Source organism: Sphingomonas sp. GC_Shp_5 (assembly GCF_026540855.1).
Classification (GTDB): domain Bacteria; phylum Pseudomonadota; class Alphaproteobacteria; order Sphingomonadales; family Sphingomonadaceae; genus Sphingomonas.
Window position 1 is genome coordinate 340,578 of the sequence record NZ_JALNUP010000001.1, and the last position, 55,551, is coordinate 396,128.

Sequence of the window (55,551 nt, forward strand, 5' to 3'; positions counted from 1 at the left end):
ATCGAGAAAGGCGCCGACGGGCTGATCGCGGTGGCCGCGGGGGCCGGTGGCCATGCCGGGCGGCTGTCGCCGTTCGCGATCGTCCAGGAGATCCGGCAGTGGTTCGCCGGCCCGCTGGCGCTGTCGGGCGCGATCGCGACCGGCGATGCGGTGCTCGCGGCGCAGGCGATGGGCGCGGACTTCGCCTATATCGGCTCGCCGTTCATCGCCACCGCCGAGGCCAATGCCACCGCTGAGTACAAGGACGGGATCGTTGCCGGCAAGGCCGCCGACATCGTCTATTCGAACCTGTTCACCGGGGTGCACGGCAATTACCTGCGCGCCTCGATCGTCGCGGCGGGCCTCGACCCGGACGCGCTGCCCGAGGGCGATCTCAAGACGATGAACTTCGGCGCCGGCGGCAATGACGGCAGCAAGGCCAAGGCGTGGCGCGACATCTGGGGGTCGGGCCAGGGCATCGGCGCAGTCGACCGGGTCGAGAGCGTCGCCGAGCGGGTCGAGCGGCTGGCGGCGCAATATGCCGCGGCGAGGGCGCGGCTGGCCGTCTAACGCCGGCCTGGTGCGAGGCGATCAGACGCGTGGGCGATGCGATCGCGAAGCTGGTGGACCGGGCTTAGTGCCACGCCCGCAGGCATGCCCTGGGCCGCATCGAGCAGGCTGACGCGGCGGTGGAGATCGGCGCTGGAAGCGACCAGCAGCGCTGCGCGGGGCGGCAGGCCGCGGAGCAGCTCGCTGTCGACCAGCGGCGACACGCCGAGACGGCGCGAGGGATCGAGCGCGGCGCCCGCGGTGAGCTCGCCGGCATCGATCGCGCGCTGGGTGAGCAGCCAGGCGATGACGTGCATCAGCCGCGTCGTCACCTTGAGCGATTCGCAGGAGAAGCCGACGCGGATCAGCGGGTCGAGCGTCTCGCGCTCGGCACGGCCGGCCTCGTCGAAATAGCCGCGCGCTTCGTCGGCGAGCAGCATCGCCTCGGTATACAGGGAATCGATCAGGCGGCGGTGGAGCCGCGAATCGCTGCTGCCGGTCATGACCGCGACGGTGACACAGCCGGCTGCGGCTGCCCAGAGGGACCGCGGGGCCGCCGCACGGTCATGCGATGATGTCCGGGATCAACTGATCCTCAAGCGTGGCAATCTCGTCGCGCAGCCGCAGCTTGCGCTTCTTGAACCGCGCGAGCTGCAACTGATCGGGGCTGCCGGAGAGCGCGAGCGCGCCGATCGCCGAATCGAGATCGCGATGCTCCACCCTCAGCCGTTCGAGCGCCATCATGATCTGCGCTTCGTCCACCAGCATCCCCCGTCGGCCCCATCCGCTCCCCGCTCCTAGCCAGCTTCGCGGCCGTCACCAAGCGCTATGCCGATCATCGCAAAAACAGCTACGGTTGGTCGCGGTAAACCATCTTTGCTGACGACTTTTGCGCGCTTCGTTGGTTTACTCAGTCCCCCAACCGAATGCATCAGGAGGTACACCACCATGCAGACGACGCATCAGCAGGCCCTGGAAACCAAGCACGCGACGCTCGATCGCCGCATCGCCGACGAGGTCCACCGCCCGATGCCCGACGCGACCATCCTGACCGGTCTCAAGCGCCAGAAGCTCAAGCTCAAGGAAGAGCTGAGCGGCCTTTAAGCCCTGGCGGAGCCCCTCCCGATCGCGGAGGGGCTTTACCCTTTGCGCCGTGCTGGATGCCCAGCCGTCGCGCGCCGCTTCTTCAACACAGCTGCCGCGATCAGCTGACCACCGGCGACAGACCCTGACCCGCGTTCAGGATGACGGCGCATGGCACCGCCGAGCCGCCTTTGACCTAGCGGCCGATCGGTTTGGCATAGTCCGGCGTCGTGGTGCCGGCCCCCACCGGCTTGCGCGCCTTCTTGGGGTCGATCGGCGTATCGAGCGCGATGCCGATGCGGCCTTCGGTGCACCAGGCGATCTTGCCACTGACCTCGCCGATGCCTCGTACCTCGAGCATCACCGGCGTGCCGGCATCCGCCACCCGCGTGCATTCGGCCATCAGCCCGCCTTCCGACAGGTTGCGCACGCGCACGTCGCGTCCCTCCTGCTCGTCGGCGAAGCGCAGCCGCGCCATCAGGAACAGGCTGTCGCGCCCCCGCGATCGCTGGCTCGCGCCGCGCGTGCCGCCCTCGGCGGGTACGGGATCGCGGCTGAAGCTGTCCATGCGTCAATGTCTCGCGTTGCAAGCTGAAGGAGAGCGCTTCGCGTAACCGCAAAGCCTCGCCAAACCCTTAAACCAACCAAGCCCTTAACCCAAGCAGGGGCGTCCAGCCAAGCATCGCCGTGCGGCGCCGCTCAATCCTCGCGCGACACCTTCTCGTTGCGCTCGTGACGCTCCTGCGCCTCGACGGTCATGGTCGCGATCGGCCGGGCTTCGAGGCGACCGAGGCTGATCGGCTCGCCGGTCACCTCGCAATAGCCATATTCGCCCTCGTCGATGCGGCGGATCGCCGCATCGATCTTGGACACCAGCTTACGCTGACGATCGCGGGTGCGCAGCTCGATCGACCAATCGGTCTCGCTCGACGCGCGATCGGTGAGATCGGCCTCGCGCAGCGAATCGATCTGCAGCTGGCTGAGCGTGCCTGCTGCGTCGAGCAGGATCGCATCCTTCCAGCGCAGCAGCTTGGTGCGGAAATAGGCCTGCTGGCGAAGGCTCATGAACGGCTCCTCCGCGGAAGGCCGATAGCCCGTGGCGGCGTCATTGGCCGCAAAAGACGTGAACGTCGTGTCAGGTACGCGATTAATTACCGTTGCCATACCACTCTCCCTTCGGCCCCATAGTGCCTCGGGGCCGCCCCCAAAATGGTGTGAGCGCCTATAATCATGCTTATTCGAAACGACAAGCGATCAGACCTGTGCTTTTTTCGCGAACCGCGAACGTTTGTTGCGAGCTGTGGCTTTACGGCACGTGTGCGATCATTTGCGCCCTGCGTGGACCAAACGGTTAATAGCTCGGTCCACTTCTGTCCCATCATGACACGTTAACTGCGCGGTGACTGAAGGCATGGTGAGAAAAGCGGACGCTTCGGCCGGTATCACGGTTAATGGTCTTGCGCTTAATCGTTTGTTTTGCACTTGGTGGCATAGCAAGATCTCGCGTGGCTCCGGTCGAAACATCGACGGGGGGAGCGCCAGCAGCGAAAGAGAGACAGCATGTCTGTGAGGATGGCCCTGGCTAAATTGTGCGCCTGCGCGTGCGGCGGCGCCCTCATCGGTGGCGGTGCGGTGCATGTCGCCGAGCGACCCAGCCGCCCGATCATGACCAAGCAGATCAAGAAGCGGGTGGTCCAACGCAAGGTGGCGGCAGTCCATCGCGGCGGGGTGAAGCGGCGAGTCGTGACGACCACGACCACGACCTGCGCGCCCTCGGTGATCACCGTCGCCAGCCAGGCGGCACCCGTGCCCCTTCCCGCGGCAGAAGGCTTCGTCAGTGGCGGTGGCGGCGGCGTGCCGGTGGTGGTCGGCGGCAGCGGCGGCTTTGGTGGCGGGTTCGGCGGCGGCTTCGGCGGCGGATTCTTCGGCGGCGGCAGCTCGGGGTCTAGCGGCAGCATCGTTATCTCGTCGACCAGCAGCGGCGGCTCCACGTCGACCTCGAATGGTGGGTCGTCGACCTCCAACGGGGGATCGTCCACCTCGACGTCCAATGGCGGGTCTTCGACGTCGACCTCGAACGGCGGGTCTTCGACCTCGACGTCCAACGGCGGCTCGTCGACCTCGTCGAGCACCAGCGGCTCGACCTCAACATCGACGTCGACCAGCACCAGCGGATCGTCGTCCAACTCCTCGTCGACCAGTTCGTCGAGCTATGGTTCAAGCAGCAAGGGCTGGAGCACCAGCGGCGGCTGGTCGTCGAATGGCGGCTGGACCTCGAGCGGCCATCATGGTGGCCCGCCCCCCGGCCCGCCCGGTTCGCCGGAAGGCCCACCCGCACCAGTGCCGGCGCCGCCGATGGTGCTGCTGTTCGGTGCCGCTGCGGCCGCGCTGGTGGCACGCAAGCGGTTCGCGAAGCCGGCGGCGGCCTGACCGCCGCCGTTCCACGGTCCCGATCCCGTCGCCCCGGCCGCGTGCCGGGGTGACGGCGGTGATCAGGCGGCGGCAAGCGCCTTCTCGATCTCATCGACCGGATGGCCGGTGAGATCCTTGGCGAGCTCGCCGGCGAGTCGGTCGCTGACTTCCTTGTGATAATGCTTGCGCAGCTCGCCCAGCGTCTTGGGCGGGGCGACGATGATCAGCGTCTCGAACTCATGGGCGAGCGCGCGGCGCTTGAGCATCGCCGCGGTCTCGGCGGCGAAGCGATCCTCCTCCTGCTGGTGGAAGTCGGTCTCGCCGAGCGAGCCGCCGCCCGAGGCGAACTGGCCACCGCGGAGCGATGATGCCGAGCCGGCGGCGTCGGTCTTCTGATCGCGATCGGCGGCATCTGCCTGTTCCTCGGCGAGCTCGACCTTGAGATTAGGATAATCGGCATCGCCCTCGTTGCGGAAGAACAGCATCTTGCGGCCATCGGCCACCAGCACGAACGCATTGTGCGGTACCTGCATCGTCGGTCTCCTGATCGTTATCGGTCCAGGGGGTTAACGCGGGGTGCCGCTGCTGGTTGCCGGCTTGCGCCGGGTTGCCGGCGCCGCCATAGCCCGGCGATGCACGATATCCGCGCCCTCCGCGACGATCCCGCCGCCTTCGATGCCGCCCTCGCCCGGCGTGGCGCCGCCCCTCAGGCGGAGGCGCTGCTCGCCATCGACGACCGTCGCCGCGCGACCATCCTCGCCGCACAGGAAGCACAGGCGCGGCGCAACGAGCTGTCGAAGAGCATCGGCCAGGCGAAGGCGGCGAAGGACGAGGCGCGCGCGCAGGCGCTGATGGCCGAGGTTGCGGCGCTCAAAGAGGCGCTCCCGGGGCTCGAAACCGAGGAAAAGAACGCGGGCGAGGCGCTCGATGCGGCGCTGGCGGCGCTGCCCAACCGCCCCGCTGCGAACGTGCCCGAGGGCGCCGACGAGCATGACAATGTGCTGGTGGGCGAGCACGGCACCCCGACCGCGCTCGGCTTTGCGGCACGCGAGCACGATCTGATCGGCCCGGCGCTGGGGCTCGATTTCGAGACCGGCGCGGCGATCGCCGGCGCCCGCTTCACGCTGGTGCGCGGCCCCGCGGCGCGGCTCCAGCGCGCACTCGGCCAGTTCATGCTCGATTCGCTGACCCGCGAGCATGGCTATGAGGAGGTCGCGCCGCCGCTGATGGTGCGCGACGAGGCAATGTTCGGCACCGGGCAGTTGCCCAAGTTCGCCGAGGATCTGTTCCGCACCACCGACGGCCGCTGGCTGATCCCGACCGCCGAGGTGTCGCTGACCAACATCGTCCGTGAGAAGATCCTCAAGGAAGGCGAGCTGCCGCTGCGCTTCGCCGCGCTCACCCCCTGCTTCCGCTCCGAGGCAGGCGCTGCCGGGCGCGATACCCGCGGCTACATCCGCCAGCACCAGTTCGACAAGGTCGAGATGGTGTCGATCGTCACCCCCGAGGCCTCGGACGCCGAGCATGAGCGGATGACGCGCTGCGCGGAAGGGCTGCTCGAGGCGCTCGAGCTGCCCTATCGGCGGATGCTGCTGTGCGCGGGCGACATGGGCTTCGCCGCGGCGCGGACCTATGATCTCGAGGTGTGGCTGCCGGGCCAGGCGCGCTATCGCGAGATCTCGAGCTGCTCCACCTGCACCGACTTCCAGGCGCGGCGGATGAACACCCGCTATCGGCCCGAGGGCGAGAAGGCGACGCGCTTCGTCCATACGCTTAACGGCTCGGGACTGGCGGTGGGCCGCACGCTGGTGGCGGTGCTGGAGAATTACCAGCAGGAGGACGGATCGGTGGCGGTGCCCCGCGCGCTGCAGCCCTATCTCGGCGGGCTCGCCCGGCTCGATCCCAGCCGGTAAGACGGCGGCGATGCGGCGGCTGGCGGCAACCACAGGGCTGATGGCGGCGACGCTGGCCGGGTGTATCCCGAGCGTCGATGCGCCCGGCACCGCGACGCCGCCGCCGCCGTCCTATGAGGCGCGTCCCGACCAGCCGCCGCGGGCGTCCCCGCCACCGCGCTGGCGCCGGCCGCTCGACGAGCAGCGGCCCCCGCCGCGCGAGCAGGGCCGCCCGCGTGCCGATGCCGACGTGTCGATGCCCGCCACCGCGAGGCCAGCATGGGAAGCGCGCCCGGTGGCGCCGGATGCGCGGGCGGTTTCGGCCGGAAGCTATGTCGTCCAGCCAGGCGATTCGCTGGGGCGGATTGCGGACCGGACCGGCGCGGCGGCGGAGGCGATCGCGCGCGCCAACGGGTTGCCGGCGCCGTACACGGTCAAGCTCGGCCAGCGGCTGACGATCCCCGCCGGCCGCTATCATCTCGTCCGCCAGGGCGAGAGCGGCATCGCCATCGCCCGCGCCTATGGCGTCGAATGGTCGCGGATCGTCGCCGCCAACCAGCTCGCTGAACCCTATGTGCTGCGGGCCGGGCAGCGCGTGCTGATCCCCGGCGACAACGCCGCCGCGCCGAGCCGTGCCGAGCGCGCCGCCGCCTTCACGCTCGACATCGACGACATCATCACCGGCGGCGAACCGGCGCCGGCACCACGCCAGGCCCCCGCCAGGCGGGTGACGACGCCGCGCCGGGTGCTGCCCCCGACCGCGGTGGTCGCGGCTCCGGCGCGGCTGCCCGGCGGCGCCTTCCTGTGGCCGGTCGACGGCGAGGTGGTGCGGCGGTTCGGCCCCGGGCGCAGCGGCGAGCGCAACGACGGGATCAAGATCGCCATTGCAGCTGGCTCCCCGATCCACGCCACCCAGGATGGCGTGGTCGCCTATGCCGGTACGGGGATCGCGGCGCTTGGCGGGCTGATCATCATCAAGCATGGCGGCGGCTGGACCAGCGTCTACGGCCATGCCTCGAAACTGCTGGTCCAGCGCGGGCAGAGCGTGAAGCGTGGCCAGACGATCGGCCTGTCGGGCGACACCGGATCGGCGGACCGGCCCGAGGTGCATTTCGAATTGCGCCGCGGGCGCACGCCGGTGGACCCGCAGACGGTGCTGGCGCGGCGATAGGCGGTCCTACCCGGAGCACGTCCGGGGTGACGGTCTCCATGCGGCGGTGTAAGGCGCGGCCATCATGACCGATTACCAGTCCGACCTGCTCCGCACCCTCGCCACGCGCGGCTATATCCACCAGGTGACCGATGCCGCGGCGCTCGATGCGCTCGCCGCGCGCCAGGTGGTGCCGGGCTATATCGGCTTCGATCCGACCGCGCCGTCGCTCCACGTCGGCAGCCTCGTCCAGATCATGCTGCTGCGCCGGCTCCAGCAGGCCGGCCACAAGCCGATCGTGCTGATGGGCGGCGGCACCGGCAAGATCGGCGACCCCTCGTTCAAGGACGAGGCGCGCAAGCTGCTCGGCGAGGACGGGATCAAGGCCAATGTCGCCTCGATCAAGCGCATCTTCGAGCGCTTCCTCACCTTCGCGCCTGAGGGCGAGATGGGCGGCCCCACCGACGCGGTGATGCTCGACAATGCCGAATGGCTCGACGCGCTCGAATATATCCCGTTCCTGCGCGACGTCGGCCAGCATTTCTCGGTCAACCGCATGCTGAGCTTCGATTCGGTCAAGCTCAGGCTCGATCGCGAGCAGTCGCTCTCCTTCCTCGAATTCAACTACATGATCCTCCAGGCCTATGACTTCCTGGAGCTGTCGCGCCGCGCCGGCTGCCGCCTGCAGATGGGCGGATCGGACCAATGGGGCAATATCGTCAACGGCATCGAGCTTGCCCGGCGGATGGACCAGACCGAGGTCTATGGCGTCACCACGCCGCTGATCACCACCGCCGACGGCGCCAAGATGGGCAAGACCATGGCCGGCGCGGTGTGGCTGCACGAAGACCAGCTGCCGCACTTCGATTACTGGCAGTTCTGGCGCAACACCGACGATCGCGACGTCGGTCGCTTCCTGCGCCTGTTCACCGACCTGCCGCTCGGCGAGATCGCACGGCTGGAGGCGCTGGAGGGCGCCGGGATCAACGAGGCCAAGAAGATCCTCGCCAATGAGGCAACGGCGATGTGCCGCGGCCGCGATGCGGCAAGCCAGGCAGCGGAGACGGCGCGGCGGACCTTCGAGGAAGGCAGCGCCGGTGATTCGCTGCCGAGCTTTGCGGTTGCCGGCGGCACCATCGGCATCGTCGAGGCGCTGATCGGGCTGGGCTTCTGCGCGTCGCGCGGCGAGGCGCGACGGCTGATCGCGGGCGGCGGCGCACGGGTGGACGGCGAGAAGGTCAGCGACGAGGCAGCGACGATCGCGGTGGCGGCGAGCCCTGTGCGGATATCCGCCGGCAAGAAGCATCACGGCTTGCTCGTCGGAGCGTAAGCCTCTGTAAACCAGATGGATGTACCAGCAGACTCGACGGCCTTCCGACGACGGGCCGAAGGAGTGCAGCGTGTCCAGTGGCGTGTTGAACGAGTTCAGCGAAGTCCGCGCAGAGCCGCGCGATGAAGTTCATTACCGCACCCGAGCCCTCCGCGCCGATCGGCGATCGCTGCCGGTGACGGTGGTCAACCTGTCCGCCAACGGGCTGATGATCCGCAGCGACACGGACATCGCGGTCGGCGAGACGATCAAGGTGCAGTTGCCGGTCGCCGGCCAGATGGACGCCGTGGTGCGCTGGGCACTCGGCGGGCGGGCGGGCTGCCAGCTTTCGCGCGCGATCCCGCCTGCCTTGTACCATAGCGTGTTGGCGCTGATGCGCGGCTAGCCCGTCCCTCACCGGCTCGACCATCAGCCAGAGCGCAGCAGCGCCACCCCGGCGTCGCGCTCGAACAGATAGAGCGCGGTGCGGGCCGCCTGGCCCCTTGGCCCTTCGAGCCCGCCATCGCGATCGATCAGCAGCCGGGCATCGTCCTGCGCGCATTGCAGCAGATCGGCGAGCATCTCGGGCGTCGCCAGCCGGAAGGCGAGATCGCCCGACTGGCGGGTGCCGAGCATGTCGCCAGCGCCGCGCAGCCTGAGATCCTCCTCGGCAATGCGGAAGCCGTCGTTGCTCTCGCGCATCAGGGCGAGGCGCGCGCGCGAGGTTTCGCTGAGCGCGTTGCCGCGCAGCAGCAGGCAGCGCGACAGCCCCCCGCCGCGGCCGACCCGGCCGCGCAGCTGGTGAAGCTGGGCGAGGCCGAACCGGTCGGCATGCTCGATCACGATCAGCGTCGCATTGGGGACGTCGACCCCGACCTCGATCACCGTGGTGGCGACTAGCACGCTCAGCCGGTTGCCCGCGAACGCCTCCATCACCGCGTCCTTCTCGGCGGGCTTCATCCGGCCATGGACGACGCCGATGCGGTCACCAAACCGCTGCTGGAGCATCTCGGCACGCATTTCGGCGGCGGCCAGGTCGCTCTTCTCGCTCTCCTCGACCAAGGGGCACACCCAATAGGCCTGGCCGCCATCGGCCATGTGGCGGCCGATCGCGTTGATCACCTCGTCGAGCCGCTCCTCGGAGACGACGCGGGTCTCGATCGGCTCGCGACCGGGGGGCATCTCGTCAAGCCGGCTGACGTCCATCTCGCCATATTGAGCCAGCGTCAGCGTGCGCGGGATCGGCGTCGCCGTCATCGCCAGCAGGTGCGGCGGGGTCTTGCCCTTGGCCTGCAGCTCCATCCGCTGGGCGACGCCGAAGCGGTGCTGCTCGTCGACCACCACCAGGCCCAGGTCCTTGTAGCCGACCGCCTCCTGGAAGATCGCGTGGGTGCCGACGAGGATGTCGATCTCGCCCGCGGCCAGCCCCATCAGCGTCGCCTCGCGCACCCGGCCCTTGTCGCGCCCGGTGAGCACGCCGATCGTGATCGGCAGACCGGCGAGCTGCTTGCGCAGCGTCTCGTAATGCTGGCGGGCGAGGATCTCGGTGGGGGCGAGCATCGCCGCCTGGGCGCCGGCCTCGACTGCGATCAGCATCGCCATCGCCGCGACCAGCGTCTTGCCCGAGCCGACGTCACCCTGGAGCAAGCGGAGCATCGGCGCGGTCTGGGCCAGGTCGCCCTCGATCTCGCGCACCGTGCGGGCCTGAGCGCCGGTGAGCTGGTACGGCAGGCGGAGCAGGTCGCGCAGCCGCCCGTCGCCGGCGAGCGCCCTGCCCCGTCGCTTTCGGGTGTCGGCGCGAACCAGGGTCATCGCCAGCTGGTTGGCGAACACCTCGTCATAGGCGAGCCGCTCATGCGCGAGCTTGTCGGCGGGATCGGCGTGGAAACGGGCGAGCGCGTCGCGCCAGTCCGGCCAGCCGCGCTGGCTCTTGAGGCTTGGTTCGATCCATTCGCCCAGCACGGGCGCGCGATCGACCGATTGCGTCGCCAGCGCCCCGAGCCGGCGCGAGGTGAGCCCTTCCGACAGCGGATAGATCGGCTCGCGCTCGCGAAACTCCTCGCCCGGGTCGCCGAGATCCGGATGGATGATCTGCAACGTCTCGCCATATTGCTCGAGCTTGCCCGAGACGCGGCGCGGCTCGCCGACCGGCAGCAGCTTCTTCACCCAGCCCGACGACCCGCCGAAATAGACCAGGCTGACGGTGTTGCCCTTGGCATCGCTAGCGGTGACCCGGGTCGGGCCGCGGCCGCTGCTGACGCGGTAATCGGTGGGCGTCAGGGTGATGGCGATGATCCGTCCGACGTCGCTTGCGTCGAGTTCCTCGCGCGGCCACCGATCGACCCAGCCGGTCGGCAGATGGAAGGCGACGTCGACCACGCGTTTCAGTCCCAGCCGGTCGAGCGGCTTGGCGAGCGCGGGCCCGACCCCCTTGAGGGCGGTAACTTCGGCGAACAGCGGATTGAGGATGTCGGGGCGCATGACTACATGACGCGACTACCCAGCCCTCACCGGTCATGCCAGCGAAAGCTCGCGTCTCGGCTCAAGACGGATTGTTGATGGACCACGCTACCCGCCTCAAGCGCCTCAAGTTCCGGGCCTGGCACCGCGGCACCAAGGAGGCCGATCTGATGATCGGCGGCTTCTTCGACATGCATGGCACCCGGTGGACGCCGGCGGAGCTCGACTGGTTCGAGGCGCTGCTCGAGGAGCAGGACGTCGACATCATGGGCTGGGCGATCGGCTCGATGCCCACCCCGCCGGCCTGGGAAGGGCCGATGATGACCAGCATGCGATCGATCAGCTACGTGCCCGTCGCCGAATAGACCCTGCCCTTACCTCGCCGCGCAGGCGGGACCCGCGGCGGCTGCCGGTGCCGCCCATCACCCTGAGCTCCTGCCGATGCGGGAGCACGACGCCGAAAGCCCGCTTTGCCTGACCTGAAGACGATCCTCACCGCCAAGGCTCCGCTGACCCTGTCGGGTGTGCCGACGGGATTCCAGCCGTCGCTGCTCGCCGATCTCGCGCGGGCCGCCGCCCACTCGGGAAAGGGCGGCCGGGCCGTGTTCATCGTGCCCGACGATGCGGCGATGCGCGCGGTGGCGGCGACCGCAGCGTTCTTCGCGCCTGAGATCGAGGTGATCAGCTTCCCGGCGTGGGATTGCCTGCCGTATGACCGCGCCTCGCCGACGCTGCGGATCATGGCCGAGCGGATCGCGGCGCTCTACCAGTTCCAGAAGAAGGCCAAGGCGCCGCAGCTGGTCCTGACCACCGCCAATGCCGCCACCCAGCGGGTGCTGACGCCGTTCCGGATCCGCCAGCTGGTGGCGACGCTGGAGCCCGGCGCAAGGATCGATCGCGACGATCTCGCCCGGCTGCTCCAGGCCAATGGCTATGTGCGCACCGAGACGGTGCACGACCAGGGCGAATATGCGGTGCGCGGCGGCATCGTCGACCTGTTCCCGAGCGGCGAGGAACAGGCGCTGCGGCTCGATTTCTTCGGCGACGAGATCGAGACGGTGCGGACCTTCTCGCCCGAGGACCAGCGCACCACCGGGCGGGTCGACGGCTTCACCCTGCTGCCGGCGTCCGAGGCGTTGCTCGACGAGGAATCGATCAAGCGCTTTCGCACCCGCTATCGCGACAAGTTCGGCGCCACCGCGACCGGCGATCCGCTCTATCAGGCGATCAGCGACAGCCGACGGTTGGCGGGGATGGAGCATTGGCTGCCGCTGTTCGAGGACAAATTGTCGACGCTGTTCGACCATCTCGGGGCCGACGACGTGGTGGTGCGCGAATTCGGCGTCACCGGCGCGGTCGAGGGCCGCCTCGAGTCGATCGCGGATTATTATGAGAACCGCCAGCGAGCCGAGGCGGCGCAGCCCGGGAGCTATCGGCCGCTCGCGGCCAAATCCCTCTACCTCGACGACAAGGAATGGCAGGCGGCGATGGTCGCCGCGACCGCGCATCTGACCACGCCGTTCCACGAACCCGAAAGCGCGAGCGTGCTCGACTTCGGCGTCGATGGCGCACGCGATTTCGCGCCCGAGCGGGCAAGCGGGGTCAACATCTACGAGGCGGTGGTCGAGCATCTCGGCAAGCTGCGCAAGGGCGGCCGCAAGCCGATCCTGGCGAGCTATTCGGTCGGCGCGCGCGAGCGGCTCGGCAGTCTGCTGAAGGACCATGGCCTCAACGGCGCCAAGGCCGCCGACAGCTGGCAGCAGGCGCTCGGCATCGCCGATACCGCCAAGACCGCTGGCGTCGCGCTGGTGGTGCTGCCGCTCGACCATGGCTTCACCGCCCCCGACATTGCGGTGCTGACCGAGCAGGACATGCTCGGCGACCGGCTGGTGCGCCGCGCCAAGCGCAAGAAATCCGCCGATGCCTTCCTTGCCGAACTGGCGACGCTGACCCCGGGCGATCTCGTCGTCCACAGCGATCATGGCATCGGCAAGTATCTCGGCCTGACCTCGATTCCGGTCGGCAAGAGCCCACACGATTGCGTCGCGGTGGAATATGCCGGCGGCGACAAATTGTTCGTGCCGGTCGAGAACCTCGAAGTGCTCTCGCGCTACGGCTCGAGCGAGGAAGGCGCGAGCCTCGATCGCCTCGGTGGCGAGGCCTGGCAGCGCCGCAAGTCGAAGATGAAGGAGCGGATCCGCGAGATCGCGGGCGAGCTGATCAAGACCGCGGCGGAACGCGCGCTCCACCAGGGCGACGTGCTCGAGCCCGACGCGAGCGGCTATCCGAGCTTCGTCGACCGTTTCCCTTATGCCGAGACCGACGACCAGGATCGCGCGATCGAGGACGTGCTCGGCGACCTCGCCGCGGGCAAGCCGATGGACCGGCTGATCGTCGGTGACGTCGGCTTCGGCAAGACCGAGATCGCACTGCGCGCCGCCTTCGTCGCGGCGATGGCGGGCAAGCAGGTCGCCGTGGTGTGCCCGACGACACTGCTCGCGCGCCAGCATTTCAACAATTTCGCCGCGCGCTTCGAGGGCTTCCCGATGAAGATCGGGCGATTGTCGCGGCTGGTGACGGCAAGCGAGGCCAAGGCGACGCGCGACGGGCTCGCCGCAGGAACGGTCGACGTCGTCATCGGCACCCATGCGCTGCTCGCCAAGAACATCGATTTCAAGCGATTGGGGCTCGTCATCGTCGACGAGGAACAGCGGTTCGGCGTCACCCACAAGGAGCGGCTGAAAGCGCTGCGCGCCGACGTCCACATGCTCACCCTCACCGCGACGCCGATCCCGCGCACGCTGCAGATGGCGATGAGCGGGATTCGCGAGCTCTCGGTGATCCAGACCCCGCCGGTCGATCGCCTTGCGGTGCGCACCTATGTGATGCCCTGGGACCCGGTGGTGCTGCGCGAGGCGCTGCTGCGCGAACACTATCGCGGCGGCCAGAGCTTCTTCGTCACCCCGCGGCTGTCCGATCTTCCCGATATCGAGGAGTATCTGCGCAACGAGGTGCCCGAGATCCGCTACGTCGTCGCGCACGGGCAGATGAGCCCGACCGAAGTGGAAGAGCGGATGAGCGCCTTCTACGATAAGAAGTTCGAGGTGCTGGTCTCCACCACGATCATCGAATCGGGCATCGACATCGCGTCCGCCAACACCATGATCGTCAACCGCGCCGACCGCTTCGGCCTCGCCCAGCTTTACCAGCTGCGCGGGCGGGTCGGTCGCTCCAAGACGCGCGCCTATGCCTATCTGGTGACGCCGCCGGAGCGGATGATGACCGATACCGCCGAGAAGCGACTGAAGGTGCTCTCCGATCTCGACAGCCTCGGCGCCGGTTTCCAGCTCGCCAGCCACGATCTCGACATCCGCGGCGCGGGCAATCTGCTCGGCGACGAACAGTCCGGGCACATCAAGGAGGTGGGCTACGAGCTCTACCAGTCGATGCTCGAAGAGGCGATCATGGACGTCAAGGCGGGCGGGCTCGCCAGCGATCGCCCGCGCGACTTCAGCCCGCAGATCACCGTCGACGCACCGATCCTCATTCCCGAGGAATATGTCCCCGACCTCGACCTCCGGATGGGGCTGTACCGCCGCCTCAACGAGCTGGAGGAAAGCCGCGATATCGAATCGTTCGCCGCCGAGATGATCGATCGCTTCGGGCCACTGCCCGAGCCGACCGAGAATCTGATCCGGGTGATCGAGATCAAGCTCAACGCGCGGCGGGCCTGCATCGCCAAGATGGACGTCGGCCCGCGCGGCGTGCTGGTCGCGTTCCACGACGACACCCCGCCCAACGTGCCGGGGCTGCTCGCCTATGTCGACCGGCTCAACGGCGTCGCCAAGCTCAGGCCCGACAGCAAGCTGGTGCTCCAGCGCGCCTGGCCCGACGCCAAGTCGCGCCTGCACGGCGCGCTGCAATTGTCGAAGGGGCTGGCCAAGGCAGCGGGGTGAGGCGATGCCCCGTCGCGGCGGCGGTCAGCTGCTGTGGTCGGAGATGATCTTCCAGCCGGTCTGGCCGCGCTCGAAGACGAGCGTCGTCATGCCGGCGGCCGACTTCTTGCCGGCAGGATAGGTCAGCTGCCAGCGCGCGAACAGGATCTGGTGGCGCGGGTCGACCGGGCGGAAGCCGAGGATGCGGAACGACAGCGCGCCGCGCGCCGCGGGATCGGCGCCATAGCCCTTGGCGTAGCGGGCGGCGATCGCGGCCTTGCCGCGGATCAGGCCGTCGCGGGTGACGAAGATTGCGTCGTCGGCATAGACCGCCATGAAGCGGCGGATGTCGCCGCGGCTCCACCCGGCGGCGCTATCGGCCATCGCGGCGCGGATCGCGGCCTGCGGGTCGTCGGCGCAAGCTAGCGCCGGGGTAGACAGCAGAAGCGAGGCGGCCAGCAACGTGCGGATCATGATTGCTCCATCAAGGCGGTGAGCGCGGCCTCGTCGATCGGCTCAGCGAGGAGGAAACCCTGGTAGAAGGCGCAGCCCTCGGCGGCGAGCAGCTGCCGCTGCGCCTCGGTTTCGATCCCCTCGGCGACCACGGCGAGATCGAGCGAGCGGGCGAGCGCGGCCACGGCGCGGATCACGCACCTCTCGCGGTCCGAGCCCTCGATGCCACGCGCCAGCGCCTTGTCGATCTTGAGGTAATCGAGCGGCAGCGCGGTGAGATAGGCGAGGCTCGAATAGCCGGTGCCGAAATCGTCGAGCGCCACCCGGCAGCCGGCGGCGCGCAGCGTCTCGAGCAGCACCGCGGCGACGCCGAGATCGCGGATCGCGCCCGATTCGGTCACTTCCACCGTCAGGCGTTCGAGTGGAAAGCCGCTCGCGGCGACGCGGTCGAGGAACAGTTGCGCAAAGCCGGGGCGGCCGAGATCGCCGGCGGTAAGGTTGAGCGCGACGCGCAGGCGATCGAGCGGCGGCGGCCAGGCGGCTACCCGCGCCAGCACCAGCCGCTGGATGTGATCGGACAGCGCGATGCCGAGATCGGCGCGGTCGGCGGCGGCGAACAGCGCATCGGCGCCGAGCGGGCCGAGCGCGGGATGGTGCCAGCGCGCCAGTGCCTCCACCCCACCGATCCGGCGGCCGTCGATCGGCGCCTGCGGCTGGAACAGGATCTCGATCTCGCCGCGCTCGATGGCGTGGTGGAGATCGATCGCGAGTGAATCGAGCGGTGCCGCCCCCTCCGGTCCGGCGATGCGGATCACCGCGCCATCGCTCGCCTTGGCCGCGATCAGCGCCTCGCCGACGCGGCGCAGCAGACTGTCGGCATCGTCGCCGGCGCCGGCGAGCGCCATGCCCCAGCGGCTGCCCAGCACCGCCAGTTGCTCGCCCGCGCGCAACGGCTGGGCGAGCGCCGCGCCGAGCCGTGCCGCCAGGCCATCGAGGCCGGTGGCGTCCGCCTCGACGGCGACGACGATATCGCCCGCACCGGGGTGGGCGACCTGCGCTGCGCCGCCGGGTACCGCCGCGGCGATCGCCTCGACGGTGCGGCGTGCTTCGCCAATCAGTGCGTCGCCTGCGGCACGACCGCGCGCGGCGTTGAGGATGTCGAGCCGCGACAGCGAGATACGCAGCACGCCGACGCTGCGGCCTGCCGCGATGCGGTCGGCCAGCCACAGGCGCAGCACCGCCATCGCGGTGTCGTCGCCGCGATGGGGCCAGCGCCGCTCACCCTCCGCCGACCAGCGATCGGAGCCGCGCTGGGCATGGCGGGCGGCGTAGCGGATCGCCTGGGTCAGCTCCGTCACGCTGGCCGGCATCGCAAGGAAATGGGTGGCGCCGGCGGTGAACGCCTCGTCGATCGCCTCGTCATCGACCCCGTCGAGCAGCACCAGCAGCGCCGCGCCGGTCGCGCCGACCAGCCCGCCCAGCCGCCGCAGATCGGGCAATGATCCGACGATGCCGCCGCGCGCATCGACCACCGCCACCGCGGCGCCGCTCGCCATGCAGCGCGCGGCAACGCCGCCGCCACCGGCATCGATGATCGGGTGCCAGCCGTCCGCCTCGGCGATCTCCGCCAGCGCCGGGCCGGGCGTGGCCGCGCCGCCCGGGGAGACGATAAACAATGCTGCGCAACCGGCGTCTGTCCCCATCCGCACTGACCTAGCCGTGTGGGCTGGCGCCGCCAACCGCCCTGGCGTCGCCCCGCTTCCCGTCCGGGGACGCCCGGGCCGTCGATGACCCGTCTCGTGCAGCCCCGCCCTTGCCCCGGGGCCGTCGAGACCCTAGCTCCTGCCGATGGCCATTGATGTTCTCTCGACCGACCGCCAGCTGGTCGACGCCCACGGCCGTGTCATCCGTTATCTGCGCATCTCGGTGACGGATCGCTGCGATCTGCGCTGCCGCTATTGCATGGCCGAGCAGATGACCTTCCTGCCGCGTGCCAAGCTGCTCAGCCTCGAGGAGATCGCGATCATCGCCGAGCGCTTCATGGCGCGCGGGGTGACCAAGATCCGCCTGTCGGGCGGCGAGCCGCTGGTGCGGCGCGACGTTGGCGAGCTGATGGACCGGCTCGGCCGCCATGTCGGCCACGGCCTCGACGAGCTGACCATGACCACCAACGGCACCCGCCTCGCCGAACATGCCGAGCGCATGGTCGCGGCCGGGATCCGCCGGATCAACGTCAGCCTCGACAGCCTCGATGCCGATACCTTCCGCTTCATCACCCGCCACGGCGACCTTGCCCAGGTGCTCGGCGGCATCGCCGCGGCCAAGGCGGCCGGGCTCGCGGTCAAGATCAACATGGTCGCGCTTGCCGGGATCAACGAGGCCGAGATCGGCACGATGCTCGCCTGGTGCGCCGCCGAAGGCCATGACCTGTCGCTGATCGAGACGATGCCGCTCGGTGCGATCGATGAGGACCGGGTCGACCGGTTCGTGCCGCTGACCCGCGTGTTCGAGACGCTCTCCAGCCGCTTCCCGCTGGTCCGCGACACGCACCGCACCGGGGGCCCGGCGCGCTACTGGCGGGTGGAGGGCACCGCGACGCGGCTCGGCCTGATCTCGCCGCTCACCGCCAATTTCTGCGACGGTTGCAACCGGGTGCGGCTGACGACCGAGGGCAAGCTCTACATGTGCCTCGGCCATGACGATCAGGTCGATCTCAAGGCGATCCTGCGCGAGCAAGGCGTCGACGCGCTCGACGATGCGATCGACGGCGCGCTGCTGCTCAAGCCCAAGCGGCACGATTTCCGCATCGAGGCGGGCTCGGCGCCGGCAGTGGCGCGGCACATGAGCGTCACCGGCGGATGACCGGCTACACGCGGCGGGCGCTGGTCGCCTCGCCCACCGCCCAGGCGCAGGCCGCCGCGGCCGAACTCGCCGACGCCCAGGATTGGGTGGAGCCCGCCGACGCCGATGTGATCATCGCGCTCGGTGGCGACGGCTTTATGCTGCAGACGCTGCACGCGATCCTCGATCGCCGCCGCCCCGGCGTGCCGGTGTTCGGGATGAACCTCGGCACGGTCGGCTTCTTGATGAACGAGTGGCGCCGCCACGGCCTCGACGAACGACTGATGCGCGCGCGCCCCTTCCAGGTGACGCCGCTGCTGGTGACCGTCACCGACCAGGAGGGTCGGATCTTTCAGGTACCGGCGATCAACGAGGTATCGCTGCTGCGCGAGACGCGCCAGACTGCCAAGCTGTGCGTCACCGTCAACGATCGGGTGGTGATGCCGGAGCTGGCGTGCGACGGCATCCTCGCCGCCACCCCTGCCGGTTCGACCGCCTATAATCTCTCGGCGCAGGGCCCCATCCTGCCGCTGGGATCGAACCTGCTCGCGCTGACCCCGATCAGCCCGTTCCGCCCGCGACGCTGGCGCGGCGCGATCCTGCCGGACAAGGCGCGGATCTCGCTCACGGTGCTCAACCCGGCCAAGCGGCCGGTGTCGGCGGTTGCCGATCAGCGCGAGTTCCGCAACATCGCCGCGGTCGATATCGCGATGGATCGCGCGCGCGAACTGACCCTGCTGTTCGATCCCGAGCATGCGCTCGACGACCGCATCACCATGGAGCAGTTCCTCGGCTGAGCGGCGAACCGGTTCTGCGACAAAACGGGGTTGCATCGCCGATTTTGCCGTTTATAGACGCGCTTCCGCAGCGCGTTCCCTGATAGCTCAGCGGTAGAGCTCTCGACTGTTAATCGAGCGGCCGTAGGTTCGAATCCTACTCAGGGAGCCAGCTGCGGAGATCTACCGCATTGAAATGATGCGAGAAGTTGGGGGGCTGCGGTGATCGCTCCCTCCCCTGCTCCCACACTCTGAAGCGATAGGCGGCGAACAACCGCGAACAGTCGCACTGATGATAGCAGGATGTTTACCCATCCGCGGCACACCGCCGGCAGTTTTCGCTGCGTGGGGCACTCGTTGAGCTACTTCAATCCGATCGCGCCGCGGAAAGCGGCTGAACTCGTCGACTTGGCGGATCTGGGTCATGCCCCCTCCGTGCTGGCCGACTTCGCTGTCGCAGGGCTGGTGAAGGCATATGCCCGCATCATCGAGACGGATGAGGCTGATGGTCGCCGCACCGAGGTTCGCGACAGCCGCATCTCTCGCGACCTGTGGCGTCGGATCTGTGCCGAGGGCAAGGTCGACGACATTTGGGCCACCGGCACCGTCCGCCTTCCTGGCTCGGATCTGCGAGGCGGTGCACCAGCTGTGAGCCTGATCGGCATCCGGTTCGACGACAAGTCTCTGCAGAACGTCATCGCCCAGCACAGCGGCCATGTGGGGACGGCCGTTCCTCCGAAGCAGCCCGAGCTGCCGGCAGTGCATTCGGCGTCTTTGTCTCCACCGCTGACCGTTGGGGAGCCCAAGATCGAGCCGGTCAAAACGACAGCCGCGCCCATGCGCGTCGGCATCCCCGAAGGCGCGATCACCGTAACCGTGAAGGAGGTGATGGCTGCCACGGGGCTTGGGCGGACCACTATCGATAAACTTATGGGCAATGGTACGCTGGAGCGCATCAAGGTTGGTGGGCGCGCGTTGATTACCGTGGAGAGCATCAAATCTGTGGTCAGCCAGCAGCGATGATGCCGAACTAGCTCGCAGTCGGCGCGTCCTGCTCGCCGCGACCCGTGCAGTTCCACACCGACGTCTTCCGCAACATGGACGTCCAGCTGCGCACCGCCGGCGATCGCCTGGCGCGTAGCGTGGATGAGTTCGGCAAGGTGGCAGCGACCGCGGCACGCCAGATCGCGTTCATGAGCGGCCGGCGATGGGGCAAGAGCCACTATGCTCTCCTGACTGCTCGCCGGGCCGAGGCGTTCCGCGGCCGCGAGGCCACGCTGGTGGCAGTGGATGAGTTCGAAGTCTAACCGAACTCCAGATCGGGCTGGCCGAAGGCCACATTGGCGAAGCCGAAACTCGCGTAAACCGCTTCAAATCCCCATATAGCGGCCTCAAACGTGAACCTGCTGGTAATACCCGCGTTGCATAGGTGTCGTTCGAACGGTATATAGAACGAACATCGAAGCTCGAACGAAGGAGGACGAAATGGCTACGACATTCCCGCTCCCCAACGCTCAGACGCGTCGCCGCATCAAGAAGGTGGCACGGCCGAACGATATGCAGTTCGACGCTGCCGCGGTAGTGAACCGCCTTTATGCGCAGTTCCCGATCGATATGGAGCGCCTCGCTGAATGACCACGCCCAGGTGGGTGGAGGTCGAAGAAGCGATTGATCTCAACAAGCAGATAGTCGCCGTCAAGCCAGAGCCGTTCGGCATTACCCTGCCGGGCGCGCTTGAGGCGGCGATCAATCGCCCCAAGCAGCACTATTTCTATGCCGACAACGTCGAGGATCGTGACGACCTTCTGCTTCTGAGCGCGAAGCTGTGCGTCGGCATCTCGGAGGCTCAAGCGTTCCAGCAGGGCAACAAGCGCACCGGCGTTGCCTGCATGGAGAGCTTCCTCAACTTCAACGGCTACGCAATCGACTCCAGCGCCCACGGCCACCTGGCCGACCTGGTCCTCGCCACCGCGCATCCCGACAAGAGCCAGCGGATGGATGAGGAGGAGTTCGCGGACAATCTCGACCTGTTCGTGCGGCCGTTCCATGAGGCAATCGCCAACGGCTATACCGGCAGCTACCTCTCCGCGATCACCGCGCCCGACAGCATTCTCGCCCGCTCTGGCATCGAGTTCATCGGCCCGAACCTCGCGCCCGGCACGCTGATCATCCCATTCGGCGCCTACACCTTCCCCAACTCGAAGGGCTTCTTCGATCCCCGGGATCTCCGCCGCCCCGATACCGACGACGACGTCGCCCCCAACGACGACTGACGCCAACGCCGCGCGGGGACACAGGCCCCAAGCACGGGGTAGGTGGCTTTTTGCCCTAGCCACGCAGCCGGCGCACCAGGCGCTTCCAATCCTCGGGCGTTTGCGGTCCCCAGCGCGGGAAGGAGAGAGGTGCGGTGGGGGAAGGCGACCAAGCGGCTAGGAAAACACATTGGCCTAGCGGCGCTTGCCGTCTAGCGTGTTAAGCGGCCCTCCTGTCATCCCAATAGCGGCGTTCTTCAACGTCATCCCGGAAGTCGAAAAGCATCGGGATTGGCTCGCGCCCTTCCTTCATTTCGTTATATGCCTCGACGTCGGTGGCGAGCTGGACGCAATCGCCGACTATCTGTTCACGGCGCTGGATAAATGCCTTCTGCATGTGCTCGCGTGGTGCATCCGCCATTATCGCCCAAAAGGTATATTGAACTCCCCCACGGTTGACGCGCACTGCATGGTTGACGCGATACCGCCGTCCTTGTCGATCAGTTGCATATTCTTCACGGAGCGCCCTGGACATGTCCTCGGCGAGCTTTGCAAGCGGGTCGACCGGCTGAGTTTCGATCATGCGGCGTTCTACGCCCCACTGCACCGCGTCACGTGCCGTGGCCGGCACTTGCCCATGTTCCTGCTCGTAGGCGTGCCAAACTTTTTGAAGCTGCTCGTTATAAGTCACGGTTTGACACCCTTCACAACGATACAGGGGCGATGTCACCCCACCCATCAACAACACTGGAACCCAGCAGGTACTGCCTGATCTTAACCTTGTGACGCGTCAGCCAGTCGTAGCGCTTCATCCGCCGCTGAAGTTGGCCAACCACGATCCCAGGATGGCGTCCCACGCGACCGGCAAACCCCACAACATCCTTTTCGGCAATGTATGGGTACTTGCGCACATAGAAGGATTCGAGCTCTGCGGCCGGAACGCATGCATCCTGTGCCGCTGCATTGGCTTTCTTCTCGACCACTGGCAGGTCTTCGCGGCTTCCGGACGCCTCCAAGTCGACATCGACTTGGGCTCCATCAAGCTCGCCGCGGCCATCGCCATTAAGTACGTGCTCCAGCTCGTGCCTCAGGACAAACCAAAAATTATCGATGCGATCGTGGCGGATAGTCATTCCGACGACCGGCGACTTCGCGTCCAGCCAGAAGCAAGCGCCGTCAATATTTGCCTTGGGCAGCGTTTCTACCACCACAAACCGCACCCCGCATTCTGACAGCAAGCGCGGGATGTGACGTATCTCTTCCGCGTCTCTCATATAGCGAGGGAGTTCAGCCGCCAGTGCCCGCAACTTGCTCTGGGAATAAGCAACGGTTGGCATCTCCGCAGCGATCTGCCGAACACGAAAGAGCCAAGCGATCTGGACAGGAGATGTCTCGCTATAGTCGGCCTTCTTCGCCGCGTGAGCCAAATAGGGCACATCGGCCAAGTCGTTCTTATGAAAGAAGCGCATCATCTGGGCTTCTAGAAGGCCTATGTCCGTGTCTGCTAGCCATCCCCTCTTGATCATCTCTCGAACAGGGTACGCATTCTGTAGCCGGGCGCGGCGCTCTACTGCGGGATCGGGCGCTTTCGCCTTGGCCATTTCATAAGCCTGCTGCAGGTTGGCAAAATATGCCGCGGAGACGTCGAACGCTTTGCCCAGCGCCTTTGCCATTTCAGGGCTAATGCCGCGCTTACCCGACAAGATCAGGTTGATCGCCTGCTCCGGCACGCCGAGAATATAGGCCAGATCGCGCTGCGACCACTCGCGAGCCTCGATCTCTTCACGCACGAACTCGCCGGGATGGGGAACGTCATCAAGGCAAGCAGCGATGTTCATATGGTACCCTTCAATGTGTGTCGCCGATTGCGACGACTGTAATTACCGGTGGTCGCTGGCTCTGAGTGATCGTAAATTCGATCCGGTATTGGTCGTTGATCCTGATTGAATGCCGATCGCTGCGGTCGCCTTGCAGTTTCTTGAAATTGAGGCTCTTGAGGTTGCGCAGATCTCGCTCATCGGCAGCCGCTTCCAATTGCACCAGCCGGCGTCTGGCCGCTTTGATGACGGCGAAAGGAAGCCCCATCTTGTGCGCGTCGTCCGTGCATATGCGTCGTAGAGCGTCATCCGCGAACTCGATCCTCATGTGGAATCAGTCTAAGGCCAGTCACCCTAAGGGTCAATTGCCAACTGAACGCCATGCGTTCAGTCGTCCATTTAACTTACAAACATCGCCTCAACGATCGCCTGCATCAGCACGCCCCGCGGCACCGGGACGCTGACCGACGTGTACCCTTGTAGGCCCTCACCACCTTGTCGGGAACGGCGTGCGCCAATGCCGCCTCGGCCACCGCATCGGGTATCTGATGCATCTGCTCGGCAGCCCAGTCGCGGAACGAACTGCGGAACCCATGAGGGGTGTATGGCTGCTTGGCGTCCCGCATCACCTTCGACAGCGTCATGTCAGAGATCATCGTCCCCTTGGCTGACGGGAATACCAGGTCGCCGGGCTTCGGCTTGCGGGCAGCGACGATGCGCTCGAGCAACGCGACAGCTGCCGTGTTCAACGTCACGGTGTGGGGCTCGCGGCTCTTCATCAGCTCGGCCGGTCGGTTCCAGTCGCCTCGCTCCAGATCCATGTTTGCCCACCTCGCCGACCGTATCTCGCCGGTCCGCGCAGCCGTCAAAATCTGGAGCAGCAGCGCATCGCGACCAGTCGACGAGACTTTCTCCCGTAGATCGGCGACGAAGGCAGGGACGTCGGCCCAAGGCATCGAGGCGAAGTTGCCACCCTTCGCTTGCTTCGACAGCCCAACGGAAACCGATTTCCGCGGCGCCTCCGTCGGCCGCCACCCTTTGGAGTGAGCGAAATCCAGCACCGCATTGATCCGCACCTTCACCTTCCGGGCGGTTTCCGGCACCTTTGTCCAGATCGCCGCGAGTGTATCGCGGATGTTCGAGGCTTCAATCGAGTCGACTTTTAGATTGCCGATCGCGGGATAGACGTGCGTTTCGAGTGAGGTCAGGAACGCTGCGGCGTTCTTCGCCGACCAGCCGGGCTTTAGCGCCTCGTGGGCAGCCTTCGCGGCTTCCTTGAAAGTCGGAATTGGGCGGCGGTCCCGATCCCGTTCGGCAACGGGGTCACGACCGTTGAGCGCATGCTTCCGCAACTCGGGCGCCTTGCCTCTGGCTTCCGCCAAACTGAGCGATGCAAGCGACCCTAATCCGATGTCCCGGCGCTTGCCGTCTCGCTGAACCCGGAGCACCCAGGACTTCGCGCCAGCAGGGGAGACGAGCAGGTAGAGTCCAGCTCCGTCGCCGTGGCGACCAGCCTTGGCATTCTTCACCGCCAGAGCGCTTAGCTTCGCCATCTAACTCCCTCACCTGCTCCCACACATTCGCGCGGTTGAAAGCGAACGTCAACGAACAAAGGCGAAACGCCAAACGTGAATCAATCGGGAACGCCAAGAGCTGCGCGAAGAATGACGAACAACCACGAACAACCTGTTATGCTCCTACTCAGGGAGCCAGCTGCGGACCTCCGAAAACCAAGGTTTTCGTCGAGGGCCGCGCGATGTCGGGGCCACTATTATGACATCCGCGATCTATTGCTTGATTGTTGCTCCACCGGCCTATTGCCGCCTACGATAACCATCACGTGCCGGGCCGGGCGTGTGGAGGATTGTGTATGGCGATTGGTCTTGTCGCAGCCGCTCTGATCGCCAGCGGGCAGGCGGGCCCGCCGGCAGCGGTGCCCCCCGCGCCGCAAATATCAGGGCAACGCCTCCAGCGGTGGATCCCCGGTGACGTGCGATGCAGCGGCAGGACCTTCGCCGGCACGCAGCTTCGGCGGCCCCACACAACCTTGCTTTGGGGCGAGCAAACATCGGCGCCGCGAACCTACACGTTCCGGATCGATCCGCGCGGCCAAGCCATGTCGATCACCGGCGGCGGAGACTGGGACTATTCGACAACTGACATAGCGCCGTCGCTCGCAGCATCGCATTTCCCAGTGGCGGCGGCGCTGGACAATTGCACGGTGACCTACACCGCGGATCCCCTGTCGATCGCCGACGCTCCGCTCGGCGATCTCATCTCCTACAGCATCAATCCGCTCAACGGCGAGCTGCCGCCAGCGGCGTGGGCCCGGATCAAGCCCGAGGGGGCGGATTGCGACAAGGAGCCCAGGCCGCAGTGGCTGCGGGCCGTGTCGCCCGATTACCTGAAGCTGCCGGGTGCTCCGGGGGCACGGGACTGGAGCCTGGTGGCTTATGATCTAAACGCCAAAGGCCGCCCTATCCACCTCAGGCAGGCGGTCGGCACTGGCAACGTAGCGCTCGAACGGGCTGCACTGCGCGCGATGGGCCAGTCGCGGCTGACGCAAGGCCCGCGGCGTGGCTGCCTCAACCCGTTCACCAGAAACGCCACCCGTTTGCCGGCGCCGGCGGACATCGATCCACCGTCGCTGACCCCAGCCGGCAGTAATTGCGCCTATGACGAGAAATGGGAAACGATGCCGGCGCTCGTCTATCCGGACAATTGGCGCAAGCGGGCGATCGAGGGTTGGGCGATCCTGGCGTTCGACGTTGCGCCCTGGGGCGCCACCGGCCACGTCAGAGTCTTGGCGAGCCAGCCGTCGGATGAATTCGGCAAGGCGGCGCTGCCGATCGTGTTGGATGCCAAGAAGAAGGCGTCCAGCACAGGGCTGGTGGGCTGCGTCGAGCGAGTCCGGTTCCGAATGGGGCCCGGTACGCCCGAGCCGGCGGGAGGCGGCTGACCGCAAGGTCAGTTACCGCCCGCCCTTGAGGCGCGATCAGGCCGGCTTGGCGAGCATCTTCTCGGCACTGGTTTTGACGAAATCGCCGATCGGGCCGGCCATCATCGCCAGCATCATCGGGATGCGCACCGTGCCGGCGACATTCGCCTCGCCGATCACGAGATCAGCCGATACCTTCTGGCCCATTGCCTTGATCGCCAGCGACAGCGCATCCGCGCCAGTCCATTCGGCGTCCACCATCCCGCCACCGGGGATGTGCGCCGCGAGCTTGGGCAGGCCAGCTTCGATGCGGCGCCGCGCTTCGGCCCGGCCGAGCGCATGGGGGATGTCGAAGGCAAGGTCGGCCATGGTCACTCGTCGGTTGCTGGATCGGGTGCGTGGCCTAGGCTGCCGATGACGGCCATGACAAGGCTCGCCACGCACCCGCAACAGATCAGGGCCGCTCGGCAGCCAGCGTCAGCGCCGCCGCGGTGCCGCTTGCCGGGCGCAGGTGGAACCACTCGGGACGGTCGATCGCGGTGAGAAAGGCGAGGATGCAAAGCCCGAACGCCAGCAGCCCGACCTTGCCCCACACAGGGTGAAGTGGCTTGTCGTTGTTGGTGGCGGAATCGTCCATGAACGTCTCTCCTTGGGGGTTCGATGCCCGATCTAGGTGGCGGGTTTTGCCAGCGGACGTGCGCGGCGTGACGTTTTCTTGCTGCGATGCAGCAGATGTCGCGGGCGTAGCCGGCGGTGTTTCCATGCTATGACAGCCCGATGCAGCAGGCCACCACCATCATCGCCATCGACACCCGGCACCAGGGGCTGATCGATTTCACCCGCGACGTCGTCGACTGGGTTGATCGCCAGGGGCTGACCGAGGGGCTGCTCACCCTGTTCTGCCGCCACACCTCCGCCTCGCTGGTGATCCAGGAGAATGCAGCGCCGGCGGTGCGACGCGACATGGAGGCGTATTTCGCCGCGCTGACGCCCGAAAGCCGGCATTACGAACATGACGACGAGGGGCCGGACGACATGCCGGCGCACCTGCGCACTGCGCTCACCGGGGTGCAGCTGTCGATCCCGCTGATCGGCGGCCGGCTTGCCTTGGGGACGTGGCAGGGCATCTATCTGTTCGAGCACCGCCGGCATCCCCACCGGCGGACGATCGCGCTCCACCTGATCGGCGAAGCGCGCTAGCGGCTGCTCAGATGCCGGCCACGTAGAGGCCATGATGGGACAGGATGAACAGGCTGCGGCCTTCCGCGCCGCCGACGACCAGCTGGAGCGGGTGCTCGGGAACGTCGATCCGGCCGATCTCACGGCCATCGGCGGCATAGACGAATATCTGTCCATTGGCGACGAATACCCGTCCCCGACCATCGACCGCGACGCTCTCGCCGCCGCGGTTCGCGAAGGCCTTGAGCGCGCTGAGCTCGCCGCGCGGGCCGAGCAGGCCGCTATACGTCTTATTCTCCGAGCCGTTGGTGACGAACACGCGACTGCCCGGTCTGGCGGCGACAAAGCCGTAGCTGTCGAGCGCATCGGAGAAGCGCCAGCCCCTGAAATCCGCCGGACCCTGCTGGAAGGTGCGATAGGCCGGCAGCACCAGGCTGCCGTCGGGCGACACATAGGCGCGGGACTTGGGCAAGGCGGCGTCGCGCGCGAACATGTCGGCGAGCGTAGGGTAGCGCATCGTCGCGGGATCGAGCTGATCCTTGAACTCACCATTATTCCAATAGCTCGCCGGCAGCGCCACGGTGGCTCCCGGGTGGTCCGCCGCCGCGGTCGGCGCGATCACGGTCAGCGCCGTCTCGGGCCCTCCCGGCTTGAAGCTGTAGACGGTGCCCTCTCGCCCATCGGACGACAGCACCATCAGATTGCCCGAGCGATCCACCGCCAGGTTGACCGCATCGAGCGATGTATCCCGCACGATCGACAGGCCGCCCTTGGCCGACCAGCCGTAGATCCGCTGCGCTTTGCGATCGACGAAGTAGAGATTGCCCGCCGCATCCACCGCGCCGCCGCCGGCGGCATCGAAGCCGCCGGCTAGCTTGGTGACCTTGCCGGCGAACGCGGCGGCCTTGGCCGGCGGGGTGGCTGCGCCGACATCGAGGGTCGCAAACTCGTGCTCGCGCACTTCCAGACCACTGGTCATGTCCTGGACGGCATTTTCGTACGGATATTTGCTGGCGCGCAGATAGGTGGCGCAGCCATTCTCGTCGCAGGTGCCGAGTCCGCTTTCGGCGTTCACATGCACGTTGCGGAAGCGGATGCCGCGGGCATTGTAGAGCCGCACCGCGGCGGCGGCAGGCTTGAGCGAGCGGGTGACCCGATAGGCGTGATAGTTGGCGACGAGGATGTCGTGGCTGTCGCGGATCTCGAGCGACACCGCATCCTGGCTCTCACCCGCCTCCTCTTCGGTTTGCGGCGCGAGCAGCTCCCAATTGGCGACGCGGTTCAAGGCGATCTCGGTGCGGGCGTGATGCTCAACCGACATCTCATAGACGTGGCCGGGGGTGTCGGTGTCGGAGACGTAGAAGCCGGCCTGGGCGTAGGTGTTGGGACTCCAGATGTTGTTGAAGGTGCCGCCGCCGCCGCGGGTCACCCACAGGCTCGGATATTGCGCGTCCCAACGCTTGGCGGGATCGGCATCGCCGCTGTGGTTGGCGTTGTACGGAACGAAGCGGGTGCCGTCGGCAAGATCGGTGCCGTGGCCGCCCTGGAACTTGACGTCATCGACCAGCGAATTCGCGCCGGCGGTCCACAGCAAGGCGGTGGCGCGCGGGTTGATCCCGCCGGTGAACAGGCCGAGCCCGGAGACGATGGCCGCGCCGCCTTCGGCGGAGGCGATCAGCGGCTTGGACGCGCCGACGCCCTGAAACGCCGGGGTGCGATCGGGCAGGATGATCTGGGTGAGGTTGGGATGAAGTGCGACCAGCGCGGTGTCGGCGCGCAGCCGCAGCGTGTCGCTGACGATGTAGCGGCCCGCGGGGAAATAGACGGTGCGATGCGTGTCGATCGCGCGCTGGATCGCCTGGGTATCATCGGTCTTGTTGTCGCCGCGGGCGCCGGCCTCGCGGACATTGAACCAGTCGGTCGTGGCCGGCAGCGGCCGGATCGCAGGCGCGCCCGGCGCCGGCAGCGCGGGCAGTGCCGCCGCCTTGACGACGGTGGCATAATGGCCGGTCTGGCCAAGCCCGGGCACCGCCAGGCCGTAGTTGAAGGTAGCGACCCGATAGGCCGGGCCGGCGCCGTCGACCGTCTTGCCGCTGTCGCGAAAGCGCGCGAACACCGGGGTGTTCGACGCCAAGGCGTTCTCGAAGCCGATCTGGGTGTAGACGTTGTTCTCGTTGGAGATCACCACGCCCGCCTGGGCGATATTCTCGAAGCGGACGTCCCTGCCCCACAGCCAGTCGCCATAGCCCCGGTCGATGTCGATCCCGACCGGCGCGTTGCGCATCGTGACGTTGACGAGCGTGAGCCCCGCCTCATGCTCGCGGATCGCAGCGTCGCGCTGGCCGTCGAAGCTCGAATCGAGCAGGGTGAACTGCCAGGCAGGCGACGGCTTTTCGGTAAGGATGCCATAACGACCGCCGCGGAAGTGCAGGTCCTGACCGACGTTGGCGACCTGGTAGAGCCCGGCGAGGCCGGAGCCGAGATCGAAGTCCATGTGGCTGAGATAGGCGTGCTGCGCTGCATGGAAGCGGATCGCCGCGGCGGCCGGATTGCCCTGGCCGACCTCGACATCGATGTTGCTCATCGCCGAATAGAAGGTGCCGGGATTGGCGTCGGCGATCGTCGGATCGAACGGCACGCTGCCGGGTGGCGGGAACGGCACCCGCGGCACCTGGCCACGGTGGGCGCCGGCGAAGATCACCATGTTGGCGACGCCCTGCTGGAAGCCGGGGGTGGAGTCGCCGAGCACCAGCACTGGCCGGGTCCCGCCGACGCCGAACACCCGCACGCCGGGCCACACAAAGATGGTGCGCGTGACGCGATAGCGGCCCGACGGCACGAAGACGATACCGCCGCTGCCCTTGGCGGCCGCGGCGTCGATCGCGCGCTGGAGCGCGGCGGAGTCGTCGGCCCGGCCGTCGCGCTTGCCGGCGACGGTGACCGCGCGGGGATCGTCGGGCGCGGTCTGCAGCGACGACGTCGACGCCATCGCCGGGGCGGTGCTGGCCAGCAACAGGCCGATAAGCGCCGCCGCCCCTATTCCGTTGCGTCGCTGCATGGCCGATCTCCTGATAGACGAAAGTCCCGGCACATGGCCGGGACAGTTGGGGGAAGAAGTAGCGCCCCGGCGGTGGTCGACACCAGCCGCAGAAGCGCAGAAGGATCAGAAATTGTAGCGGACGCCGAGCCGGAACATCCGCCCGATCACGTCATAGAGCGCCGGGTTGACGTCCACCCCGGTGTTGGTCTGCGGCGAAGGTGCGGGATCGCGGTTGAAGAGATTGTCGACCTTGAAATAGGCGGTCAGCTTCTTGGCGATGTTGTAGGATCCGCCCACGTCGAAATAGAAGGCGCCGGGCATGAAATTGTAATCGACGGTGGGGCTGTTGACCGTTGATACCGGGCAATTGCCGGTGCCGCACACGACATATTGATTGCCGATCACGCCGTCGCTGAACCAGCGCTGCTGCAGGGTGAAGCTGAAGCGATCATTGTCATAGCCTTCGATCGCGAGCCACTTCCACTTGGGCGTGTTGCCCGAGTTGGCACCGGCGCTGTCGATCGGGATGGTGCCGGGCAGCCCGGTGTCGGTGATGAAGCTGCGGACGTTGGTGGCGAGCCCGCGCAGCGAGAAGTTGCCCTTGATCCCCAGCGGGTCGCGCCACTGGTAGCTTGCCTCGATGTCGATGCCGTCGGTGGAAATGGACGCGAGGTTGAACGGCTGGACGGTGACGAAGTTGTTGCCGCCAGGGTCGGAGAGGTTGAACGAGCCGCAGGTGGCGGTGACGCCCGAGAAGCAGAGATTGACCTGCTGCTGCGCGCTCAACGCCGAGATCACGCCGTCGAGCTTGATCTTGTAATAGTCCACCGAGACGCTGAACCCGGGGAGCCAGCTCGGCCGGGCGAGCACCAGCCCCACCTCGGTGTTGCGCGCCACCTCCGGACGGAGGTTAGGATTGCCCGTGGTGTTCTGGATGATGTTCACCGCGGTGTTGTTGAAGGGATTGGTAAAGTTGGGGACGGTGACCGAGATCGGTGCCGCGAACAGCTCAGACAGATTGGGCGCGCGGACGTCGCGCGAGGTGACCGCGCGGATCCGGAACCCGTCGAGCGGCGTGTCCCAGGTGCCGCCGATCTTCCACGTGTAGACGGTGCCCGAGGTGCTGTAGCGCGTCGCCCGGCCGGCGACGTTGAGGTTGGCCTTGCCCAACGTCGCCGAGCTCAGGAACGGCACGTTGAGCTCGAGGAAGCTTTCGAGCACGTTATAGCTGCCGCGGCCATTGTGGTAGTTGCCGGCGTACCAATTGTTGCCGATGGTGTTGAGCACCGGATCGGCCGGGTAGTTGGTATCGTACGGGCTCTCGTCCGACACGCCATTGCCGTAAGGGTCGCCGGTGACGTGGTAGAATTCGCGGCGATATTCGGCGCCGGTCGCGACCGACACCGGCCCGGCCCACAGCGAGAAGGGCTCGCCCGAAATGCTGGCGCTGGCGACATCCTGGGTCTGGCGGGTGTGCTGGCGCGGGCCGGCAGCGGGCTCGATATAGGCGAGCGCCGCCGCCGATGGCGGTGTGCCGCCGATGATGTTGATCGGGACGCACCCGTTGGCGCGCGCCACCGCGCTGGCGCAAACGATCTGGCCGTTGAGCGTGATCGCCTGGATCGCGGCATTGTAGCGCGGGGTGAGTGTGATGTTGTCGACGTTGATGTCGGTGATGTTCTCGCCATGCTCGTAATAGACGTCATAGCGCCATTGCGACCCGAGCACCGGCACCCGGCCGGTGGCGCCACCGACGAAGCGATATTGCTTGCGGGTGGGATAGACGGTGATGTTGGGCAGGATTGCGTTGCTGACGCCATATTGGAACTGGGTGATGCCGCTCGCCGCGCATGCCGCCTGGATCGAGGTGGGCACGAACGGGTTTGAGCATTGCAGCGTCAGGCCGGACTTGGCGGCGCCTGGGTTGGGCTGGTTGCTGGTATCGACCTGCGCAACGTTGACGGTGGCGTAGATCTCATTGTCGGCATCGATGTCGAAGCCGATCCGGCCATAGCCGTTGTAGCGATCGAGCCTCGACTGCAGCGTAGTGCCGATGCCGACATTGCCCGAGAGGTCGCCGCCGACGCAGAAGCCGATGTAGCAGCCGCTCACCGTACCCGCCGCATTCTTGGCCGGCACGCCGTTGGAGCCGTAGGCGAACTGGAATGGCTGGCCGGCGGCGTTGAACGCGGTGCCCTGCAGCGGGCCGGCGGAAATCAGCCCATATTTGGTGTACTGATAGGCTTGGACATGCTCGCGATACTGATATTGCGGCGAGCCGTCGTTGGTGATGCCGCGGTTGATCAGCGTCGCGGTGGTGTACCAGTCGCGGCTGTCGGGCGCGTCTTCGCCGAAGCCACCGGCCTCGATGCCATCCTCATGGGCATATTCGCCGCTGACGATGAGGTGCAGGCGATCGTTGAGGAACGCCTTGCCCGCCGCCGCCTGGACGAGGATCTGGCGATCGTCGCCATAGGTGGAGACGCCGCCAAGGACGTTGGCCTTGAAGCCCTCGAACCGCTTGTTGGTGATGAAGTTGACGACACCGCCGACCGCGTCCGACCCGTAGGATGCCGAGGCGCCGCCGGTGACGACGTCGACGCGCTGGACCAGCAGTTGCGGAAACAGGCTGATATCGGGGACGCCGGTGACGTTGGCGCCGACCACGCGCTGGCCATCGAGCAGCGTCAGCGTGCGGATGGTGCCGAGCCCGCGCAGCGAGAAGGAGCTGAGGCCCTGAGTGCCACTCGAAGTGCTATTGGTGCCGGTGGTGGTGCCGGTGGAGCCCTGGAGCGAGGGCAATTGGGCGATGGTGGTGAAGATGTTGGGCTGGGCGTTGCGCGCGATCTCGGCGGCGCCGATGACGGTGGTGGGCGTCGGCGCGCTGAAGCCGCTGGAGGTGATCCGCGAGCCGGTGACGATGATGTCGGGACCGCCGGCGGCCCGGGTGGTCTCGGCCGCCTGATCGGTCTGCAGCGTCGCGGGTGCGGTCATCTGATCGGGCGCGGCGGGGTCGGCGGTCTCGGTCGTGGTCGGCAGGCCGTTCGCGGCTACCGGTGGTGTCGTCTGTGCCGCAGCAGGGAGCGCCAGCACGGCGGCGATCAACGGCGCGAGGCTCGCACCGAGCAGAATATGGCGGCGGGGTCGTGTGATCTGGGCCATGGCAGTTCCTCACCTGTCTTGTTTATATTCTTGATTGTCGGTCACACCCTCACGGCGAACAGCGTGTGGTGGGTCAGGATGAACAGCGTGCGATGGTCCGCGCCGCCGAGCAGCAGCTGCAGCGGGCGCTCGGGCACGTCGATCCGCCCGATCTCGCGGCCGTCGGCGGCGTGGACGAAGACCTGGCCGTTGGCGATGAACACCCGGCCCTGCCCGTCCGTCGCGACGCTCTCGCCGCCGCGGGCCGCGAACGGCTTGAGATCGACCAGCGCGCCGCCCTTGCCGAGCCGGGCGCTGTAGGTGACGCCTTCGGAGCCGTTGCTGACGAACAATCGCTCGCCGGGCCTGGCTGCGACAAAGCCATAGGCCTGGAGCGTGTCGGACCAGCGCCAGCCGGCATGATCGGGCGGGCCCTGCTGGAGGACGCGGAACGCCGGCAGCACTAGGCTGCCGTCGGGTGAGACATAGTCGAGCGCCTTCGGCGTTCCGACGTCCCGCGCGAACATCTCGGCGAGCGTGGTGAAATGGTCGCTGGCCGGATTATATTGATCGCGGAATTCGCCATTGTTCCACCAATTGACCGGCACCAGCGTCCGCGCACCGGGATGATCGGCTGCCGCGGTCGGCGCGATGGCGGTGAGCGCGGCCTTTTCCCCGTCGGGAACGAGCGCATAGACGCTGCCTTCAGGGCCCAACGACGACAGCACGAGCAGCTTGCCCGATCCATCAACGGCAAGGTTGACAGGATCGAGCGCGGCATCGCGCACCACCTCAAGCCCTCTCGCCTCGGTCCAGCGATAGATACGCTGGAAGCGGTGCTCGATGAAGTAGAGCGCGCCATCGGCGCCGACCGCGCCGCCGGAGATCGACCAGAAATCGCCTGCCAGCTTCTTCACCGGCGTGCCGAGGGTCGCCGGCGTCACCGGCGGCGGCGCGGCGGGCACGTCAAGCGTCGCGAACTCGCGCTCGCGCACCTCAAGCGCGTGCGTCTTGTCCTGAATGGCGTTGTCGAACGCGAATTTGCTTGCGCGCAGATAGGTCGCGCAGCCGTTGGCGTCGCAGGTGGCAAAGCCGCTCTCGGCGTTTACGTGGACGTTGCGAAAGCGGATGTCGGCCGCGTTGAACAGCTTCACTGCGGTTGCGGCGGGGTGGAAGGTGCGGGTGACGCGATAGGCGTGATAGTTGGCAAACAGGACGTTGCGGGTGTTGCGCAGCTCGAGCGAGACGGCGTCCATCCCCTCGCCCACTTCCTGCTCGGTCTGCGGCGCCAGAAACTCCCAATTGGCGACACCATCGAGCACGATCTCGTTGCGGACGTGATGCTCTACCGACAGCTCGTAGACGTGCCCCGGCGTCTCGGTGTTGGAGACGTAGAAGCCGGCTTGGGCGAAGGTGTTGGGGCTCCAGATGTCGGCGAAGGTGCCGCCGCCACCATCGGTCACCCAGATGCTGGGATATTGCGCGTCCCAGCGATTGTCGGCGACGGGATCGCCGCTGTGCGCGTTGCGGGCGCCAAGCGGCTTGCCGTCCGCCGTGGGGGTACCGCCACCGCCCATGATCTTGACGTCCTCGAGCAGGCTGCCAGCGCCCGAACGCCACAGCAGCGCGCTTGCCCGCGGGTTGACCCGGCCGGTGAACAGCCCGAGCCCGGCGACGATGTTGTCGCCCCCTTTCGGCGTCTCCAGGATCGGCATTACAGCGCCGACACCGGCGTGGCCGGGATCGTCGTCGGGGATGACCAGCTGGGTGATCGCGGGATGGAGGCCGAGCAACACCGTGTCAGGACGGAGGCGCAGCGTCGCGCGGACCATGTAAAAGCCGGTGGGAAAATAGAGCACGCGGTGGGTGTCAATCGCACGCTGGATCGCGTCGCTGTCGTCGGTGCGGCCATCGCCCTTGACGCCGAGGCTGCGGACGTTGGTCCAGGCCGCGACCTCCGGATAGGCGCGGATTGCTGGGGCGCGGGGTGACGGCATCGCCGGCAGCGGCGCGATATCCGCCTTGGTCGCGATCTTGCCGACCCGGCCGAGCCCCGGCACCGCGAGCCCATGGCTGAAACTGGCGACGCGATAGGCGCCGGGCTTGCCGGAAATGGTACGGCCGCTGTCGCGGAAGCGGGCGAATACCGGCGTATCGACCGCCAAGGCGTTGTCGAAGCCGATCTGGGTGAAGGTGCTCGCCTCGTTGGAGATGATCACCCCGGCGCGCGCGATGTGCTCGAAGCGGACGTCCTTGCCCCACAGCGAGTCGCTGTAACCCCGATCGATCTCGATCCCGACCGGCGCGTTGCGGAAGGCAACGTTGACCAGCGTCAGATCGGCCTCATGCTCGCGGATTGCCGCGTTGCGCTGGCCGTCGAAGCTCGAATCGATCAGCGTGAACTGCCACGCCGGCGAGGTCTTCTCGCTGACGATGCCGTAGCGACCACCCTCGAAGTGGACGTCCTCCATGACGCTGCCGGCCTGATAGACACCGGCGAAGGCCGAGCCGAGGCGGAAGCGCATGTGGCTGAGGAAGCCATGCTGGGCGACGCGGAAGCGCACCGCGGCGGCGGCGGGGTTGCCGGCGCCGATCTCGACGTCGACGTTGCTCATCGACGAATAGAAGGTCGCCGAGTTGGCGTCGCGCACCTTGTCGCTGCGCGGCACCACGGTAGGCACCGGCACGGGCACCTTGCCGACGTCATATTGATCGCCGCCGGTGAACACAATCAGCGTGCTGACGCCCTGCTGGAACCCCGGCGTGTTGTCGCTGAGCACCAGCAGCGGCCGGGTGGGGCCGACGCCGAAGATGCGCACGCCCTGCGGCACCAGGATGCTGCGGGTGAGCCGGTAGCGGCCCGAGGGAAGGAAGACGATGCCATGGCCGGTCTCATCGCGCGCGGCGTCGATCGCGCGTTGCAATGCATCGCTGTCATCCGCGCGGCCGTCTCCCCTGGCCTTCACCGTCACCGCATGGGGATCGTCGGGACGCGCAAGCAGCGTCGAGCCGATCGTCGCCGCGGTCGCAGGAAGCGCTGCAATGAGGCCGGTCGCCGCCAACAAAAGAGCCTTCAAGCCGATCACGCATCCACCCCAGCAAGCAAGGACGCATCGCGGCGCCTCGTCGGAATCGTGGTTACGCCGGCACGGCGTGGCTGGCATCCGCGACGATGGTCGTAGTTCCCGGCAACCCGCCGCCTCGCTAATGGGTTGGGCATCATGCCGGCCGGCTCGTGGTTCGGCGCGACCAGCCAGCGAGGACAAGGCTTGCACCCGTCAACCACTCCTGCGGCGCTCGCCCCGATGGCAGTGATCATCATGGGCGTCAGCGGCAGCGGCAAATCGACGCTCGGCCGCACGCTCGCGCAGACGCTGGGCTGCCCGTTCCTCGAGGGCGACGACTTCCACGACGCTGCCGCGATCGCCAAGATGAGCCACGGCGATCCGCTCACCGACGACGATCGCTGGCCATGGCTCGACCGGCTCGGCGCCGCCATCGCGGGAGCCGTGGCGGATGGCGGCCTGGCGGTTGCCGCCTGCTCGGCCTTGCGGCGCAGCTACCGCGACCGGCTGATCACCGCGATCCCTGCCCCGACACGCTTTGTGCTGCTGGACAATGATCGCGACGAACTGCGCCGCCGCATTGCCAATCGCCCGCTCCACTACATGCCGCCGAGCCTGCTCGACAGCCAGCTGCAGACGCTAGAACGGCCTGCGGCGGGGGAACGGGCGATGGCGTTCGACGCGGGCGCGGCGCCGGCGGTGCTGTGCGGGCGGGTGCTCGCGTGGCTCCAACAATCAGGCGCCGATCGATGATTCGCGCGATGCTGACCATCGCTGCCGCGGCGGTGCTGGCGCCCGCTCGGGCGACGCCGCAGATCACGGTTCCGATCTGGCCGCAGGGAGCGCCCGGCTCGGCCGCCCACCGCGGCGAGGCCGAGATCGTCGAGAACAGCTATATCCGCAACGTCCATGCCCCCTCGGTCACGGTGTTCCCCGCCGATCCGGCACACGCCAACGGCGTCGGCGTGATCGTGATCCCCGGCGGCGGCCATCGCATGCTGGTGTGGGTGAACGAAGGCGTGATGCCGGCGCGGACGCTGAACCGGTTCGGAATCACGGTATTCGTGCTCAAATACCGCCTCGCGCGTGAGCCGGGATCATCGTACGGGATAGAAACCGATGCCGCCGCCGATGCTCGACGCGCGGTGCGGTGGGTGCGGGCGCATGCCGCCGACTATCACATCGATCCACATCGCCTCGGGCTGATGGGCTTCTCCGCGGGGGGCGAACTCGTGTCGCTGGTCGCCGACAACCCGGCGCCCGCAGGCACCGCACCGCTCGACGCGATCGACCGCGTCAGTGCCCGGCCCGATTTCCAGATCCTGGCCTATCCCGGCCCACTGGGGATCCCGGCCCGCGCCGTCACCGGAGCGCCACCGGCGTTCCTCGTCGCCGGGACGCAGGACGCGTGCTGCGCGCCGCCGACGCTCGCGCTGTACCAGCAGTTGCGCGCCGCCGGCGTTTCGGCCGAGCTCCACCTGTTTGCCGACACCGATCACGGCTTCAACGTGGCGATGCACACCGAGCGGGTGTCGCTCCAGCATTGGCCCGACCGGCTCGCCGACTGGCTGGCGGACGGCGGCTGGCTGGTCGCGCGGCACGACGGACGGGCCACGCCGAGCAGCTGGCCGACGCCCTAGGGCATCAACCGCTTGCGGCCTTCCGACAGATGCCAGCGCATCGCCAGCGCGGCGCCGTCGGCGTCCTGGGCGCGGATCGCGTCGACGATCGTCTCATGCTCGCGCATCATCGCGCCGATCACCTCGGGCGGGCGTGACCGCGAGATATCGACGCCGGCGCGCATGATCCGGTCGATCTCGCCGGACAGCGCCTCGAACGCCAGCAGGAACGCCGGATTGGCGGTCGCGAGCACGATCCGGCGATGCAATTCCATGTCCTCGTCATGCGCCGGGGCGCTCGACAGCAAGGCGGTGCGAAGCTCCGCCAGCGCCGCATCGATCGCGGCCATCTCGGCGGCCGAGCGGCGCGCGGCGGCGAGCCGCGATGCCTCCGCCTCGAGCACGAAGCGCACCTCATAGGTGCCGAGCGTCGCCGACAGTTCGGCGAGCGGCATGTAGGCGACCAGGCGATCCGACGGCCGGTTCTTGACGAACGAGCCGGCGCCGCGTCGCGCCTCGGTGATGCCATCCGACGCCAGCCGCACCAGCGCCTCGCGCACCATCGTCCGCGACATGCCGAACATCTCGGCGAGCCGCGACTCCGAAGGCAGGCGATCGCCGATGCCGAGACCATCGGCATCGATCAGCGCGACGATCCCCGTATAGGCCTGGTCAGCCAGGCGGATGTCGTTCATCGGCCGATCTCCCTGCCATCGTTCGCATTGGCAGCGGTCATGTCAGGCTGCTGCCGAGCAATACAAACACCAGTCCCACCACCGAGACAACCGTCTCCAGAACCGACCAGGTGCGGAACGTGCCCGGCGTATCGGTACCGAGGTAGCTCTTGACCAGCCAGAAGCCGGGATCGTTGACGTGGCTGAAGAACACCGAGCCGGCGCCGATCGCGAGCACCGTCCATTCCGGCGACACGCCGGAGGCGACGACCAGGCCCGGCATGATGCCCGCGGTGGTGATGGTCGCCACCGTCGCCGAGCCGGTGGCGAGCCGGATGCACACCGCGACGCCCCAGGCGAGCAGGATGGGTGACAGCGCGCCGCCAGCGGCAACGCGGACCAGCAGGTCGGACAGGCCGGCGCTGACCAGCACCTGCTTAAGCGCGCCGCCGGCGCCGATCGAGAGCAGGATGGCGCCGGCGGGCTTCATCGTTTCCGACCAGATCGCCTCCTGGGTGGCGCGCCGGCCGACGCCGCGGCCGAACAGCAGCGGCAGCGCAACCAGGCACGCGATCAGCAGCGCCAGCACCGGGTTGCTCGCCGCGCCAAGCCAGGTGAAGCGCGGTGCCACGCTGGCGGGCAGCAGCGATTCCACCTGGCCGGCGGCGATCAGCACCACCGGCATCAGCACCACCACCAGCGCCCGCCAGATCGCCGGCGGCTCGATCTCCACCGGGCGCGGGACGATCGCCGGGGTGGCGAGCACCACGCCGCGGGCGGTGAACCGCGCGAGCAGCGGCCCGGCGATGATCGCGGTCGGCAACGCGACGAGCAGGCCATAGCCGATCGTCAGGCCGAGGCTGGCACCGAGCGCGTCGACCGCGAGCAACGGCCCGGGGTGGGGCGGCACCAGCGCGTGGACCACCGACAGGCCGGCGAGCGCGGGCAGCATCAGCCGCAGCTTGGCGTCGTCGCCGCGGCCGCCATCGGGCAGCGCCGCTGCCGCCGTGGCGACGATCGGCAGCAGCAGCACCAGCCCGGTCTCGAAGAACAGCGGCAGGCCGATCACCAGGGCGACCAGCAGGCTTGCCCACGGCGCCCGGGCGGCGCCGGACCAGCGCAGACCGGCGCGCGCGAGCGCTGCAGCGCCGTCGGACAATTGCAGCATCGCCCCAAGTGCCAAGCCCAGCGCGACCACCAGACCGGTGCCGCCGAGGATGTCGCCCGCCCCCTTCTGCACCGCCTTGGCGGTGTCCGCCGTGGCCATGCCGCTGACCAGCCCGACGGCAAAGGCGCCGCACAGCAAGGCGATGAACGGGTGGAGGCCGACGCGCACGATCAGCACGATCGACAGGCCGATGCCGAGCAGCGCGGCGATGATCAGCCGGTAATCGGCCGCGATCATGGTCGCGCTCCTGCGGTGATCCGCAACGTCGCGGTCGCACGGCGCCCACGGCTATCCTCTCGTATCATCACCCCTCCTCCAACCGGCTTACCACTGACCTTGGCGGCCGTCGAAGCTCCAAAGCTGTATGACAGGAAAATCGAGAATGACTATAGATTGCTGCTGATCCGGGTAGATTGAGCTTCAAACCGCTTGAACCTGTCCAACCAATACGCCTAGGATCGGATCACGACGTGAGTCGAGATGGGCGACCGACCGGCGAGACGACCGGCAGCGCCCCAACGGGCGCTGGGCGCGCGATGGGAGAGATGGCCGTGAACAGGATCGTACCGAACGACAACATGCCGACCGATCAGGGCCACCAGCCGGCCGCGGCGGGAGCGCAGCTCACCCCGACGCAGATGAAGGTGCTGGCCGGGGTTCATTCAGGGCTGCTCAACAAGCAGATCGCCTATGATCTCGGCATCGCCGAGGCGACGGTGAAGGCGCATATGACCGCGCTGATGCGCAAGCTCAACGTCCGCAACCGCACCCAGGTCGCGGTCGCTGCCCAGCGCATGGACCGGACGCTCCGGGCCTAGGCCCCCGCATGCCGCACTGGCCGGCAGCGGCTACTGTGTTATCGCCGCGGAACGACAATGCATCAGCATGGATTAGGTGGAGGCTTGAATGGAACTGGGACGACGTGACCTGCTCCTGTCCGCGGCATCGCTGGCGGTAGGATCGAGCGGGATGGCGCGCGCGGTGCCGGATCGGCCGCTCGGCTATGCCATCGTCGGGCTTGGTTATTACGGGCTCGGGGTGATCATCCCGCAATTCGCCAATTGCGCGCACAGCCGGCTTGCCGCGGTGGTCAGCGGCGATCCCGCCAAGGCGCGACGCATCGCCGCCGAACATGGCCTGCCGGCGCGATCGGTCTATTCCTACGCCAATTTCGATACGATCCGCGACAATCCGGACGTCGACATCGTCTATGTCTGCCTGCCCAATGCGATGCACGCCGACTATACCATCCGCGCCGCCAAGGCCGGCAAGCACGTGATGTGCGAGAAGCCGATGGCGGTCTCGGTAAAGGAATGCGAGGCGATGATCGCGGCGTGCAAGGCCGCGGGGCGGAAGCTGATGATCGGCTATCGCTGCCATTTCGAGCCGCTCAATGTCGAGGCGATGCGGCTGGCGCGCAGCGGCGCGGCGGGGAAGATCCGCTACGTCCGCTCCGAACACGGTTTCACCCAGGGCAGCCCCTCGGCCTGGCGGCTCAAGCGCGCCATGGCGGGTGGCGGATCGCTGATGGACATGGGCATCTACAGCCTGCAGGCAGCGCGCTACATGACCGGTGAGGAGCCGATCGCGGTCACCGCGCGCGAATCCACCGACCGTCGCGACCCGCGGTTCACCGAGGTCGAGGACATCCTCGACTGGACGCTGGAATTCCCCTCGGGCGCGATCGCCAGCTGCCAGTCGATGTACAGCGCCAACCAGAACCATGTGCTGCTGATGGGTGACAAGGGGCGGGTCGAGCTCGAACCCGCGACCCGCTACGACGGCAACCGGATGTGGCTCGGCAAGGACGGCCGCGAGCGCGAGGTGACGCCGCCGCCGGGGCCCGCCAAGACCCAGTTCGCCGGTCAGCTCGATCATCTCGCCAGTTGCGTGCGCACCGGGGCCGAGCCGATCGTGTCGGGCGAGGAAGGATTGCGCGACATGCGGATCGTCGAGGCGATCTACCGCTCCGCGCGCGAGGGCCGCACCATCCGCCTTGGAGCCGGGGCATGATCGCGCGGCTCGCACGAGTTGCGTTGCTGCCGCTAGCGTGGACGGCGGTACCCGGCAGCGCAGCGGATCCGACCAGCTTCGCCGCTGCCGGCGAGGTCGCCGCCCAGGTCGCCGCAATGGGTAAGGCGATGAAGCCGGGCCAGGGGTTCGCCTGGCAACCTGTCGTGCGCGATGGCGCCACCGTTGCCGGGCTGGAAATCTGGAAGGCGCCGGGCCGCCCGGCAGTTCACCCGAGCGACGGCGAATATGTCATGGTCGTCGCCGGTGCGGGCACGCTCGTCTCGGGCGGGACGCTGGTGGCGCCGGTGGTGAAGCAGCCCGGGCTCACCGAAGGTGACCGGATCGACGGCGGCACCACCCGCACGCTCGCGCCCGGCGACGTCTTCCTGATCCCCGCCGGAACGCCCCACTGGTTCGGCATCACCGGCGACCGGCTGGTGATGCTCGGGATCAAATTGCCCGCAGGACGCTGACCCGCAGCGGACCGCACCGGCACCCCGCACGCCTTTTCCGGCGGCGGCGGGGCCATCCGCCGAGACGGAACGTTAGCCTTGCATGCTCAACAATTCCACCGGCCGGTCTTCGACCCCTGATTTCCTGATCGACGGTGGTGAAACGGGGGCAGCGATCAGGGCGTTCGACTGGGCGGCTACGCCGATCGGCGTGCCGCAGGGATGGCCGCAGCCGCTCAAGACGCTGGCGGGGGTATTGCTCACCGCCAACCAGCCGATGTTCGTCGCCTGGGGACCTGAGCGCACCTTGCTCTACAACGGCGGCTATGCCGAGGTGCTCGCTTCCAAGCACCCGGCCGCGCTTGGCCGCGACATCCTCGACGTATGGGCGGAGATCCACGACGATCTCTCCCCAATCGTCGCCCGCGCCTACGCCGGTCATCCCGTGCAGATGGACGACATCCAGCTGATGATGACCCGCAAGGGCTATCGGGAAGAGACGCATTTCGCCTTTTCCTACACTCCGGTGCGCGACGAAGCGGGAGTGGTCGCCGGCTTCTTCTGTCCCTGCGTCGAGATTACCGAGCAGGTGCTGGCGGAGCGGCGGCGCCTGGCGGACATGGAGCGCCAGCGGCGGCTGTTTGAGCAGGCCCCGGGCTTCATCGCCATCCTTGATGGTCCCGAGCATCGGTTCGAATTCGCCAACGCCGCTTACCGCCGGCTGATCGGCGACCGCGAGGTCATCGGCCAGGCGGTACGCCAGGTACTGCCGGAAGTGGCCGACCAGGGATATTTCGAGCGACTCGACCAGGTGTTCGCCACCGGCGAGCGCTACGTCGCGCGCGACACACCGCTCCAGCTGCAGCGGGCCGACGGCCGGACCGACCTGCGCTACCTCGACTTCATTTACGAGCCGATCGTCGACGAGGCGGGCGCGGTGACCGGCATCTTCGTCGAGGGCCATGACATCACCGAAGGGCATCGCGCGCAGCTCGACCTCAGCGTCAGCGAGGAGCGCAACCGCCGCATCGTCGAAGGGGTCCGCGACCATTCGATCTTCACCACCGACGCCGACAATGTGATCGTCGACTGGACGCCGGGCGCGCAGGCGGTGTTCGGCTGGACCGCCGAGGCGATCACCGGCCAGCGCGCGGACATCCTCTACACACCGGAAGATCGCGCGGCAGGCGTGCCCGGCCGGGAACTGGCCATCGCGCGCGCGGACGGCTGCGCCAACGACGAGCGATGGCACGTGCGCCGCGACGGATCGCGCTTCTTCGCCAACGGCTCGGTGCGGCCGCTACACGACGCGCAAGGCAGCATCACCGGCTTCATCAAGATCGCCCGCGACGAGACCGAACGGCGCTCCGCCGAGGCGGTGCTGCGCGAAACCGAGCTGCGCTATCGGTTGGCGGCCAAGGCCACCAATGATGCGATCTGGGACTGGAACCTCGTCACCAACCACATCGGCTGGAACGAGGCCATATGCGTGCTGTTCGGCTACATCCGCACCGAAGTGGAACCGACCGGCGAATGGTGGCTCGACCACATCCACCCTGATGAGCGCGACGCGGTGGAGTCCGGCATCCACGCGGTGATCGACGGCACCGACGATCTGTGGAGCGCGGAATATCGCTTCCGCCGCGCCGACGGCAGCTTCGCCGACGTGTTCGACCGCGGCCATGTCGTCCGCGACGAGACCGGCGTCGCGGTGCGGATGATCGGCGCGATGCTCGACCTGACCGGGCGCAAGCGCGCCGAGGAAGCGCTGCGCCAGCTCAACGAGACGCTGGAGCTCAGGGTCGCCGAGCGCACCGCCGAGCTGGTCGCCGCGCAGGATGCGCTGCGCCAGTCACAGAAGATGGAGGCGGTCGGCCAGCTCACCGGCGGCCTTGCCCATGATTTCAACAATCTGCTGACGGGCATCTCCGGCAGCCTCGAGATCATGCAGGTCCGCATCGCGCAGGGCCGGCAGAGCGACGTCGAACGCTATGTCGGCGCAGCGCAGGGGGCGGCCAAGCGCGCCGCGGCGCTGACCCATCGCCTGCTTGCTTTCTCGCGCCGCCAGACGCTCAGCCCCAAGCCGACCGACGTGCGCCAGCTGGTCAACGGCATGGAGGAGCTGATCCGCCGCACCGTCGGCCCCGCGATCGAGATCGAGACCGTCAACGCGGCAGGCCTGTGGCCGAGCCTGATCGATCCGAGCCAACTCGAGAACGCCATCCTCAACCTGTGCATCAATGCCCGCGATGCGATGCCCGACGGCGGCAGGATCACCATCGAATCCGGCAATCGCTGGATGGACGAGCGTGCCGCCAAGCCGCGCGGCCTCGAGCCAGGCCAATACATCTCGCTGTCCGTGTCGGACACCGGCACCGGGATGACCGCGGCGGTGATCGAGAAGGCGTTCGATCCGTTCTTCACCACCAAACCGATTGGGGTTGGCACCGGGCTTGGCCTGTCGATGATCTACGGCTTCGCCAAACAGTCGGGCGGCTCGGTGTCCATCTATTCGGAAATCGGCGAGGGCAGCGTGGTCTGCATCTACTTGCCGCGGCACCTTGGCAATGCTGAGGCGGAGGAGCCGACACCGGCTGCCGACGCCACCCCGCGCGCCGAAGCCGGCGAGACGGTGCTCGTTGTCGACGACGAGCCGACCGTGCGCATGCTCGTGGTCGAAGTGCTGACCGACCTTGGCTATACCGCGATCGAGGCCGCTGATGGCGCCGCCGGGCTCAAGGTGATCAACTCGGATGCGCGCATCGACCTGCTCGTCACCGACGTCGGGCTACCCGGCGGCATGAACGGGCGCCAGGTCGCCGACGCCGCGCGCGCGATCCGCCCGGACCTCAAGGTATTGTTCATCACCGGCTATGCGGAAAATGCGGTGCTCAGCCACGGTCACCTCGACCCTGGCATGCACGTCCTCACCAAGCCGTTCTCGATCGACGCGCTAGCCAACCGCATCCGCGGGCTGATCGAGCACTAGACGCCGACGCGGGTGGCTCGGCCGAGCCACGGCGTCATGTCGGCGAAGAACAAATGGTGCCCCTGGCCGGACTTGAACCAGCACGCCTTGCGGCAACCGATTTTGAGTCGGTCGCGTCTACCAATTTCACCACAGGGGCAGCGGCGGATCAGCTAGAACAAACTGGCGATCATCGCAAGCTGGCTCGCATCGGCTCAGTTGGTCGGCGCGCGGCGGCGGTAGCTCAAGGCTTCGGCGACGTGGATCCGCCCTACCCCGTCTGCTCCCGCCAGGTCGGCGATGGTACGCGAAACGCGGAGCACGCGGTGGAAGCCGCGCGCCGACAGCCGCATCGACTCCGCGGCCTGCGCGAGCAGGGTGCGGGCACGCTCGTCGAGCGCCGCGGCGCGTTCCAGCAGCTCGCCATCCGCTTCGGCGTTGGTGCGTATGCCGTTGTCGCGATAGCGCACGCGCTGGACGCCGCGCGCCGCTGCCACCCGCGCAGCGACCTCCGCCGATCCTTCGGCGGCGGGCGGCAGCACCAGATCGGCGGCGCTCACCGCGGCGACCTCTACCGACAGATCGATGCGGTCGAGCAGCGGGCCCGAGACCCGCGCCTGATAATCGGCGGCGCAGCGTGGTGCGCGCGCGCAGGCGAGGCTGGCGTCGCCAAGATGGCCGCAGCGGCACGGGTTCATCGCCGCGACCAGCTGCACCCGCGCCGGGAAGGTGACATGGGCGTTGGCGCGCGCGACGCTGACCACGCCCGTCTCGAGCGGCTGGCGCAGCGAATCGAGCACCGCGCGCTGGAATTCGGGCAGCTCGTCGAGGAACAACACGCCTAGGTGCGCGAGGCTGACCTCGCCCGGCTTCACCTTGAGGCCGCCGCCGGTGAGCGCGGCCATCGAGGCGGAGTGATGCGGCGCGCGGAACGGGCGGGTGCGGGTCAGCCGCCCGCCCGCCAACGTCCCCGCCACCGATTGGACCATCGACACCTCGAGCGCCTCGGCGGCGTCGAGCGGCGGCAGGATACCCGGCATGCACGCGGCCATCAGCGACTTGCCCGATCCCGGCGGCCCGACCATCAGCAGGTTGTGGCCGCCTGCCGCGGCGATCTCCAGCGCCCGCTTGGCGGTTTCCTGGCCCTTCACCTGGCGGAGATCAGGGCCGAGACCGACCGGCTCGGCCTCGCCGGCCACCGGCGGGCTGAGCAGGCCATGGCCCTTGAAGTGGTTGATCAGCGCCAGCAGATCGGGCGCGGCGAGCACCTCGATCGAGCCTGCCCAGGCGGCCTCCGCCCCTTGCGGGCCCGGGCAGATCAGCCCCCTGCCTTCCGCCGAGGCGAACAAGGCGGCGAGCAGCACGCCGGGCGAAGCGGCAATGCGCGCGTCGAGGCCAAGCTCGCCGACGACGACATAATCCGCCAGCGCCTCGACATCGGCGACGCCCATCGCGCCGAGCAGTGCCAGCGCGATCGGCAGGTCGAAGTGCGAGCCCTCCTTGGGCAGATCGGCCGGCGATAGATTGACGACGATCCGCTTGGGTGGCAGCGCCAGGCCCATGGCGGCGATGGCACCGCGCACCCGCTCGCGGCTTTCGCCAACCGCCTTGTCGGCGAGCCCGACGACGTGGAAGGCGGGCAGCCCCGGGATCAGCTGGACCTGCACCTCGACGCCGCGCGCCTCCAGCCCCAGATACGCCACGGTCTGCACGATCGCCGTCATCATCATCCCCCCGGATTGTGCGGCGAGCATAACGGCATTGTCGGGCCGCGATACTGGGGTCGCCTACGTGCCTTGCGCCGGTAACACACGGCGCCTAGATGCTGCGGCATGAAGGATCGCCACCCCGTCAGCCGCTACGCCCAGCTTGTTCTCGGCGGGTTGCTGATGATCGGCGCCGCGATCCTCGGCCCGCTGCCCGGACCCGGCGGGATCTTCCTATTCGCCGGCGGCCTGGTGCTGATCCTGCGCAACTCGCGCTGGGCGCAGGTTCGGTTTGCGCGCGCCAAGCGGCGCTGGCCCAAAACCGGCCAGCTGATCGATCGCACCATGCGCCGCCCCTCCGCGCTGCGTCGCCACGCCCGTGACAAGATGGCGCGCGACAAGGTGGCGCGCGACAAGGTGGCGCGCGACAAGGTGGCGCGCGACAAGATGCTGGGCTCGCGTTGACTTTGTCGAGCCGCCTTTGTAAGCGCAGCCCCATCAGGCCGTCCCCGTTGGCGGCCCTTTTCTATTCTGACGATTCCAAGGAATGAACCATGAAGCGGACCTTTCAGCCGAGCAACCTGGTGCGGGCGCGCCGTCATGGCTTCCGCGCGCGGATGGCGACGGTGGGCGGCCGTTTGGTGATCCGCGCTCGTCGGGCCCGCGGCCGCAAGAAGCTGTCGGCGTAAAGACCCTCTCGCTTCGCCGCGATTTCCTCGCGGCGAATGCGGGGCGACGCGCACCGATGCCGGGCTTTGTCCTGCTGGTGCGCGATCGCCAGGATGGTGACCCCGCGATGCGCGTGGGCTTCACCGTCACCAAAAAAATCGGCAATGCCGTGGTCCGTAACCGGATGAAACGCCGGCTGCGGGCCTTGTCGCGTGAGCTGTTGCCGAGTGCTGGCGTTGCTGGCGCGGATCATGTGCTGATCGGGCGCAACGGCGGCATCGAGCGCGACTTTGCGCTGCTGCGCACCGAGCTCGCCAAGGCGCTCAAGAAAGTGGTGCGGTGAGCATCGCCGCTCGCCTGCTGATTCTGGTCGCGCGCGGGTGGCAGCTTGGCCCATCGGCGGTGCTGCCGCCCTCCTGCCGCTATCAGCCATCCTGTTCGGCCTATGCAATCACCGCGCTTCGCCGCTATGGCGCCGCCAAAGGGGGCTGGCTGGCGGTGAAGCGGATTGCACGCTGCCATCCTTGGGGCGGGTACGGACCCGATCCCGTTCCCTGACCATTGGGGCATCGACTTGAAGAACGATCGTCAGAATTTCGTCCTGTTCGCGCTGTTCGCGGCGGTGATCCTGTTCGGCTGGCCGCTGATCCAGGGCAAGTTCTTCCCGGTGGCGAACCCGCCGGTGACCAAGATCGAGAAGGGTCGCTCGACCGTGGTGACGCCGCAGGGCGCGCAGCCGACCGCTAATTCGCCCGCGGCGATCCAGAGCCGCCAGGCGGCGCTCGCCGCGGCGCCGCGGGTGCGGATCGACACGCCGACGCTGAAGGGCTCGATCAACCTCAAGGGTGCGCGGATCGATGATCTGGTGCTGGTCAACTACAAGGAGACCATTGCCAAGAACTCCGCGCCGATCCGCCTGCTGTCGCCGGCCGGCGCGCCCGAGGCTTATTTCGCCGGCTTCGGCTGGCGCAACGAGGGGCTGAACCCGCCTGCGGCCGATGCGGTATGGACCGCCTCGTCGAGCGTGCTCGCCCCCGGCAAGCCGGTGAACCTCGACGCTGCCAACGCCACCGGCCAGCGCTTCCGCATCGAGCTGTCGGTCGACGACGGCTATATGTTTACCGTCAAGCAGACCGTGCTCAACGCCGGCCGCGGTCCCGTACAAGTCGCGCCTTATGGCTATGTGAACCGCGCCGGCGTCTCCAAGGACCCGGGCACCTGGCAGATCCACACCGGCCCGATCTCGGTTCATGGCGGCCATGCCGATTACAGCGTCAAGTTCAAGGACGTCGACGCCGGCAGCGAGCGCTTCACCACCACCGGCGGTTGGATCGGCTTCACCGACAAATATTGGCTGACCTCGCTGATCCCCGACCAGGGATCGCAGTTTGACGGCCAGTTCCGCTCGGGCGGCAACCTCAACTATCAGGCCGATTACACCTTCGCGCCCAAGATCCTGGCGGCCGGTCAGGCGCTGACGCAGACCAGCCGCTTCTTCGCCGGTGCCAAGGAGGTGAAGCTTCTCCAGCATTACGAGACCGCCGCGGGCGTGCCGCAGCTCGACAATTCGATCGACTGGGGCTGGTTCTGGTTCATCGAGAAGCCGATCTTCACCTATCTCGACTGGCTGTTCCGGATGATCGGCAACTTCGGCGTCGCCATCATCCTGCTGACGCTGACGATCCGGGGGCTGATGTTCCCGGTCGCGCAGCGCCAGTTCGCCTCGATGGCGAAGATGCGCGCGATCCAGCCGAAGATGAAGGCGATCCAGGAGCGCTTCAAGGACGACAAGGTCAAGATGCAGCAGGAGGTGATGGGCCTCTACAAGACCGAGAAGGTCAATCCGGTCGCCGGCTGCCTGCCCACCGTAATCCAGATCCCGATCTTCTACGCGCTGTACAAGGTGCTGATGGTGACGATCGAGATGCGCCACCAGCCGTTCTTCGGCTGGATCAAGGATCTGTCGGCACCCGATCCGCTAACTCCGGTGAACCTGTTCGGCTTCCTCGCCTTTACCCCGCCGCACATGATCGCGATCGGCGTGGTGCCGATCTTCCTCGGCATCTCGATGTTCTTCCAGTTCCGGCTCAACCCGGCGCCGATGGACGATACCCAGAAGCAGATCTTCGCGTTCATGCCCTGGGTGCTGATGTTCGTGATGGCCTCCTATCCGGTCGGCCTGCAGATCTACTGGATCGCCTCCAACTGCTTGGCGATCCTCCAGCAGCGGGTTCTCTACGCGCGCCATCCCGGCCTCAAGATTGCGCCTGCCAAGTGACCGATGTCTTCGAGCCAGAAGCGATCGAGTTCGCGCGCAAGACCTTCGCGGGCCCGGTCGGCTTCCTGAAGTCGGCGCCGAGCCTCGAGTTCCTGCCCGATGCCACGGTGCCCGAGGTGGCGTTCGCCGGGCGCTCCAATGTCGGCAAGTCGTCGCTGCTCAATGCGCTCACCGGGCGCAACGCACTGGCGCGGACCTCGAACACGCCGGGACGGACGCAGGAGCTCAACTTCTTTGAGGTCGGCGAGCCACTGCTGCTGCGGCTGGTCGACATGCCAGGCTATGGCTTCGCCAAGGCGCCGCCCGCGGTGGTCAAAAAGTGGCGCTTCCTGGTCAACGATTTCCTGCGCGGCCGCCAGGCGCTTAAGCGCGCGCTGGTGCTGATCGACTCGCGTCACGGCATAAAGGATGTCGATCGCGAGATCCTCGAGATGCTCGATAAGGCAGCGGTGAGCTACCGGATCGTGCTGACCAAGGCGGATAAGATCAAGGCGTCGGAGCTTGCCGAGGTAACGGAACGCACCGCTATCGAGGCCCGCAAGCGGCCGGCGGCACACCCGGACATTCTGGTGACCTCGAGCGAGGGCGGCATGGGCATTCCCGAGCTGCGCGCCGCGGTGCTGGAAGCGCTGGGCTGAAACAATCCGGCGCTAGACCGGTCTCGTCCTCGCGGCTAACCCGGGCGTCATGAAGCTCATCATCGGCAACAAGGCCTATTCCTCCTGGTCGCTGCGCGGCTGGCTCGCCTGCAAGCAATCGGGCCTTCCGTTCGACGAGGTGGTCGTGCCGCTGTACGACGGCGAATGGGACCGGCGCCGCGAGGGCGCCGAGTTCGCGCCATCCTCGGGCAAGGTGCCGATCCTGTGGGATGGCGAGGCGGTGGTGTGGGACAGTCTCGCGATTGTCGATTATCTTGCCGACAAGGTGGGGCGCGACCGCTTCTGGCCGGCGGACGAGGCGGCGCGGGCGATGGCGCGGTCGATGGCCGCGGAGATGCATTCGAGCTTCACCGCGCTCCGCCGCAAATGCCCGATGAACGTCCGCCAGGTGTTTCCCGCCCAGCGCCCCGACGATGACGTGCTCGCCGATCTCGCCCGGATCATGGAATTATGGGCGCAGGCCCGCGCGCGCTTCGGCGGCGACGGCGACTTCCTGTTCGGCCAGTTCGGCGCGGCCGACATCATGTTCGCGCCGGTGCTGACGCGGATCGTCACCTACCAGCTGCCGATCGCGCGCTTCGCCACCGCCTATATGGACGCGATGTTCGGCCACCCCTGGATGCAGGACTGGATCGCCGGCGCCCAGGAAGAGGAATGGGTGATCGAGCAATATGAGCAGCCGGCGCAAAGCCCCGCGGCGTGATCGATCCGGTCGCGCTGGCGCAGGCGCTGATCCGCGCTGACAGCGTGACGCCGGCGCGCGGGCCGGTGTTCGACGTGCTGGAGGCGGCGCTGGCCACAGCCGGGTTCGCCGTCGACCGCTTCGTCAGCGGCGACGCACCCGACGGACCGGTCGAGAACCTGCTCGCGGTCCGCGCCGGCACCGGACCCCATCTTGCCTTCGCCGGTCACGTCGACGTGGTACCGGCGGGCGACGGCTGGACCGGCTCGCCCTGGTCGGGAGAGATCCGCGACGGGCTGCTCTACGGCCGCGGCGCGGTGGACATGAAGGGTGCGGTGGCCGCTTTCGTCGCCGCCGCCGGACGAGCGTCAAGCAACGCGACACTCAGCCTGATCATCACCGGCGACGAAGAGGGACCGGCGACCTATGGCACGCCGGTGCTGATCGAGCGCATGGCGGCCCGAGGAATCGCGCCCGATGCCTGCGTGGTCGGCGAGCCGACCTCGGCGCAGCGGCTGGGCGACGCGATCAAGATCGGCCGGCGCGGCTCGGTCAACCTCTGGATCGAGGTGCCGGGCCAGCAGGGCCATGTCGCTTACCCGCAGCTCGCCGACAATCCGGTGACGCGGCTGATCGCGGCGCTGGCCGAGATCGACGCGCTGGTGCTGGACGCGGGCAATGCCTGGTTCCAGCCTTCGAACATCGAGGTGACCGACCTCGCCGTCGGCAACCCTGCCCATAATGTCATCCCCGGCAAGGCCTCCGCGCGGCTCAACATCCGCTTCAATAGCGAACAGCGCGGGGCCGATCTGGTTCAGCGGATAGAGGCGGTGGTTTACCGCCATGCGCCCGCCGCGACGGTGACCGCCAGGATCTCGGGCGAGGCCTTCCTCACCGAGCCTGGCGCACTATCGGCGACGATGGGCGCGGCGATCGAGGCGCACACCGGTCTTGTACCGACGCTGTCGACCACTGGCGGGACGTCCGACGCGCGGTTCCTGTCGCGGCTGTGCCCGACGATCGAATTCGGGCTGCTCAACGCGACGATGCACCAGGTCGACGAGGCGGTGGCAGTGGATGATCTGCATAGGCTGACAGCAATCTACGCGGATCTGATCGCGCGGTTCACACGCTAACGGCCGGCGGATCTGGCGACGCACCCACTGCCCCTCAGCAACCGGTGCGGGAGCACGCCCGCCGCGGGCAAGCGCTAGCTCCGGCCCCGCCGCAGGACGATGTAGAGCGCCCCCTGCCCGCCGTGGCGCGGATGGGCACCGCGCACGGCGGCAATTGAATCCGCGTGGCGCGAGGCACCCAGCCAGTCGGTCACCGCCGAGCGGATTGCGCCACGCGCATGGGGCCGCTCGCTTTCGGCGCGCGGTGGCTTGCCGGTGACGAGCAGCAGCACGCGATCGCCACGGCGGATCGCGCGATCCAGGCCCTGATCGAGCAGGGCGTGCGCCGAAGAGAGCGTATGGCCGTGGAGATCGATCGAACTATCGGGCTGGACGATGCCGCGGACGATCTTCTTGTCCCAGCTGCCGTCGAGATTGCCCGCCCCGATCGGCGCGGGACGCGGCGTCACCGCGACCTGCCGGGGCGGCTTGGCCGGTGCAATCGCGCGCGGGACGACCTTCGCCGGCGCCACCGGCGCTGGTGCCTTGGGCACCGCCGCGGGCGCGACCGGCCGCGGCGTGCGGATCGGAGTCACCGTCGCCATCACCCGCGCCCACAGATGCGCCTCGTCAGGGCTGAGTTGGCGCACTTGCCCCCACCCGTGCCAACGTGCCGATCGGGAGCAGCAGGAAGGCGGTGCCGTGTGCGGCCATGCCGCCTGCGGTCGCCTCAGCGGCAGGACCGGCACCCCAATAGGTGTCGAAGCGATTGGCGCCCTTGATCGCGCCACCTGTATCCTGCGCCACCCACAGGCCGCTCGCATCCTGCCGGTCCATCGACAGGAATACCGGCGCGCCGAGCGGGACGTATTTGACGTCGGCGGCCGCGCTCACCCCGCCGTTGACGACATAGCCCATCGCGCCCTGCGGCGGCGTGTCGAGCGTGCGAAAGAACACGAAACTCTTGTTCTCGTTCATGATCGCCTCGCCCTCCTGCGGATGGGCGCGCAGCCAGGCGACGATCCCCTGCATCGAGGTCTGCCCCGGCTGGAGCAGTCCGCGGCTCTTCATCAATGCGCCGATGCCAGTATAGGCGCGGCCGTTCTGGGTGGCATAGCCGACCCGCATGAACGAGCCATCGGGCAGCCGCAGCCGCCCCGAGCCCTGGATCTGGAGAAAGAACACCGCCGCCTCGTCGGCGCCCCAGGCGAGCACCGGCGCCTTGTTGCCGAGCGACCCGGAGACAATCTGGGCACGCTCGTCATAGGGCACGAAGTTGCTGCCCTGCACCTTGCCGCGGATCTTCTTGCCCTTGAGATCGGGCGAAAACTGGCCGAGGTCGACGTCGATCAGATCGTCGGGCCGGCCATAGATCGGCACCTCATAGCCTGGCCGCCGCTCGCGCGACGCGGCGATTTCGGGTTCGTAATAGCCGGTGGCGAAGGCGCTGCCGTCGCCCACCTGGACCGCCTCGAAATTGGCCACAAAGAAGTCGCGCGCGGCGCCTCGCGGCACCGATTGCGCCGCCGCGCAGGCACTTTGCCAGTCGGTGCCGCGGGTCAGCCCGGAGGCGTCGGTGCGGCGCATGAGGCCGGGGCAGCTCGACAGAAAGGCCTGACGCGCCGCCTCGGCCTGAGGCTCCGTCAGCGGCAGCGCGGCGAGCGATGGCCCCGGGACGACACCGGTGCTGGTGGCGGTGGTCGCACCGGGGGTCGGCACCACGGGGGTGGCGAGCAGCGGGATGGCGGAATCGATCCGTCCGTCAAACGCCCGCCCGCTCGGGATCGGCTGGGCGGCGACGCTGCTGCTTGGCCGCGACGGTGGCCGACCGGCGGTGTGGCTGGGGCGGGACGGCGGCGGCGCCACCCCGGCCGACGGCGGCACGATCGCGCCGCTGCACGCACTCAGCGCCATGGCGAGCGCGATGCTGACGGTTACGCGTTTACTGGTCATCTGATCACCCCGGAACGGACGCCGGGGCAAGCACCCCGCTTTTCTATGCAAGCGATGTGCCCAACGACCGCGCCGGGAACAAGCCCAGGCGCAGTTCCATCGTTCAACGATCGATACGAAAGGCTCACGCCTCGTCGGTGTCGGCGAGCTTCCAGTTGGGATCGTTGCTGCGCAGCGTGCGGGCGAAGGTCCACACGTCATGCGTCTCGACCGCATCGACCAGCGACCCGGCGATGACATGACCCTCGGCATCGCGCGTCACCGCGGCAATGTCGGCGTCGAAGCGCACGGTGATCCGCGCCTCGCGGCCAGTTAGCGCCGCATCGGCAATCATTGCCCGCTCGATCGAGACAAGGCGGTTGTCGAGCGTCTCGCCGGCTTCGCGGCGTTGGGCGATCGCCTCGCCGAACGCGTCGGCGACCTCGTCATTGGCGAGCTCACGCAACTCGGCCTCGTCGCCGCGCCAGAATGCCTCCAGCGTCATCCGATAGGCCGCCTGTGCGCCCTCCAGGAAGCGCGACACGTCGAACCCCTGCTCACCTGCGACGATCGCGCGCAGGCCCGCCTCGGCGCGCGGCTCGATGTTGCGGTTGGCCGGTTCGCGTACCTCGGGGGCAACGTCGATCGTGCGCGGCACCGCCAGCGACGCCGGGCGATCCTCGGCCGTGCGCGGCAGCGGCTGCTGTTCGTGGCCGGTGCGCTTCCCGAGCACGCTGTACAGCCTCAGCGCCAGAAAGCCTGCGACCATCGCGAGTAGAACTACGTAAAACACCGTGCCTCCGATCTTCGCACCCACATAGGCGCATGCGTCGGCAATTCAAAGCATCGCCCGCGAGCGGCCGTTGAATCGCCCCGTGAGCGCTGCTAGGCGCGGGCTTAACGCATCCCAACGCCTCACCGGCGGTTTCGATGCTCCTCCTTTCCATGATCCAAGGACGATTAACATGGCCAGTACGTTCGACAGCCAGCCGCTTGCCAACGGTGCCGACACCGCGCCGGCCGCAGGGCTGATCTCGCAATATGTGAAGGACCTGTCGTTCGAGAATCCGAACGCGCCCGCGATCTTCCAGAATCCCGCCCAGCCCGCGATCGACGTGCAGTTCAACATCGGCACCGCGCAGGTCGGCGACGATGTCCATGAGGTGGTGCTCAAGATCGACGTCAAGGCCGAGGCCGAGGGCCAGACCGCGTTCATCGTCGACCTGACCTATGCGGGCCTGTTCGGGCTGCGCAACGTGCCCGCCGAGCATGTCCAGCCGTTCCTGCTCGGCGAGGCCCCGCGCCTGCTGTTCCCGTTCGCGCGCCGCGTGCTTGCCGACACTGT

General features: G+C 67.7%; 54 protein-coding genes, 2 tRNA genes and 1 pseudogene (2 of these 57 running past the window's edge). 33 read left to right on the plus strand and 24 right to left on the minus strand.

Annotated features, from left to right (window positions below; genetic code table 11):
• Positions 1-549, plus strand: the 3' portion of a protein-coding gene (locus OXR60_RS01615) for a nitronate monooxygenase family protein (protein WP_267393369.1). Its footprint begins 417 nt before the window's first position; the window shows 549 of its 966 coding nt (coding positions 418-966); its start codon lies off the left edge, out of view; its stop codon occupies positions 547-549.
• Here OXR60_RS01615 and OXR60_RS01620 read toward each other — a convergent pair.
• Both OXR60_RS01620 and OXR60_RS01625 read right to left on the minus strand, forming a co-directional pair.
• Entirely contained in the window at positions 546-1,031 is a 486-nt protein-coding gene (locus OXR60_RS01620) for a DUF1465 family protein (protein ID WP_267393370.1), read from the minus strand. The genes OXR60_RS01615 and OXR60_RS01620 overlap by 4 nt on opposite strands.
• Before the next feature lie 61 nt (positions 1,032-1,092).
• A complete protein-coding gene (locus OXR60_RS01625; protein WP_267393372.1) occupies positions 1,093-1,296 on the minus strand; it encodes a DUF465 domain-containing protein in 204 nt (67 codons plus the stop codon).
• Positions 1,297-1,476: 180 nt separating this feature from the next.
• On the opposite strand from OXR60_RS01625, the gene OXR60_RS01630 reads away from it, so the two are divergent.
• On the plus strand, positions 1,477-1,632 hold the full coding sequence (locus tag OXR60_RS01630) for a DUF465 domain-containing protein (protein WP_267393373.1): 156 nt from the start codon (positions 1,477-1,479) through the stop codon (positions 1,630-1,632).
• A gap of 175 nt (positions 1,633-1,807) precedes the next feature.
• On the opposite strand, the gene OXR60_RS01635 is transcribed toward OXR60_RS01630, so the two are convergent.
• Positions 1,808-2,179: a PilZ domain-containing protein gene (locus tag OXR60_RS01635; protein WP_267393374.1), complete on the minus strand. Its 372-nt coding sequence runs from the start codon at positions 2,177-2,179 to the stop codon at positions 1,808-1,810.
• Between the two features lie 131 nt (positions 2,180-2,310).
• Positions 2,311-2,775 carry an RNA polymerase-binding protein DksA gene (dksA, locus tag OXR60_RS01640; RefSeq protein ID WP_267393375.1) on the minus strand — a complete coding sequence of 155 codons (465 nt, stop codon included), beginning with the start codon at positions 2,773-2,775 and terminating at the stop codon, positions 2,311-2,313.
• A 408-nt stretch (positions 2,776-3,183) separates the two neighbouring features.
• Between dksA and OXR60_RS01645 the strand changes: the two genes are divergently transcribed.
• The gene (locus tag OXR60_RS01645) at positions 3,184-4,041 is read left to right on the plus strand and encodes a hypothetical protein (protein ID WP_267393603.1); all 858 of its coding nucleotides are present in this window, start codon (positions 3,184-3,186) and stop codon (positions 4,039-4,041) included.
• 62 nt (positions 4,042-4,103) lie between these two features.
• Here OXR60_RS01645 and OXR60_RS01650 read toward each other — a convergent pair whose 3' ends face one another.
• The gene (locus tag OXR60_RS01650; RefSeq protein ID WP_267393376.1) at positions 4,104-4,556 is read right to left on the minus strand and encodes a host attachment family protein; all 453 of its coding nucleotides are present in this window, start codon (positions 4,554-4,556) and stop codon (positions 4,104-4,106) included.
• Positions 4,557-4,655: 99 nt separating this feature from the next.
• On the opposite strand from OXR60_RS01650, the gene serS reads away from it, so the two are divergent.
• The 4 genes from serS (at position 4,656) to OXR60_RS01670 (ending at position 8,780) form a co-directional block, all read left to right on the plus strand.
• Complete coding sequence (gene serS, locus OXR60_RS01655; protein WP_267393378.1) at positions 4,656-5,936, plus strand: serine--tRNA ligase; 1,281 nt, start codon at positions 4,656-4,658, stop codon at positions 5,934-5,936.
• A 10-nt stretch (positions 5,937-5,946) separates the two neighbouring features.
• Positions 5,947-7,086: a M23 family metallopeptidase gene (locus tag OXR60_RS01660; RefSeq protein ID WP_267393379.1), complete on the plus strand. Its 1,140-nt coding sequence runs from the start codon at positions 5,947-5,949 to the stop codon at positions 7,084-7,086.
• 64 nt (positions 7,087-7,150) lie between these two features.
• Entirely contained in the window at positions 7,151-8,395 is a 1,245-nt protein-coding gene (tyrS, locus tag OXR60_RS01665; protein WP_267393382.1) for a tyrosine--tRNA ligase, read from the plus strand.
• 70 nt (positions 8,396-8,465) lie between these two features.
• Positions 8,466-8,780, plus strand: a complete 315-nt coding sequence (locus tag OXR60_RS01670; protein WP_267393384.1) for a PilZ domain-containing protein — start codon at positions 8,466-8,468, stop codon at positions 8,778-8,780.
• A gap of 23 nt (positions 8,781-8,803) precedes the next feature.
• Here the strand turns inward: OXR60_RS01670 and recG are convergent, their stop codons facing one another.
• Positions 8,804-10,855: an ATP-dependent DNA helicase RecG gene (recG, locus tag OXR60_RS01675; protein ID WP_267393386.1), complete on the minus strand. Its 2,052-nt coding sequence runs from the start codon at positions 10,853-10,855 to the stop codon at positions 8,804-8,806.
• 77 nt (positions 10,856-10,932) lie between these two features.
• Between recG and OXR60_RS01680 the strand changes: the two genes are divergently transcribed.
• Positions 10,933-11,199, plus strand: a complete 267-nt coding sequence (locus OXR60_RS01680) for a succinate dehydrogenase assembly factor 2 (RefSeq protein ID WP_267393388.1) — start codon at positions 10,933-10,935, stop codon at positions 11,197-11,199.
• A 105-nt stretch (positions 11,200-11,304) separates the two neighbouring features.
• Positions 11,305-14,790 (plus strand): transcription-repair coupling factor, encoded by a 3,486-nt coding sequence (mfd, locus tag OXR60_RS01685; protein ID WP_267393389.1) that lies wholly within the window; start codon positions 11,305-11,307, stop codon positions 14,788-14,790.
• Positions 14,791-14,814: 24 nt separating this feature from the next.
• Here mfd and OXR60_RS01690 read toward each other — a convergent pair whose 3' ends face one another.
• Positions 14,815-15,243 carry an SgcJ/EcaC family oxidoreductase gene (locus tag OXR60_RS01690; protein WP_267393390.1) on the minus strand — a complete coding sequence of 143 codons (429 nt, stop codon included), beginning with the start codon at positions 15,241-15,243 and terminating at the stop codon, positions 14,815-14,817.
• On the minus strand, positions 15,240-16,925 hold the full coding sequence (locus OXR60_RS01695) for an EAL domain-containing protein (protein ID WP_267393391.1): 1,686 nt from the start codon (positions 16,923-16,925) through the stop codon (positions 15,240-15,242). The genes OXR60_RS01690 and OXR60_RS01695 overlap by 4 nt, the downstream gene beginning before the upstream one ends.
• A gap of 145 nt (positions 16,926-17,070) precedes the next feature.
• Between OXR60_RS01695 and moaA the strand changes: the two genes are divergently transcribed.
• From moaA to OXR60_RS01730, 7 genes are all read left to right on the plus strand, one after another.
• Positions 17,071-18,084, plus strand: a complete 1,014-nt coding sequence (gene moaA, locus OXR60_RS01700; RefSeq protein WP_267393392.1) for a GTP 3',8-cyclase MoaA — start codon at positions 17,071-17,073, stop codon at positions 18,082-18,084.
• Positions 18,081-18,860, plus strand: coding sequence for an NAD kinase (locus OXR60_RS01705; protein ID WP_267393394.1), 780 nt, complete (start codon positions 18,081-18,083; stop codon positions 18,858-18,860). Before moaA ends, OXR60_RS01705 begins: the two co-directional genes overlap by 4 nt.
• Before the next feature lie 76 nt (positions 18,861-18,936).
• A tRNA-Asn gene (locus OXR60_RS01710) sits at positions 18,937-19,011 on the plus strand.
• A 131-nt stretch (positions 19,012-19,142) separates the two neighbouring features.
• The gene (locus tag OXR60_RS01715) at positions 19,143-19,862 is read left to right on the plus strand and encodes a hypothetical protein (protein WP_267393396.1); all 720 of its coding nucleotides are present in this window, start codon (positions 19,143-19,145) and stop codon (positions 19,860-19,862) included.
• 44 nt (positions 19,863-19,906) lie between these two features.
• A complete protein-coding gene (locus tag OXR60_RS01720; RefSeq protein ID WP_267393398.1) occupies positions 19,907-20,146 on the plus strand; it encodes a hypothetical protein in 240 nt (79 codons plus the stop codon).
• Positions 20,147-20,324: 178 nt separating this feature from the next.
• On the plus strand, positions 20,325-20,474 hold the full coding sequence (locus OXR60_RS01725) for a hypothetical protein (protein ID WP_267393399.1): 150 nt from the start codon (positions 20,325-20,327) through the stop codon (positions 20,472-20,474).
• Positions 20,471-21,112, plus strand: coding sequence for a type II toxin-antitoxin system death-on-curing family toxin (locus tag OXR60_RS01730; protein WP_267393400.1), 642 nt, complete (start codon positions 20,471-20,473; stop codon positions 21,110-21,112). The genes OXR60_RS01725 and OXR60_RS01730 overlap by 4 nt, the downstream gene beginning before the upstream one ends.
• A gap of 199 nt (positions 21,113-21,311) precedes the next feature.
• Here OXR60_RS01730 and OXR60_RS01735 read toward each other — a convergent pair whose 3' ends face one another.
• From OXR60_RS01735 to OXR60_RS01750, 4 genes are all read right to left on the minus strand, one after another.
• Positions 21,312-21,782: a hypothetical protein gene (locus tag OXR60_RS01735; RefSeq protein ID WP_267393402.1), complete on the minus strand. Its 471-nt coding sequence runs from the start codon at positions 21,780-21,782 to the stop codon at positions 21,312-21,314.
• A 13-nt stretch (positions 21,783-21,795) separates the two neighbouring features.
• Positions 21,796-22,929 carry a HigA family addiction module antitoxin gene (locus tag OXR60_RS01740; RefSeq protein ID WP_267393403.1) on the minus strand — a complete coding sequence of 378 codons (1,134 nt, stop codon included), beginning with the start codon at positions 22,927-22,929 and terminating at the stop codon, positions 21,796-21,798.
• Between the two features lie 10 nt (positions 22,930-22,939).
• Positions 22,940-23,236 carry a type II toxin-antitoxin system RelE/ParE family toxin gene (locus tag OXR60_RS01745; protein WP_267393405.1) on the minus strand — a complete coding sequence of 99 codons (297 nt, stop codon included), beginning with the start codon at positions 23,234-23,236 and terminating at the stop codon, positions 22,940-22,942.
• 106 nt (positions 23,237-23,342) lie between these two features.
• Positions 23,343-24,461 (minus strand): integrase arm-type DNA-binding domain-containing protein, encoded by a 1,119-nt coding sequence (locus OXR60_RS01750; RefSeq protein ID WP_267393407.1) that lies wholly within the window; start codon positions 24,459-24,461, stop codon positions 23,343-23,345.
• A 563-nt stretch (positions 24,462-25,024) separates the two neighbouring features.
• Between OXR60_RS01750 and OXR60_RS01755 the strand changes: the two genes are divergently transcribed.
• The gene (locus tag OXR60_RS01755) at positions 25,025-25,867 is read left to right on the plus strand and encodes an energy transducer TonB (RefSeq protein ID WP_267393409.1); all 843 of its coding nucleotides are present in this window, start codon (positions 25,025-25,027) and stop codon (positions 25,865-25,867) included.
• Between the two features lie 36 nt (positions 25,868-25,903).
• On the opposite strand, the gene OXR60_RS01760 is transcribed toward OXR60_RS01755, so the two are convergent.
• Positions 25,904-26,215, minus strand: a complete 312-nt coding sequence (locus tag OXR60_RS01760) for a polyhydroxyalkanoic acid system family protein (protein WP_267393411.1) — start codon at positions 26,213-26,215, stop codon at positions 25,904-25,906.
• 85 nt (positions 26,216-26,300) lie between these two features.
• Positions 26,301-26,483, minus strand: coding sequence for a hypothetical protein (locus OXR60_RS01765; RefSeq protein ID WP_267393413.1), 183 nt, complete (start codon positions 26,481-26,483; stop codon positions 26,301-26,303).
• 140 nt (positions 26,484-26,623) lie between these two features.
• Here OXR60_RS01765 and OXR60_RS01770 point away from each other — a divergent pair, with 140 nt between their 5' ends.
• Positions 26,624-27,046, plus strand: coding sequence for a secondary thiamine-phosphate synthase enzyme YjbQ (locus tag OXR60_RS01770; protein ID WP_267393415.1), 423 nt, complete (start codon positions 26,624-26,626; stop codon positions 27,044-27,046).
• 7 nt (positions 27,047-27,053) lie between these two features.
• On the opposite strand, the gene OXR60_RS01775 is transcribed toward OXR60_RS01770, so the two are convergent.
• The 3 genes from OXR60_RS01775 to OXR60_RS01785 form a co-directional block, all read right to left on the minus strand.
• Positions 27,054-30,083, minus strand: coding sequence for a glycosyl hydrolase family 28-related protein (locus OXR60_RS01775; protein WP_267393418.1), 3,030 nt, complete (start codon positions 30,081-30,083; stop codon positions 27,054-27,056).
• Between the two features lie 105 nt (positions 30,084-30,188).
• A complete protein-coding gene (locus OXR60_RS01780; protein ID WP_267393420.1) occupies positions 30,189-33,227 on the minus strand; it encodes a TonB-dependent receptor in 3,039 nt (1,012 codons plus the stop codon).
• A 41-nt stretch (positions 33,228-33,268) separates the two neighbouring features.
• Positions 33,269-36,292, minus strand: a complete 3,024-nt coding sequence (locus tag OXR60_RS01785) for a glycosyl hydrolase family 28-related protein (protein WP_267393421.1) — start codon at positions 36,290-36,292, stop codon at positions 33,269-33,271.
• A gap of 219 nt (positions 36,293-36,511) precedes the next feature.
• Here OXR60_RS01785 and OXR60_RS01790 point away from each other — a divergent pair, with 219 nt between their 5' ends.
• Positions 36,512-37,024, plus strand: a complete 513-nt coding sequence (locus tag OXR60_RS01790; RefSeq protein ID WP_267393423.1) for a gluconokinase — start codon at positions 36,512-36,514, stop codon at positions 37,022-37,024.
• Entirely contained in the window at positions 37,021-37,911 is an 891-nt protein-coding gene (locus tag OXR60_RS01795; RefSeq protein ID WP_267393424.1) for an alpha/beta hydrolase, read from the plus strand. Before OXR60_RS01790 ends, OXR60_RS01795 begins: the two co-directional genes overlap by 4 nt.
• Here the strand turns inward: OXR60_RS01795 and OXR60_RS01800 are convergent.
• Entirely contained in the window at positions 37,908-38,585 is a 678-nt protein-coding gene (locus tag OXR60_RS01800; protein WP_267393425.1) for an FCD domain-containing protein, read from the minus strand. The two genes, OXR60_RS01795 and OXR60_RS01800, sit on opposite strands and share 4 nt — an antisense overlap.
• Before the next feature lie 37 nt (positions 38,586-38,622).
• Complete coding sequence (locus OXR60_RS01805) at positions 38,623-39,969, minus strand: gluconate:H+ symporter (protein ID WP_267393426.1); 1,347 nt, start codon at positions 39,967-39,969, stop codon at positions 38,623-38,625.
• Positions 39,970-40,310: 341 nt separating this feature from the next.
• Between OXR60_RS01805 and OXR60_RS01810 the strand changes: the two genes are divergently transcribed.
• From OXR60_RS01810 to OXR60_RS01825, 4 genes are all read left to right on the plus strand, one after another.
• The gene (locus tag OXR60_RS01810; RefSeq protein ID WP_267393604.1) at positions 40,311-40,550 is read left to right on the plus strand and encodes a LuxR C-terminal-related transcriptional regulator; all 240 of its coding nucleotides are present in this window, start codon (positions 40,311-40,313) and stop codon (positions 40,548-40,550) included.
• A gap of 88 nt (positions 40,551-40,638) precedes the next feature.
• A complete protein-coding gene (locus OXR60_RS01815) occupies positions 40,639-41,745 on the plus strand; it encodes a Gfo/Idh/MocA family oxidoreductase (RefSeq protein ID WP_267393427.1) in 1,107 nt (368 codons plus the stop codon).
• A complete protein-coding gene (locus OXR60_RS01820; RefSeq protein WP_267393428.1) occupies positions 41,742-42,218 on the plus strand; it encodes a cupin domain-containing protein in 477 nt (158 codons plus the stop codon). The genes OXR60_RS01815 and OXR60_RS01820 overlap by 4 nt, the downstream gene beginning before the upstream one ends.
• 82 nt (positions 42,219-42,300) lie before the next feature.
• The gene (locus tag OXR60_RS01825) at positions 42,301-45,186 is read left to right on the plus strand and encodes a PAS domain S-box protein (RefSeq protein ID WP_267393429.1); all 2,886 of its coding nucleotides are present in this window, start codon (positions 42,301-42,303) and stop codon (positions 45,184-45,186) included.
• 54 nt (positions 45,187-45,240) lie between these two features.
• On the opposite strand, the gene OXR60_RS01830 is transcribed toward OXR60_RS01825, so the two are convergent.
• Together OXR60_RS01830 and OXR60_RS01835 are read right to left on the minus strand one after the other, a co-directional pair.
• A tRNA-Leu gene (locus OXR60_RS01830) sits at positions 45,241-45,325 on the minus strand.
• Positions 45,326-45,380: 55 nt separating this feature from the next.
• A complete protein-coding gene (locus OXR60_RS01835) occupies positions 45,381-46,889 on the minus strand; it encodes a YifB family Mg chelatase-like AAA ATPase (protein ID WP_267393431.1) in 1,509 nt (502 codons plus the stop codon).
• Positions 46,890-46,997: 108 nt separating this feature from the next.
• Here OXR60_RS01835 and OXR60_RS01840 point away from each other — a divergent pair, with 108 nt between their 5' ends.
• The 8 genes and pseudogenes from OXR60_RS01840 to dapE all read left to right on the plus strand — a co-directional run bounded on the left by OXR60_RS01840 (position 46,998) and on the right by dapE (position 52,295).
• Positions 46,998-47,336, plus strand: a complete 339-nt coding sequence (locus OXR60_RS01840) for a hypothetical protein (RefSeq protein ID WP_267393433.1) — start codon at positions 46,998-47,000, stop codon at positions 47,334-47,336.
• Between the two features lie 89 nt (positions 47,337-47,425).
• A complete protein-coding gene (gene rpmH, locus OXR60_RS01845) occupies positions 47,426-47,560 on the plus strand; it encodes a 50S ribosomal protein L34 (RefSeq protein ID WP_085809552.1) in 135 nt (44 codons plus the stop codon).
• Between the two features lie 17 nt (positions 47,561-47,577).
• Positions 47,578-47,883: pseudogene (gene rnpA / locus OXR60_RS01850) on the plus strand (ribonuclease P protein component); the annotation flags it as partial.
• A gap of 2 nt (positions 47,884-47,885) precedes the next feature.
• Positions 47,886-48,098, plus strand: coding sequence for a membrane protein insertion efficiency factor YidD (yidD, locus tag OXR60_RS01855; RefSeq protein ID WP_267393612.1), 213 nt, complete (start codon positions 47,886-47,888; stop codon positions 48,096-48,098).
• 16 nt (positions 48,099-48,114) lie between these two features.
• On the plus strand, positions 48,115-49,818 hold the full coding sequence (gene yidC, locus OXR60_RS01860) for a membrane protein insertase YidC (protein ID WP_267393435.1): 1,704 nt from the start codon (positions 48,115-48,117) through the stop codon (positions 49,816-49,818).
• Positions 49,815-50,456 carry a ribosome biogenesis GTP-binding protein YihA/YsxC gene (gene yihA, locus OXR60_RS01865; protein ID WP_267393437.1) on the plus strand — a complete coding sequence of 214 codons (642 nt, stop codon included), beginning with the start codon at positions 49,815-49,817 and terminating at the stop codon, positions 50,454-50,456. Before yidC ends, yihA begins: the two co-directional genes overlap by 4 nt.
• A gap of 49 nt (positions 50,457-50,505) precedes the next feature.
• Positions 50,506-51,180 (plus strand): glutathione S-transferase family protein, encoded by a 675-nt coding sequence (locus tag OXR60_RS01870; RefSeq protein WP_267393439.1) that lies wholly within the window; start codon positions 50,506-50,508, stop codon positions 51,178-51,180.
• The gene (gene dapE, locus OXR60_RS01875) at positions 51,177-52,295 is read left to right on the plus strand and encodes a succinyl-diaminopimelate desuccinylase (protein WP_267393441.1); all 1,119 of its coding nucleotides are present in this window, start codon (positions 51,177-51,179) and stop codon (positions 52,293-52,295) included. Before OXR60_RS01870 ends, dapE begins: the two co-directional genes overlap by 4 nt.
• A 74-nt stretch (positions 52,296-52,369) precedes the next feature.
• Here the strand turns inward: dapE and OXR60_RS01880 are convergent, their stop codons facing one another.
• The 3 genes from OXR60_RS01880 to OXR60_RS01890 form a co-directional block, all read right to left on the minus strand.
• Complete coding sequence (locus OXR60_RS01880; protein WP_267393613.1) at positions 52,370-52,879, minus strand: Smr/MutS family protein; 510 nt, start codon at positions 52,877-52,879, stop codon at positions 52,370-52,372.
• A 25-nt stretch (positions 52,880-52,904) separates the two neighbouring features.
• Positions 52,905-54,227 (minus strand): MltA domain-containing protein, encoded by a 1,323-nt coding sequence (locus OXR60_RS01885; RefSeq protein ID WP_267393443.1) that lies wholly within the window; start codon positions 54,225-54,227, stop codon positions 52,905-52,907.
• A gap of 124 nt (positions 54,228-54,351) precedes the next feature.
• Complete coding sequence (locus tag OXR60_RS01890; protein ID WP_267393444.1) at positions 54,352-54,999, minus strand: Tim44/TimA family putative adaptor protein; 648 nt, start codon at positions 54,997-54,999, stop codon at positions 54,352-54,354.
• 172 nt (positions 55,000-55,171) lie between these two features.
• Between OXR60_RS01890 and secB the strand changes: the two genes are divergently transcribed.
• Positions 55,172-55,551: the 5' portion of a protein-export chaperone SecB gene (gene secB, locus OXR60_RS01895; RefSeq protein WP_267393446.1), read on the plus strand. Its footprint extends 115 nt past the window's final position; 380 of the gene's 495 nt are visible here — the first part of the coding sequence; its start codon is at positions 55,172-55,174; its stop codon lies beyond the right edge, outside the window.

What these genes read in the sequence shown, in the direction of transcription:
- OXR60_RS01825 (WP_267393429.1), top strand. Translation starts at nt 42,301, where the DNA reads ATGCTCAACAATTCCACCGGCCGGTCTTCGACCCCTGATTTCCTGATC.
- OXR60_RS01805 (WP_267393426.1), bottom strand. Translation starts at nt 39,969, where the DNA reads ATGATCGCGGCCGATTACCGGCTGATCATCGCCGCGCTGCTCGGCATC.
- OXR60_RS01800 (WP_267393425.1), bottom strand. Translation starts at nt 38,585, where the DNA reads ATGAACGACATCCGCCTGGCTGACCAGGCCTATACGGGGATCGTCGCG.
- OXR60_RS01790 (WP_267393423.1), top strand. Translation starts at nt 36,512, where the DNA reads ATGGCAGTGATCATCATGGGCGTCAGCGGCAGCGGCAAATCGACGCTC.
- OXR60_RS01645 (WP_267393603.1), top strand. Translation starts at nt 3,184, where the DNA reads ATGGCCCTGGCTAAATTGTGCGCCTGCGCGTGCGGCGGCGCCCTCATC.
- recG (WP_267393386.1), bottom strand. Translation starts at nt 10,855, where the DNA reads ATGCGCCCCGACATCCTCAATCCGCTGTTCGCCGAAGTTACCGCCCTC.
- OXR60_RS01820 (WP_267393428.1), top strand. Translation starts at nt 41,742, where the DNA reads ATGATCGCGCGGCTCGCACGAGTTGCGTTGCTGCCGCTAGCGTGGACG.
- OXR60_RS01750 (WP_267393407.1), bottom strand. Translation starts at nt 24,461, where the DNA reads ATGGCGAAGCTAAGCGCTCTGGCGGTGAAGAATGCCAAGGCTGGTCGC.
- OXR60_RS01680 (WP_267393388.1), top strand. Translation starts at nt 10,933, where the DNA reads ATGGACCACGCTACCCGCCTCAAGCGCCTCAAGTTCCGGGCCTGGCAC.
- OXR60_RS01775 (WP_267393418.1), bottom strand. Translation starts at nt 30,083, where the DNA reads ATGCAGCGACGCAACGGAATAGGGGCGGCGGCGCTTATCGGCCTGTTG.
- dksA (WP_267393375.1), bottom strand. Translation starts at nt 2,775, where the DNA reads ATGGCAACGGTAATTAATCGCGTACCTGACACGACGTTCACGTCTTTT.
- OXR60_RS01625 (WP_267393372.1), bottom strand. Translation starts at nt 1,296, where the DNA reads ATGCTGGTGGACGAAGCGCAGATCATGATGGCGCTCGAACGGCTGAGG.
- OXR60_RS01840 (WP_267393433.1), top strand. Translation starts at nt 46,998, where the DNA reads ATGAAGGATCGCCACCCCGTCAGCCGCTACGCCCAGCTTGTTCTCGGC.
- OXR60_RS01745 (WP_267393405.1), bottom strand. Translation starts at nt 23,236, where the DNA reads ATGAGGATCGAGTTCGCGGATGACGCTCTACGACGCATATGCACGGAC.
- rpmH (WP_085809552.1), top strand. Translation starts at nt 47,426, where the DNA reads ATGAAGCGGACCTTTCAGCCGAGCAACCTGGTGCGGGCGCGCCGTCAT.
- OXR60_RS01740 (WP_267393403.1), bottom strand. Translation starts at nt 22,929, where the DNA reads ATGAACATCGCTGCTTGCCTTGATGACGTTCCCCATCCCGGCGAGTTC.
- OXR60_RS01725 (WP_267393399.1), top strand. Translation starts at nt 20,325, where the DNA reads ATGGCTACGACATTCCCGCTCCCCAACGCTCAGACGCGTCGCCGCATC.
- OXR60_RS01755 (WP_267393409.1), top strand. Translation starts at nt 25,025, where the DNA reads ATGTCGATCACCGGCGGCGGAGACTGGGACTATTCGACAACTGACATA.
- OXR60_RS01635 (WP_267393374.1), bottom strand. Translation starts at nt 2,179, where the DNA reads ATGGACAGCTTCAGCCGCGATCCCGTACCCGCCGAGGGCGGCACGCGC.
- OXR60_RS01880 (WP_267393613.1), bottom strand. Translation starts at nt 52,879, where the DNA reads ATGGCGACGGTGACTCCGATCCGCACGCCGCGGCCGGTCGCGCCCGCG.
- tyrS (WP_267393382.1), top strand. Translation starts at nt 7,151, where the DNA reads ATGACCGATTACCAGTCCGACCTGCTCCGCACCCTCGCCACGCGCGGC.
- serS (WP_267393378.1), top strand. Translation starts at nt 4,656, where the DNA reads ATGCACGATATCCGCGCCCTCCGCGACGATCCCGCCGCCTTCGATGCC.
- OXR60_RS01795 (WP_267393424.1), top strand. Translation starts at nt 37,021, where the DNA reads ATGATTCGCGCGATGCTGACCATCGCTGCCGCGGCGGTGCTGGCGCCC.
- moaA (WP_267393392.1), top strand. Translation starts at nt 17,071, where the DNA reads ATGGCCATTGATGTTCTCTCGACCGACCGCCAGCTGGTCGACGCCCAC.
- OXR60_RS01810 (WP_267393604.1), top strand. Translation starts at nt 40,311, where the DNA reads ATGCCGACCGATCAGGGCCACCAGCCGGCCGCGGCGGGAGCGCAGCTC.
- OXR60_RS01705 (WP_267393394.1), top strand. Translation starts at nt 18,081, where the DNA reads ATGACCGGCTACACGCGGCGGGCGCTGGTCGCCTCGCCCACCGCCCAG.
- OXR60_RS01815 (WP_267393427.1), top strand. Translation starts at nt 40,639, where the DNA reads ATGGAACTGGGACGACGTGACCTGCTCCTGTCCGCGGCATCGCTGGCG.
- OXR60_RS01835 (WP_267393431.1), bottom strand. Translation starts at nt 46,889, where the DNA reads ATGACGGCGATCGTGCAGACCGTGGCGTATCTGGGGCTGGAGGCGCGC.
- OXR60_RS01885 (WP_267393443.1), bottom strand. Translation starts at nt 54,227, where the DNA reads ATGACCAGTAAACGCGTAACCGTCAGCATCGCGCTCGCCATGGCGCTG.
- OXR60_RS01630 (WP_267393373.1), top strand. Translation starts at nt 1,477, where the DNA reads ATGCAGACGACGCATCAGCAGGCCCTGGAAACCAAGCACGCGACGCTC.
- OXR60_RS01730 (WP_267393400.1), top strand. Translation starts at nt 20,471, where the DNA reads ATGACCACGCCCAGGTGGGTGGAGGTCGAAGAAGCGATTGATCTCAAC.
- OXR60_RS01650 (WP_267393376.1), bottom strand. Translation starts at nt 4,556, where the DNA reads ATGCAGGTACCGCACAATGCGTTCGTGCTGGTGGCCGATGGCCGCAAG.
- OXR60_RS01620 (WP_267393370.1), bottom strand. Translation starts at nt 1,031, where the DNA reads ATGACCGGCAGCAGCGATTCGCGGCTCCACCGCCGCCTGATCGATTCC.
- OXR60_RS01780 (WP_267393420.1), bottom strand. Translation starts at nt 33,227, where the DNA reads ATGGCCCAGATCACACGACCCCGCCGCCATATTCTGCTCGGTGCGAGC.
- OXR60_RS01660 (WP_267393379.1), top strand. Translation starts at nt 5,947, where the DNA reads ATGCGGCGGCTGGCGGCAACCACAGGGCTGATGGCGGCGACGCTGGCC.
- OXR60_RS01760 (WP_267393411.1), bottom strand. Translation starts at nt 26,215, where the DNA reads ATGGCCGACCTTGCCTTCGACATCCCCCATGCGCTCGGCCGGGCCGAA.
- OXR60_RS01770 (WP_267393415.1), top strand. Translation starts at nt 26,624, where the DNA reads ATGCAGCAGGCCACCACCATCATCGCCATCGACACCCGGCACCAGGGG.
- OXR60_RS01765 (WP_267393413.1), bottom strand. Translation starts at nt 26,483, where the DNA reads ATGGACGATTCCGCCACCAACAACGACAAGCCACTTCACCCTGTGTGG.
- OXR60_RS01695 (WP_267393391.1), bottom strand. Translation starts at nt 16,925, where the DNA reads ATGGGGACAGACGCCGGTTGCGCAGCATTGTTTATCGTCTCCCCGGGC.
- OXR60_RS01690 (WP_267393390.1), bottom strand. Translation starts at nt 15,243, where the DNA reads ATGATCCGCACGTTGCTGGCCGCCTCGCTTCTGCTGTCTACCCCGGCG.
- OXR60_RS01715 (WP_267393396.1), top strand. Translation starts at nt 19,143, where the DNA reads ATGTTTACCCATCCGCGGCACACCGCCGGCAGTTTTCGCTGCGTGGGG.
- OXR60_RS01870 (WP_267393439.1), top strand. Translation starts at nt 50,506, where the DNA reads ATGAAGCTCATCATCGGCAACAAGGCCTATTCCTCCTGGTCGCTGCGC.